The following is a 55,491-nucleotide window of genomic DNA, read 5'->3' as shown; positions in this document are numbered from 1 at the left end:
GCGAGCGCGGCATCGCCGACGAGACCCGCTTCCCCCGCGTCTTCGCCCATTACGACCGCGTGAAGGCCCGCCCGGCGGTGCAGCGCATCCTGGAGATCGAGGACGCGGGCTGAATTCGACCACGTCGTCCTGCCTCCCGCATTTTTCACCACTTCGTCATCCCGGGCCTGCCCAGGGATGACGAAGTGGAAGATGGGGTCGGAGCGGCTTTTCACCCGCCGCCCCGTTGTCCTCAGGCCCCGCCCAGCATCGCCTGCTGCCTTGCAAGCCGGCGTGCCCGCGCCTCGTCGGCGGGGCTCGCGACCTTCTTCAGCGCCGTCTGCGGGGCGGTGCGCCAGGGCGTGCCGGGGATGGTGACGACGCGGTTGCCGCGGAAGTCGGCTTCCGAGCGGATCAGCCCGCGCTCGGCCATGAAGGACAGGATGAAGCGTCCGCGCGAGGGCGAGTGGCTGCCATAGGCCTGGGCGAGCGCGGCGTCGGACGGACAGTCCGCCCCGTCGCGCGCGGCACGCAGGATCATGGCGTAGACGCCCTGCATGTCCTCGGGCAGGTCGATGCCGCGGGCGAGCGCGTTCTCCCATTCCGGATCGTCCCCGGCCGCGCCCGACAGCCCGGCCCGCGCCATGGCGAGGCGGCGGCGGAAGGCGGCCATGTCGGTCTCGACCCCGCGCAGGCGCTTCAAGCGGCAGTGGACGAGGAAGTCCTGGTAGAGCACCGGCACGGGCCGGAAGGCGGCGTCGGGGTCCGCCAGCATGTCGGCGAAGATCGCGTCGACGATGGCCGCCCGCTCCTCGGGGCCGCGCGGGTCGTCGTCGACCTCCGGCTCGGCGGTCGGCGCCGCGACGCGGGACAGGATGTCGCCCGTCGAGGCGGAGGGGCGCTCGGGCGGGCGGTAGGCGGGCTCCTCGTCGACGCCGGGCGGAGCCATGATGAGGTCGGCCATGTCCTGCGGCGCGAGTTCGGGCAAGGGCATCAGCGTCGGGCGGCCCGAGCGCCCGGCCGTCTCGACGGGGCCGATGCGGATCGGCATCGGGCGGCGCGACAAAGCGGGGCCGAGCGCCACGAATTCGCCGGTCTTGAGGTCGCGGAACTGCTCGGCGCCGCGCCGGTCGATGCCGAGGAGATCGGCGGCCCGCGCCATGTCGATGTCGAGGAAGGTGCGGCCCATCAGGAAGTTCGAGGCCTCGGCCGCGACGTTCTTGGCGAGCTTGGCGAGGCGCTGCGTGGCGATGATGCCGGCGAGCCCGCGCTTTCGGCCGCGGCACATGAGATTGCTCATCGCGCCGAGCGAGGCGCGGCGCGCCTCGTCGGAATGCTCGCCGGCCATGGCGGGGGCGAAGAGGTGCGCCTCGTCGACCGCGACGAGCATCGGGTACCAGTGCGCCCGGTCGGCGTCGAAGAGACCGTTCAGGAAGTGCGCCGCGATCATCATCTGCGCCTCGGCATCGTGGCCCTCGAGGTCGAGGACGACAGAGGCCCGGTGCTTGCGGATGCGCTGGGCGATGCGGGCGAGCTCGTTGGGCGTGCGGTTGCCGTCGACGACGACGTGGCCGTACTTGTCGGCGAGCGTCACGAAGTCGCCCTCGGGGTCGATGATCGCCTGCTGCACCTGTCCGGCGCTGCGCTCCAGGAGGCGGCGCAGGAGGTGCGACTTGCCCGAGCCCGAATTGCCCTGGACGAGAAGGCGCGTCGACAGGAGCTCTTCCAGGTCGAGATGGGCCGGCCCGCCTTTTTCCGCAAATCCGAGATCGACGGCAAAGGTCATGGGGGCTCCTCGAAGACGTGTCATGCGAATGAGGCGCGGCGGCCCGATGCCGGACCGCCGCGCGCCACGAGATTAACACGCAGGGTTACCCGGACGTTTCCACGACCGGCCCTCTATCCACAGATTCGGCGCCCGACAGGAAACGGGCCGCCGGATCGCCCCGGCGGCCCGTTCCGCTTCAGTCGAAGCCGGTCAGTCGTTGAGGTCGACGTTGCGCCGGTCGCGCACGAAGATCACGCCGATCACGACGGTGATGAGAGCGAAGACGATCGGGTACCAGAGGCCGGCATAGATGTCGCCGGTCGAGGCCACGATCGCAAAGGAGGTCGCCGGCAGAAGCCCGCCGAACCAGCCGTTGCCGATGTGGTAGGGCAAGGACATGGCGGTGTAGCGGATGCGCGTCGGGAAGAACTCGACGAGCGCCGCGGCGATCGGCCCGTAGACGATGGTGACGTAGAGCACCATCACGAAGAGGATCGCGATGGCTTTCAGCGCCTGCGCGTTGCCGAGCGCCGAGAAGAAGCCGTCGACCTTGACCCGGGCCGCGTCGTCGGCGGCCGGGTAGCCGGCGGCGACCGCCGCCGGGCCGATGCGGGTGGCGAAGGTCTCGTCCTTGCCGTCCGGACCGGTGCCGGCCGAGGTTTCGATCGGCACGGCGGTTCCGTTCACCGTGACCGTGGTCGGCGCCCCCGCCGCGGCCGGGGCGAAGGTGTAGCGTAGCGCCTGCTGCGAGAGCGTGCGGCGCACGACGTCGCAGGGCTGCGTGAAGGTGCGGATGCCGACGGGGTCGAACAGCGAGCCGCAGGTGGCCGGATCGCCCGAGACCTGGATGTCGACGGTCTCGATCGCCTGCGCATAGGTCGGGTTGGCGGTCGCCGTCAGTCCCTGGAACAGCGGGAAGTAGGTGGCCGCCGCGATCAGGCAGCCGGCGAGGATCACCGGCTTGCGGCCGATCCGATCCGACAGCGCGCCGAACACCAGGAAGAACGGCGTGCCGAGGATCAGCGCCCAGGCGATGAGGACGTTGGCGGTGAGCAGGTCGACCTTCAGGATGCTCTGGAGGAAGAACAGTGCGTAGAACTGGCCCGTGTACCAGACCACCGCCTGACCGACCACGAGGCCGAACAGGGCGATGAGGACGATGCGGGCGTTCTTCCACTGGCCGAAGGCCTCGCCGAGCGGCGCCTTCGACTGCGTGCCCTCCGCCTTCATCTTCTGGAAGGCCGGCGACTCGTTCATCTGCATGCGGATATAGATCGAGATCGCGAGAAGGATGATCGAGCCGAGGAAGGGCAGGCGCCAGCCGCCTTCGAGCCCGAAGAACAGCGGGAAGCTCGTGGTGAAGGCCTCCTCGCCCATGTTGATGCGCAGCGTCACGATGACGGCGAGCGACAGGAGAAGGCCGAGCGTCGCCGTGGTCTGGATCCAGGCGGTGTAGAAGCCGCGCCGGCCGCGGGGCGAGTGCTCGGCGACGTAGACCGCCGCGCCGCCGTATTCGCCGCCGAGCGCGAGGCCCTGCGCCATGCGCAGCACGATCAGCGCGACGGGAGCGACCCAGCCGATCTGCTCGTAGCTCGGAAGGAGGCCGACCAGGAAGGTGGAGGCGCCCATGATCACGATGGTGACGAGGAAGGTGTACTTGCGCCCGACGAGATCGCCGAGCCGGCCGAAGACCAGCGCGCCGAAGGGGCGGACCAGGAAGCCGGCCGCGAAGGCGAGCAGCGCGAAGATCGCCTGCGTCGCCGGCGGAAAGGCGGAGAAGAATTGCTTGCCGATGATGACGGCGAGCGTGCCGTACAGATAGAAGTCGTACCATTCGAAGATGGTGCCGAGCGAGGATGCGAGGATGACCTTGCGCTCCTCGCGCGTCATCGGTCGCTTCGCTTCCGGCGCGAGCGTGCCGGCGGTCTCGTAGCGTGACACTGTGGTCTGTCTCCCTCCCTGCCGTTCCCGATGCTTCGCGAACGGATGCGCCGCACCCTCCCCGGCGCGACTCAGGCAAGCTACGCAATCGTCAAGCGATCACAAACGAAAAATTAAGCCTCCCCTAGGTTATCCCGCCCCTCTTTCGGAGGAGGCGACCCGGACGCTCCCGCGGCGCGGTGGCCGATCCACCAAGTCGCACGCAACCATCCGCCGCCTGGCGCATTCTTCCAAGCAACGAGACAAGGAGAGCGAAGATGATCCGTGGGATCCTGAAGGCCGTGTTCCTGGGTTGGGTGACGAAGAAGATCGCTCAGCGCGCCGAGCGTCGTCAGCCGCAGCAGGCCGGCGCCCGTCGCTACTGACGCACAGCTCCGCAGAGCCCGCGTCGCGTATCGGGCGCTCGGGTGAAACAGGGTCGGCATCCCGCGAGGGGGCCGGCCCTTTTCGCGTTCCGGGCGCGGCGGCGAATCGCCGGCGCGACGGATTGACTTGGGTCCGCGCCCGGCGCATATGCCGCTCCATGATCGCGCGCGCCAAAACCCTCATTACCGCCTGACGTCTTCGCCCCGCTTGTCTCCCCCGGGGCGGAGCACAAGCGCGCGGCATTCGGGCCGAAGGGGAGCCGCCAAGGATCGGACTTCCCCATGGGTTACAGGATCGCCGTCGTCGGCGCGACCGGCAATGTCGGGCGCGAAATGCTCTCCATCCTCGACGAGCGCGGCTTCCCCGCCGACGAGGTCGTGGCGCTCGCCTCGCGCCGCTCGCAGGGCACCGAGGTTTCGTTCGGCGACAAGACGCTGAAGGTGAAGTCCCTCGACAGCTACGACTTTTCCGGTACCGACATCTGCCTGATGTCGGCGGGCGGCTCGATCGCCAAGGAGTGGTCGCCGCGGATCGGCGCGCAAGGCTGCGTCGTGATCGACAACTCCTCGGCCTGGCGCTACGACGCCGACGTTCCCCTGATCGTGCCGGAAGTGAACGCCGACGCGGTCGCGGGCTTCACGCGCAAGAACATCATCGCCAACCCGAACTGCTCGACGGCCCAGCTCGTCGTGGCGCTGAAGCCCCTCCACGACGCCGCCACCATCAAGCGCGTGGTCGTCTCGACCTACCAGTCGGTCTCGGGCGCCGGCAAGGAAGGCATGGACGAGCTCTTCACCCAGTCGCGCGCCGTCTTCGTCGCCGACGAGGTGGAGCGCAAGAAGTTCACCAAGCGCATCGCCTTCAACGTCATTCCCCACATCGACGTCTTCATGGAGGACGGCCAGACGAAGGAAGAGTGGAAGGTCATGGCCGAGACCAAGAAGATCCTCGACCCGAAGATCAAGGTCACCTGCACGGCCGTGCGCGTGCCCGTCTTCATCGGCCATTCGGAAGCCGTCAACATCGAGTTCGAGAAGCCGATCACGGCGGACGAGGCCCGCGCCATCCTGCGCGAGGCGCCGGGCTGCCTCGTGATCGACAAGCGCGAGGACGGCGGCTACGTCACGCCGATCGAGTCGGCCGGCGAGGACGCGACCTACATCAGCCGCATCCGCGAGGACCAGACGCTGGAGAACGGCCTCAACATCTGGGTCGTCGCCGACAACCTGCGCAAGGGCGCCGCCCTCAACGCCGTCCAGATCGCCGAACTCCTCGTCAATCGCGGCCTCCTCGCCAAGAAGCGGGCGGCCTGATCCGCCTCGCCGGGGAGGCCGGCCTCCCCGGCATGTGCCTCGCGTCGAGCGGGCCGGCGCGTCGCGCCACCCTACTCGGCCGGAAAGCGCTCGAAGGCCGGCAGTTCGCCGAAGCGGGCGAACCAGGCCGCCGCCTCGGCGGTCTGGATGCGGGCCTGCGGCGGCAGGGCGTCGGGATCGTCGAGCGTCGCGAACTGGATATCGATCTGGTCGGGGAACACCGCCTCGTTGACGAAGAACAGACCCGTCCCGCAGGTGCCGCAGAACTGCCGGAACGTGCCGGGCGAGGACTCGTAGGTGACGGGCGTCCCCTCGATCGCGACGCGCTCGCGGGGAAACAGCGCCCAGCCGACCATCGGCGCGCCGGCCGAGCGGCGACAGTCGGCGCAGTGGCAGAGCGCGCTGTGCGCCGGCTGCCCGTCCACGCGATAGCGGATCGCTCCGCAGCGGCACCCACCCGTGTGCGTCATGACCGTTCTCCTTTTGTTCGGAGATTGAGCGATTCGCTGCCTGCGCGCAAGTCTCACCGTACGCGATCGCGCCGCGGCAGCGGCAGCGGCAGCGGCAGCGGCAGCGGCAGCGGCAGCGGCTACCCGCCCTTCACGGCGCCGCGTGGTCGCGCCCGTTGAAGCCGCGAACTTTGTCGCCCACCGCCGCGTCGGCGCACCCCGTGCCGCGGCCCGCCGCTCGCGGCGGGGAAGGCTTCCTTGTCTCGGCGTCGAGGATCGTCGCGACGGACGCCGCCTGCCAACCGTCCGTTGCACCCGCGCACCATCACCGCGGCAAAAGCGCGGCGGCGCCGACCTCCGCCACGCTCGCGCCACGGATCGCCGCCCAACCCTCGCACCAGCCTCCGGTGGTTCGGTGCCGCCGGGACGTGATCACAAGCCGGGCCGGGGGAACGGCCGGGCGGGGGAACGAGCGATTCGAACCATGACCAAGACCACCACCGGCCTCATCTGCGCGGCGCTGAGCCTCGGCCTTCTCGCCGGCTGCACGACGGACCCCTATACGGGCGAAGGCCGCCTCTCGAACACGGCCGGCGGCGTCGGCATCGGCGCGGGCGTCGGGGCGCTCGGCGGCTATCTCGTCGGCCGGGCGGCCGGCGTCGACGAGGGCAACGCGGCGCTGATCGGCGCGGGCATCGGCGCGCTCGGCGGCGGCGCCATCGGCACCTACATGGACCGGCAGGAGGATGCGCTGCGTCGCACGCTGCAGGGCTCCGGCGTTTCCGTGACGCGCGTCGGCGACCGCATCATCCTCAACATGCCCTCCAACATCACCTTCCCGACCGACGGCGACCGCATCCTGCCGGGCTTCGAGCAGACGCTGCAAGCCGTGGCGCTGGTGTTCCTGGAATACCGCGACAGCATCATCAACATCGACGGCCACACCGATTCCCAAGGGTCGGACAGCTACAACCTCGCGCTCTCGCAGCGCCGGGCCGGGGCGGTGGCGCAGTACCTGGCGAGCCGCGGCATCTCGGGCTCGCGCCTCAACGACCGCGGCTTCGGCGAGAGCCGGCCGATCGCCTCCAACGCGACGGAAGCGGGGCGCGCCCAGAACCGCCGCGTCGAGATCGCCATCTCGCCGCTGCGCGGCGGCTGAGCGCCGCGCGCCCGGGCTCGAAACGAAGAACGGCCCCTTTCGGGGCCGTTCGCATATTCGGTCAATGGCGCTCGCTTCAGCGCGTGTTGCGGCCGACCACGGCGCCGGCGGTGCCGCCGACGAGGGCCCCCGCCACCGCGCCGCCCGAGCCACCGAGCGCGTCGCCCACCACCGCGCCGCCGGTGCCGCCGATCAGCGCGCCGCCCACCGTGCGCTCCGTCGTGGAGCAGCCGGCGAAGGCCATGCAGGACAGGGCGATGGCCGCCGCGGTCGTCTTCGTTCTCGACATCGATCAGTCTCCTCTCGGCCGGCCCGTCAGGGCCTGGCCTTCGTCCGCTTCATGAGCAAGGAAACTGGCGCAGCGATCGGGCGCGCCAAGCGCCCGGCGCGGTATTGATCAGTTTTGCGGAGAATCAGGGAACCTGACGCACCGCGCCCTTGGCCGCGCTCGTGGTCATGGCGGCGTAGGCGCGCAGCGCCGTCGTCACCTTGCGCTTGCGCGGGGCCGCCGGCTTCCAGTTGTCGCCGCCTTCCGTCTTCGCGGCCCGGCGCGCGGCGAGGACCGCGTCGTCGACGGCGAGGCGGATCGAGCGGTTGGGGATGTCGATCTCGATCGGATCGCCCTCTTCCGCCAGCGCGATGAGGCCGCCCTCCGCCGCTTCCGGCGAGACGTGGCCGATCGACAAGCCCGAGGAGCCGCCGGAGAAGCGCCCGTCGGTGACGAGGGCGCAGGCCTTGCCCAGGCCCTTCGACTTCAGGTAGCTCGTCGGGTAGAGCATCTCCTGCATGCCGGGACCCCCGCGCGGGCCCTCGTAGCGGATCAGGACGACGTCGCCCGGCTCGACCGTGTTGCCGAGGATGCCCTTCACCGCGTCGTCCTGGCTCTCGAAGATCCGCGCCTTGCCGTGGAAGACGAGGATCGACTCGTCGACGCCCGCCGTCTTCACGATGCAGCCGTCCTCGGCGAGGTTGCCGTAGAGGACCGCGAGGCCGCCGTCGCGCGAGTAGGCGTGCTCCAGGTCGCGGATGACGCCCGCCTCGCGGTCGAGGTCGAGGGCGTCGAAGCGGCGCTCCTGGGAAAAGGCGACCTGCGTCGGGACGCCGCCGGGAGCCGCGCGGAAGAAGTCGTGGACGCGCCGGCTCTCGGTGCGCTTGACGTCCCAGCGATCGAGCGCGCTCGCCAGCGATTCCGAATGCACCGAGCCGACGCTCGTGTCGATGAGGCCGGCGCGGTCGAGCTCGCCGAGGATTCCGAAGATGCCGCCGGCCCGATGGACGTCCTCCATGTGGACGTTGGCCACCGCCGGCGCGACCTTGCAGAGCACCGGCACGCGCCGCGACAGGCGGTCGATGTCGGCCATGGTGAAGTCGATCTCCGCCTCATGGGCGGCGGCGAGGAGATGCAGCACCGTGTTGGTCGAACCGCCCATGGCGATGTCGAGCGTCATGGCGTTCTCGAAGGCGGCGAAGCTCGCGATCGAGCGCGGCAGGACGGAATAGTCGTCCTCCTCGTAGTGGCGACGGGCGAGGTCGACCACGAGGTGGCCGGCCTCGACGAACAGGCGCTCGCGGTCGGCGTGGGTCGCGAGCGTCGAGCCGTTGCCCGGCAGCGACAGGCCGAGCGCCTCGGTCAGGCAGTTCATGGAATTCGCCGTGAACATGCCTGAGCACGAGCCGCAGGTCGGGCAGGCCGAGCGCTCGATGATCTTGACGTCCTCGTCCGAGATGCGGTCGTCGGCCGCCGCGATCATCGCGTCGACGAGGTCGAGCTTCTTTTCCGTCTGGTCCGGCCAGACCACCTTGCCGGCCTCCATCGGTCCGCCCGAGACGAACACGGCCGGGATGTTGAGGCGCATCGCCGCCATCAGCATGCCGGGGGTGATCTTGTCGCAGTTGGAGATGCAGACCATGGCGTCGGCGCAGTGCGCGTTGACCATGTATTCGACGCTGTCGGCGATCAGCTCGCGGCTCGGCAGCGAGTAGAGCATGCCGTCGTGGCCCATCGCGATGCCGTCGTCGACGGCGATCGTGTTGAACTCCTTGGCGACGCCGCCGGCCTTCTCGATCTCGCGTGCGACGAGCTGGCCGAGGTCCTTCAGGTGGACGTGGCCGGGCACGAACTGGGTAAAGGAGTTCACCACCGCGATGATCGGCTTGCCGAAATCGCTGTCCTTCATGCCCGTGGCGCGCCAAAGGCCGCGCGCGCCCGCCATGTTGCGGCCGTGGGTGGTGGTGCGCGAGCGGTAGTGCGGCATGGGAGCGATCCCGTATGAAGGATGGACGACGGAAGGTATGCGCCTGCGCATAGACCCATCCGCCCCCGAACGGAAGCCCCTGACGGGGAAGCGATTTGCCCGGCCGCCGGCGCCCGCGATTGTCAGGGTTCCGGCCGGCTGGTAGTGCCGAACGGTTTTCGGGCGCGTCCTGGCCCGCTTTCAGCCCTTGCAGGAGCCGTAAGTTTTCGATGACGATCCGCGTCCACAAGAACGACCTTCCCGACATCGCCCGCTACACCGGCCCGGTCGCCATCGACACCGAGACGCTCGGCCTCGACACGCGCCGCGACCGGCTCTGCGTCGTACAGCTCTCGCCGGGCGACGGCACGGCCGACATCGTCCAGATCTCCAAGGGGCAGCGCGAGGCGCCCAACATCGCCAAGCTGCTCAAGGACGCCTCGAAGACGAAGATCTTCCACTACGCCCGCTTCGACGTCGCCACGCTCTTCCACACCTTCGGGGTCATGACGGACGGCATCTTCTGCACCAAGATCGCCTCCCGCCTGACGCGCACCTATACGGACCGGCACGGCCTCAAGGACCTCGCCCGCGAGCTGATCGGCGTGGATCTGTCCAAGCAGCAGCAGTCCTCGGACTGGGCGGCCGAGACGCTCTCGCCGGCGCAGATCGAGTACGCGGCCTCGGACGTCCTCTACCTCCACGACATCATGGGCGTCCTCTACAAGCGGCTCGACCGCGAGGACCGGATGGACCTCGCCAAGAGCTGCTTCTCGTTCCTGCCGACGCGGGTCCGCCTCGATCTCCTCGGCTGGGAGAACGAGGACATCTTCTCGCATTCGATCTGATGCGCGGTCGCCGCGGGCGGAGCCAAACCCGCCCGCGGCGCGTTCCGGCCTCCCGATGAAGGAGGCACGATCATCATGGCCAAGACCAACAAGCTCGCCGAGTTCAGCTTCGAGCCGAGCGCGGACGCGCAGAGCGCCCAGATCCACATCAAGGACGACAAGGGCGCCACGCTGGAGCTGACGGCCACCCGCGAGCAGCTCGAGCTCCTCGCCGACAGCCTGGACGAGTTCCTCGCCGACACCGAGGACGCCGACGAGATCGAGGGCGGCGACGAAGACGAGGACGAGGCCTTCGACGAGGACGACGACGAGAGCGCCGATGCGGACGGAGCCGAAACGGGCGAGCAGCAGCGCTCGCCCAGCCGGCGCTGATGCCGACGCCCACACCCGATCGAAGCAGCCGGGACCGCGGAGCGCCGGAATGACCACACCCGAGAAGCCCATGTCCGACGTTTCGCCGGCGGACGCGCAGAACACCCATCAGGGCCGCCCGACCGGCATCGAGCGGGGCGCCCCGCCCCGTCCGAAGACGGACGAAGCCGCGGCGGACGCGGATCTCGCCGACAAGGCCAGCGTGCCGAAAGGCGGCGTCGGCTACGAGAGCTGACGCAAGGAAACCAGCGTTGTCGCGGCGGTCATCGAGCCGCTGCGGCAGCGAACCTTCCGAATGGTTAGCGCGCCGAGAACCCGCGCAAGCCGTTCTCTCGTCTTGGCTTTACACGAACGACCACGACGCCGGCCCATCTCTTACCCGCCCTGCCGCAGAGGAATGCGACGGATCGCTCGAATTGGAGCGAATCAATTGGGCGGCGATTCAACGGCCTCAGGCACAGTCCTTCCGTGGAAGCAACCACGAAGGATGGGGACAACCGATGGCCGCCGTGACCCGCAACGAGATCGCCGAGAAGAGCTTCGTCATCCGGGAGGAGCGCTCCTTCCACAGCCGGGCCCGGGCCGACCGCGACGCCGGCCTCTGGATGGCCGGCCGCATGGGCTTGGACGCGGCCGCGGCCGAGGATTTCGCCGCCGCCGCGGTCGAGGTCGGCGTGCGGGTTCCCGGCGGACGCGGCGGCTTCGACCATCTCGCGGCCTATCTCGGCCAAGCCGGCATCAACATCGAGGAGCTACGCACCCGCTACGCCCTCGTCATGGCCTCGGCCGAACTCTCCGACGCCGCCCTGGCGCACGCCGACAGCGTCGAGGCTCGGAAAAATCCTGCATGAACTCGGAACCATCGACGCCATCCGGCGTTCGGTGGCCGATTCCAGCCGCTCGGGCTTCAGCCGAGCCGGCCGGTTCTCCACGCCCCATGACGCGCAGCCTGTGACACCATGACGATCCAAGACGAACTCACCCGCCGCGACTGGGACGCGCTCAAGGACATCGGGCGCGGCCTCGTGCCCGAGGGCGCCTATGCCACCCACCTCGACCGCCTCGTCCGCCTGGAGATGGCCGCAACCAACGACGGGCGGCTTCACCTGACCGAACTCGGTCGCCGCGCCGTGGTGCGCGGCTCGCCCGCCTTGTGGTCGCTGACCGCCTGATACGCGTCGGGCGGATCCGGCCGTCACAAAGGTTTCACACGAGCTATACCAATTCTTTCAGACTCCTGGTCGAGGTTTCCGGCACCCATCGCAAGCAGCCGGGCACCCCGTGAGCACGACCGGAGACAAGCGTCGACATCTTCGCAGCACCTATTACGGCGCTGTCGGCACCCTGCTTTGCCTGATCGCGGTTTGCCTTCCGGCCGCCGCCATGGCGGGCGGGCAAGCGGCCTGGATCCTTGCGGCGGCGATTCTCGCCGGCTTGTCGCTGCTTCTTCTCGGCCGGATGCGCCGACACTTCCTCGCCTCGCTCCACGCGGAAGCCGAGCGCTCGCGCATCGCCGTGCGCGACACGCAGGCCGACGAGGTCACCGGGGCGCTGACGCGGCGGGCCTTCTTCCGGGCCGCCGAGACGGCGCTCGCGGCCCGCGGCGGGCGCGAGGGGAACGGCGCGCTGCTCCTTCTCGACATGGACCACTTCAAGCAGATCAACGACGCGCACGGCCACGACATGGGCGACGCCGCGTTGCGGCATCTGGCGGCGGCGGTGGAACAGACCGCGCCGGACGCCGTGTTCGGGCGCCTGGGCGGCGACGAGTTCGCACTTCTCGCCCGCGGCGAGGCGGCCGGCGATCCGCTGCGCCTCGCGCGCTGCCTCCTCGCCGAACTCGGACGACCGATGCAGTTCCACGGCCGCCACCTGCGCCTGTCGGCCTCGATCGGCGTCGCCGCGCTCGACGGAACGCTGGACGAGATGGTCGGCCGCGCCGATCTCGCCTTGTACGAGAGCAAGCGTGCCGGCCGCGCCCGGGCGACGCTGTTCGACGCCGAGATGCTGCGCGAGCGCCGGCAGCAGCGCTTCATCGAGCGGGACCTGCGGGCGGCGATCCTGCTCAACGAGCTGGAGCTGGCTTATCAGCCGATCGTCACCGGCGACGGGACGCTTCACGCCTGCGAGGCGCTGGTGCGCTGGCGGCACACGGCCCGCGGCCTCATCCCGCCGTCCGAATTCATCCCCGTGGCGGAGCGCTCGCTGCTCATCGACGCGCTCGGCGCCTGGGTGCTGAAGCGGGCCTGCAGCGACGCGGCGGAGGTCGCGCGCCTGCCGGTCGGCGTCAACTTCTCGGCCGCGCAGTTCCGCCGCGACGACGTCGTCGCCCTGGTGGAGCGCACCTTGCAGGAAACCGGCCTTGAGCCGCAGCGGCTCGTCATCGAGGTCACCGAAACGCTCGCCATGGACGCCCTGCCGGCGGTGCGCGCGCGGGTCGAGGCGCTGCGCGCCCGCGGCGTGCGCATCTCGCTCGACGATTTCGGGGCCGGCCACTGCGGCTTCTCGAACCTGTGCTCCTTCCCGTTCAACTCGGTGAAGATCGACCGCAGCTTCGTGTCGCGCCTCGGCTCCTCGGAAGCCGACGACGCCGTGGTGTCGGCGCTCGGGCGCATCGGCCGGGTGCTCGGCATGGCGGTGGTGGCGGAAGGCATCGAGACGCCGACGCAGCTCGCCCTGTCGCGCGCCGCCGGCTGCAACCTGTTCCAGGGCTACCACATCGCCCGGCCGCAGCCCTGGTCCGTCATCCGCCGCGACTGGATCGGCGCCGGCGCGGCGCCGATCCTCGCCGGCGCTGCCTGAGCCCCGTCAGCGCGCGGGCTCTTTCGGCGCCTCGCCGTGGCGCGGACCGGAAGTCGGCCCCGCGCTCTCGACGCGCCCCGCCGCGATGTCGCGGCGTCCTTCGTCCTGCAGATCGGCATCGCCGGTGATCTCGGCGACGAGTTCCTTCGCCGCGCCCTTCATCCTCTTGCCGAGGCCGGAAACCGGATTGCTCGTCATGTCGCTCTCCCTGTTCGGCAGGGAACGCGCGGACGGGGCTCGAAGTTCGCCCCGTCCGGTTCCGGCTCAGGACAGTTCGGCCGAGCTCGTTTCCGTCGCGCGGCAGACCGCCTGGTCGAGCTCGCGGGCACCGTAGGGCTTCGACAGGACGATCGCGCCCTCGGCGTCCGGCACGCTGGCGTCGCCGGTGGCGAAGACGACGCCGATGCCCGGCTTCACCGTCCGGGCCTTTCGGGCGAGCTGCGGCCCTGACATGCCCGGCAGGTTGACGTCGGTGACGAGCACGTCGATCGGGGCCGTTTCGAGCGCGACCAGCGCGTCCTCGGCGCTCGCCGCCTCGACGACGACGTGGCCGGCGTCCTGCAGCATGTCGGCCGAGTTGGCGCGGATCAGCTCGTCGTCCTCGACGAGAAGCACGGTGCGCGGCGTGAAGGATCGGCGCGCCGGTGCCGGGGCGTCCTCGGCCTCGTCCACCGTCGGCAGGGTCTCGTCGCTGATCGGGGGCGCGGCCGCGACGCGGCGGCGCTGCGCCTCGTTGGCGAGGACGTGACGGATCTTCCGGGCGAGAGCCTCGCGCGTATAGGGCTTCGACAGGAGGTCGACGCCCGGGTCGAGGCGCCCGCCATGGACGATCGAGTTCTCGGTGTAGCCGGAGGTGAACAGCACCGCGAGGCCGGGAATGCGCTCCTTGGCCTTGCGGGCGAGCTCCGGGCTCTTCAGCGTGCCGGGCATGACGACGTCGGTGAAGAGGAGGTCGATCGGCACACCGCTCTCGACGACGCTGAGCGCCGACTGCGCGTCGACCGCCTTGAGGACGCGGTAGCCGAGGTCGCGCAGCATCTCGACCACGGTCTCGCGCACCTCGGCGTCGTCCTCGACCACCAGAACCGTCTCGGCGCCGCCCACGACCGGCAGGTCGGCGATGCGCACCTCGACGTCCTCGGCCTCGAGGGCGCGCGGCAGGTAGAGGCGGATGGTCGTGCCGTGCCCGACCTCGGAATAGATCTTCACGTGGCCGCCCGACTGCTTCACGAAGCCGTAGACCATGGACAGGCCGAGGCCCGAGCCCTTGCCCTCGGGTTTGGTGGAGAAGAAGGGCTCGAAGACCTTCTCCATCACCGCCGGGCTCATGCCGCTGCCCGTGTCGCTGACCGCGAGCATGACGTACTGGCCGGGCGACACGTCCACGTTGGCGCGGGCATAGGCGTCGTCGAGGCTGGCATTGCCGAGCTCGATCGTCAGCTTGCCCTGCCCCTCCATCGCGTCGCGCGCGTTGATCGCGAGGTTGAGGAGCGCGTTCTCGATCTGGGTCGGATCGATGAAGGTGTTCCAGAGGCCGCCGCCGAAGATCGTCTCGATCTCGATGCCCTCGCCGAGCGCGCGGCGCAGGAGGTCGTCCATGCCGCGCACGAAGCGGGTGACGTTGACGACCTTGGGCTCGAGCGCCTGGCGCCGGCCGAAGGCGAGAAGCTGCGAGGCGAGCTTGGCGCCGCGCGACACGCCAGCGAGCGCGTTGGCGATCCGCCGCTCGGCCCGCTCCTGGCCCGCAATGTCCTTCTGGAGGAGCTGGAGATTGCCGGACACGACCTGGAGAAGATTGTTGAAGTCGTGCGCGACGCCGCCGGTCAGCTTGCCGATCGTTTCGAGCTTCTGCGACTGGGCCAGCGCCGCCTCGGCCTGGCGCCGCTCGTCGATCGCCGCGACGACGCGCGCTTCCAGCGTTTCGTTGAGGGCGCGCAGCTGGTCCTCGGCCCGCTTGCGGTGGCGCACGCTGCGCTCCAGGTCCTCGGCGTGCCGCCGCAGGGCCTCCTCGGTGCGCGTGCGCTCGTCGACGTCGAAGACGAGGACGTGGATGCCCTCGACCATGCCCGAATGCGACAAGCGGGGGATGTAGCGGATCTCGGTGGCGCGCCGCCCGCCGTCGCGATGCGGCAGCCAGCCGTCGGAGGTGACGCTCTCGCCCTTCAGGGCCCGCTCCAGGAGGGGCAGGCGATCGGCATAGGCCTCCGCGCCGAGCACGTCGCGGGCATGGCGCCCGACGATCTCGGCCGGGTCGAGGCCGAACCAGGCCTCGTAGTAGCGGTTGGCGAAGCGGTAGACGTGGCCGTGGTCCAGAAAGGCGACGAGCACGGGCATGGCGTCGGTGATGATGCGCAGCTCCGCCTCGCTGCGGGCGAGCTCCCGCTGCGCCCGCACCCGGTCGGTGTTCTCCAGCACCGTGCAGAGCACGCCGCCGACGCGCCCGTCCACTTCGTGGATGGGCGTGTAGAAGAGGTCGAACATGACCGCCTCGGGCACGCCGTTGCGCATGAGCGTCATCGGCTGGTCGCGGAACGCCTGCACCGTGCCGCGGAAGCCCTCCTCCAGGACGCGGCGGTTCCAGTCCCAGATCTCGGGCCAGATGCCGGGCACGGTGCCGCCCAGCGCGCGCGGATGGTTGCCGCCGGCGATCGCGATGTAGCCGTCGTTGTAGATCATCACGTGGTCGGGTCCCCACATCAGGACCTTCGGGATCGGGGAGTTGACCAGCGTGTTGACTTCGAAGCGCAGGTGCGGCGACCAGCTCTCGATCGGGCCGAGCGACGTCTGGCTCCAATCGAGGCGGCGCACGAGCTCGCCGGTCTCGCCTCCGCCGATGGGCCAGGCGTGCCGGGAATCGATGAAGCTGTCCATGAACGTGCGGCCCTCGTGAGATCCGTCCGGCGGGCGCACCGATCCGGCATCTTCTCGAGAAGGCGCGTCGGCCGGGCGCCGCGGGCCGAGATGTCGGCCGTCCGGCTGCCAAGCTATGGTCATGCCACTTTCCCGTGTCAACCGTTCTGGCTGACCGACAAACCGCAGGCCGGCGAAGGGCTTGCGGGCAACGAGGCGGCGCTGGAGCCGTGGCGCGCTCCGCCCGCCGCCGGCCTCAGTGCCGGGTCGGCGCGTCGATCAGTTCGATGCCGGCCTCGCGTCCCTCGGAGCGCAGCACGTCGGCGATCTCCTCGCAGGACATGGCGACGCACAGGTTCCGGGCGAGGATCCGGGTTTCCGCCGCGACGTCCAGCGGCGCGCGGCGCCGATGGGCATGGGCGATCGCGTCGGCGATGCCGACGGCGACATCCAGATGGCGTTTCATCGTTTTCGCTCCCAAGGAGCGCGCCGCTACGCAAGGACATGGGCGCCGCGCCACGTTATCTCGTGTTGGCTTCGTCTCGTCTCGTCGCCTGCCGGGCCTCCTCCGGCCCGGACGCCCGTCGTTGCGAACCGGCAGCGCCGACAGGGAACCACGCCCCGCCCTTCGCCTGCAAGATCGTGCGACGACGGCGCTAGGCGTCTTGCGCGTCGTTCGCGGGATCGGGCATGCCGCGCCGAAGCTGCTCGACGATCGCCAGGAGGCGGATGGCGTCGTAGGCCTCCTGCTTGTTCAAGCCGACGAGCGACCGGTTCCGAATGGTGACCGGCTCGTCCTTGCTCAGATCGATCACCGACCAGGACCCGTCGTCCTCGTCGCGAAGGGCATAGTAACTCTGGGGCAAACCCGTCCCCCGGCACGCGATGAGCTAGTTTTGGGGCAGCGGCGGATCGACGCAATAGCGACAACTTGCCTGCGCCCGCATTTGCTGCGCGGCGAACAACCGCCGCCGTCGGCTGAGCGGGTGGCCGGAACCGGTGCGGCGCCCTCGGTCGCCGCGCCCGATCGCCGGCCGCCCGAGGCTGGTCAGGGCGTCTCGCCCAGGGTCTCGTCGGCGCTCGCGTCAGGGTCCTCATCCGAGGGCCGGCTGTCCGGCTCCACCGAAAGTCCCGCCTCCGGTCTATCGCCGGCCGGCGCGATGTTCGGATCCGCCTCGCCCCGATTTTGGGTCGAGGGATCGACCGGCTGACGGTCGACCGTGCCGATGCCGCCGCCATGTGCCGCTTCGTCGAGATGCGGCTTCTTCGGGTCGCTCATGCCTTGATCGTCCTCGCTGCGGAACGGGCCGCGGCTCACGCCGTCTGCCCGCCCTCTTCCTCCTCGAAGGTGACGGCGACGTCGGCCTTGGCGGACAGGCGGACCTTGTCGCCCTCGACGTCGGCGACGAGGCCGACATCGATGAAGTGGTGGTGGCCCTTGTGGGCGCCCTCGCCGCTGTCCCGCTTGGTCAGCTTGATCCGGCCGCCCTCGACGCGGTCCACCGTGCCGACATGCACGCCGTCCGCACCGATGACCTCCATATGCTCCCTGATCGCGCTGGCATCCGCCATGGGGATCTCCTTCCCGTTCGTGATTTCGCCGATCGGCTCAGGCCAGCAACAAGCGAACCGCCGATTGGATGCATGGAGCGAACCGGAGGCGCGCCGGCGCGTTGAGGCGGACGACCGGAACACTGGACAAGCGGAGCGCGGACGGATGAGGCACATCGCAACGGCGCTCGTCGCGCTTCTTCTCGCAGCGGGAGCGACCACGGCCATGGCGCAGGATCTGACGGGACTGAGATGGGAGAAGCGCGTGCTCGCGCTCTTCGACGCCGAAGGGTCGGACAGGATCGAGCGTCAGGCGGCCGCCCTCTTGGCGGAGCGCGAGGCGCTCGCCGAGCGCGACATGGTGGTGTTCGCGGTGGTCGGCGAGGAGATCAGGCCGATTTACGGCACCCCGCCGGCGGACAGCGCGGCGCAGCTGCGCCAGCGCCTCGGAGCGGGATCCGACGGGTTCGAGGCCGTCCTGATCGGCAAGGACGGCGGCGTGAAGCACCGCAGCCGCTCGCCGCTCGCCCTTCAGGAGCTGGAAGCGATCGTCGACGCCATGCCGATGCGCCGGGCGGGCGGCTGAACCGCCTCGCCCGAGCGCAGTGGCGTCGTCAGGCCGAAGCGGCCTTGCGGCGCCCGCCGCCACGACGCTTGGGCTCCGGCGCCTTGCCGCTCTCCTCGGCCTCGACCGGCGTCGCCGCCTCGTTTGCGGCGTCGGCACCGCGCGCCGCCTCGACGTCGGCCTCGTTGGACGCGTCCGGGCTTCCGGCCGCCGCGTCGTCCGTGGCCGCCTCGGCGGCGCGCTTGCGCCCGAGGCCCATGGACAAGGCGAGCTGCGAGCGCGCGTCGGCATAGTTCGGCGCGACCATCGGATAGGACGCGTTGAGGTTCCAGCGCTGACGGTAGTCGTCCGGCGTCAGCTGGTGATGGGTGAGGATATGGCGCTTGAGCGACTTGAAGCTCTTTCCGCAATCCAGGCAGACGATGTGGTCGGGCGTCACCGACTTCTTGATCGAGACGGCAGGCGTCGGCGGCTCGGGTTCGGCGACCTTCTCCGGCGGCTTGCCCAGCGAGTTCAGGGCGGCACGCACCATTTCGATCAGGCCCGGCAGCTCCGCCGGGGGAATCTGATTGTTGCTGACATAGGCGGCGACGATTTCGGCTGCGTAGGTGTCGGGGTCGGGCGTCGGCCCGATCTCGCTGTTGATGGACATGAAAAGCGCTTTCGGAGTTGAAAAGGTGGTGCCGGACGCTTCGCCCGGCGCAGAAATAGCGGCTCGATGGCCAAGAATAGAGCACCCCCCGATTTCGTCACGCGATCGGCGCGAAAAGAACGAAGGATATCGGTCGCAGCGAATCGAAGAACGCAGACTTATTCTAGAGCATAGGGCACCCTTGGCGCGCAACGTTGTTTCGCCGCTCCGATACGGCAGGTCGCGCCGCCCCGACTTGTTGCAGCCAAACGACAACGCCGCGAAGGCCGGGCGGCGAGGCTGCGAAAGGCGTTGGTGCGCGGGACGCAAAGCCTGTAGAAGGAAACTCAATTTGAACGGTCACGGGGAACGCCGGTCATGATGTGGGTCCGCATGAGCTGCCTTGTGGCGCTGTCGACGGTGGCTGGATGCGAGAGCATCGCGGTCTCCCCTGCCCTGTTCGGCGGCGCGGACAGCGGCTTCGGCTACGCGCAGGCCCCGTTGATGCCGCGGGTGCCCGAGGCCGCCGGCGCCGTCGCGCCGGCCGCAGCGTCTGCGGCGCCCATCGCGCCGACCGCTCCCGGTGCCCGGGCCGTGATCCTGCCCGTCGTGCCCGATCCGGTGGAGGTCGCCAACCTTCCCGTCTACGACCATCGCAAGGATCCTTACGTCACCTCGGTCCTGATGGCGCCGGTCTCCACCTCGACCCTGAGCGAGGTCGGTGGCCCGCGCACGGAGGACGGGCGCCCGATCCTGCCGCCGTTCCGAGCCCCCAGCGTGATCGAGATCGGCTCGGTGCGCTCCGGGCTCGCGGCGAGCGCCGCGCAGGACTGAGGGGGATCCGGGTCTCCCCGGGCCGCCCGCCCGGCGTTCGGGCGCCGGTTACCTAAAATTTTCCTCGCGAGCCTCGATGCGGACGCCCTCGTTCGCATCTATCGCGGCATGAGCGCCCCCCGCCGCGTCGAACCGCGGCGCGCAAGGGTGCGCCGGTCGCGGTTCTGGCCACGGAGACGGGGATGGCGGAAACGGGTTGCAGCGGTCCTGCCGCGTCGCGCGGATCGGCCGCGTGAGCCTTCCCGTCGCCGGCGAGCGGCCGCTCGCCTCGTTGAAGCAGGTCGCGGCGGCGCGGGCCGGGGCCCCGGCCCTCCTCGGCCTCCTCGCGCTCGTGGCCGCCCTGCCCCTCGCGGCGGTCGAGATCCCGCCCTTCTTCGATTATCTCAACCACCTGTCGCGCGCCCACGTCATCGCCGAGCTCGACACCTCCCCGACCTTTCGGGACTGGTTCGAGCCGGCGACCTTCCTGATCCCGAACGTCGGCGCCGATCTCGCGCTCCTCGCGCTGCAGACGTTCACCGACACGCTGACGGCCGGGCGCCTCCTTCTTCTCGCCATCGCCTGGGGAACGCTCGGGGGCGCCGTCGCGCTCGGGCGCGCCGCTTCGGGCCGCATGTCGCCCTGGCCGGCCTTCGTCGCCCTCGTTCTCTTCAACGAGATGCTGCACTGGGGCTTTCTCAACTACGCCCTCGGCCTCGCGCTGCTTCTGTGGGGCCTCGCCGCGTGGCTCGTCCTGGCCCCGCGCTCGCGGCGGGCGCAGATCGCGGCGGGCTGCGTCTTCGCGCTCCTGATCTTCTTCTCCCATCTCGTCGCCTTCGGCCTCTTCGTCATCGCCGTCGCGGCCATCGAGCTCGAAGCCGTTCTCGCCGAGCGGCGGCGCCGCGGCGGCGCCCTCCTGCCTCTCCTTCGCGCACGGTTTTCGGCCGCCCTCATCGCCGCCGCGCCCCTCGCGCTCTTCGCGATCGGCAGTCCGTCGAACGGCCTGCCGCCGGCGCCCGCCTTCAACGTCTCGCCCTTCGAGAAGCTCGCGCCCTTCACCCGCCTCCTGTCCTCGGGCAACCCGGTCCTCGACGCCGCCGTGCTCCTCGGGACCGCCGCGTTCCTCGCGGTTCTCCTCGCATTCCGGCGCATCCGGCTCGACCGGCGGCTCGGCTTCGCGGCAACCGCGCTGTTTCTCGCCCAGATGGCGATGCCCTATTCGGCCATGCACTCCTTCTTCGTCGACAACCGCGTGGCGACGGCGACGGTGCTCGTGCTCCTGTCGGGCCTCGCGACGCGGAAGGGGGCGCCGAGCAACACCGAACGCCTCGGCTGGAGCGCGCTCGCGCTGCTTCTCGCGCTGCGCAGCGCCGCGCTCGTGCAGGGCTGGAGCGCCGCCGAGGCCGAACTTCGCGAGGCGAGAGCCGCCTTCGAAGCCCTGCCGCGCGGCAGTCTCCTGATCGGCGCGACGCCCACCCCCTTCGAATACGGCACCGGCTGGTTCGCCACGCGCAGCCGCAACCCGCCCCACGAGCACACGGCCTCTCTCGCCACGATCGAGCGCGAGGCGGTCGTTCCCGCGATCTTCGCCAAGCCGCGCCAGAACCCGCTCGTCTTCGAGCCGCCGACGGCGATGATCAAGCGCATGTCGCTCGGGCCCATCCCGCGCCTGCGCTCGGGCCGCGACTTCGCCGCGCTGTCGCAGCGCCTGCGGGCGGCGCGGGCCGAGATGGACGCCGCCGGCTACGCCGCCCAGCCGATCCTCGTCTTCGCCTCCGACCTCGCCTGCGCCGACTGGCCGCCGGGCTACGGCTTCCGGCCGCTCGCCTGCGGAAGCTTCTTCTCGATCGCCGCCTTCCGCCCGAACGGCAGCTTCGTGCCGATCCCCCGCAGCGAAGGCTAGCCCGAGCCCGCCTCGATCCGCCCTCGCCCCGTCCCAGCCCTCCAGCCGCAGGAACAGCATGGATCCCTCCCCGTCCTCTCCCGCGCCGCGTGGTCGCGCCCGCCACGGCATGGCCTGCATGGTGGGCCTCGCGCTTCTTCTCGCCGGTGCCGCGCCCGCCGCGGCCGGCCCGCCCGTCCACATCGACGGACGCTCCACCGCCAAGGTTTGCCAGGTCCTCGGCGAGTTCGACCGGCAGATCGGCGCGCCCACCGTCAACGCCACGGAAAGCCAGGCGAAGTTCTGGGGCGCCGATCTCGGCACCTCCTTCGAGCACGACGGCCGGCTCTTCGTGCTCTTCGGCGACACGCACCCGGTGCCCGGCCTCATCGAGCGCCCGCGCGACGCCGACTCCATCGCCGTCAGCGACACGCGCGATCCCGAAAGCTGCCTGCGCCTCGAGTTCCTGAAGGACCCGGACGGCGGCTTCCGGCCGGTGACGATCCCCGGCGTCTATGCCGGCGCCTTCGCGGTGCCGACCGGCGGCTTCAGCTTGAACGGCGCGATGTACGTCCTCGTTTCCAGCGACACGCCGGAGCGGGGCCCCGCCGGGCGCTCGGTGCTTGCCCGCTCCGACGATTCCGGCTGGACCTTCCGGCCGCTCTTCGACCTGTCGCGCGACAAGCTCGTCAACGTCTCGCCCGTGGTCGAGCCGGAGGGGCGCGTCGCCGGCCTGCCCGAGCACCGGGGCGCCGGCATTCTCCTTTTCGGCACCAGCGGCTATCGCCGCTCGGACCCGCACCTCGCCTTTCTGCCGGCGGACGCGGTCGAGGACCGCTCGGCGCTGCGCTTCTTCGCCGGCATGGACCGGGCCGCGAACCGGCCGCGCTGGACCGCCGAGGAGGCCGAGGCCGTGCCGCTCTTCAACCACGGCTGCGTCGGCGAGTTCTCCGCCGCCTGGAACCCCTTCCTCGACAAGTGGCTGCTGCTCTACACCTGCGGTGCGCCGCGGGCCTCGACCTTCCTGCGCACGGCCGACGATCCCTGGGGTCCCTGGTCGCCGCCCGAGGTGCTGTTCGACCCGGCGCGCGACGAGGGCCAGTGCGGCTTCCTCAACCCCGTGCCGGTCGCCGATGCCGGCCGCCGCGGCTGCCCCGTGGTGTCCGATCCGCACACGCCCTTCAATCCGGGCGAATCCTATGGCCCCTACGTGATCAACCGCTTCACGCAGGGCGAGCGGGGGCGCTGGTCGACCATCTACTACCTCATGTCGACCTGGAATCCCTATACGGTGGTCCTGATGCGCTCGACGCTCCATGTCGGCGCGGAAGGGCAGGCCGCCCTCGCCCCGCCGCCTCCGCCACCCCGACCACCCGCCCGCCCGCAGCCTTTCCAGACCGGACGTCCGTGACTTCGTGAGTTTTCCCGCTTCGCCAGTTCCTGCCGCCGGCTCGCGTTCCGCCGGCGCCTCGCTCCTGCCCTCGATCGGGGGCGGCGACACCGCCCGCCCGCTCCGCCCGCCGATGCCGGCCGAAAGCCGGCTCGACCGCCTGCTCGTGCCCGGCGCCCTCGCGCTCGCCGTTCTCGTCGCGGGCCTGCCTCTCATGCTCGTCGAGACGCCGCCCTTCTTCGACTATCCCAACCACCTCGCCAGGGTCGACGCCATCGCCCGGCTCGGCTCGGACCCGCTCCTCTCGGCGAACTTCCGGCTTTCGAGCTTTCTTCTGCCCAACGTCCTGTCGGACCTCGTCCTTCTCGCCTTCCAGGCGATCGCCGGCCCTTATGCGGCGGGGCGCATGCTGGTCTTCCTCACGATCGCGCTGACGGTCGCGGGCGTCGCGCTTCTCGGGCGCGCGGCGCAGAAGCGCTGGAGTCCCTGGGCGATCCTCGCCGCGCTCTTCGCCACCAACGAGATGGTCTTCTGGGGCTTCCTCAACTACAATCTCGGCCTCGCCCTCCTGTTCTTCGGCCTCGCCCTCTGGCTGCATCTCGCCGAGCGGCCGGCCTGGCAGCGGCTCCTCGCCGGCGTCGCCGTCGGCCTCCTGATCTTCCTCGCACACCTCGTCGCCTTCGGGCTCTATGCCGTCGGCTGCGTCATGCTGGAGCTCGGCCGGGCCTGGCACCATCGGCAGGACAGCGTCGAGAGCGTGCTGCGGCGCCTCGCCGTCGCCGTGGCGCAGATCCTGCCCATCCTCGTCCTCCACCTCGCGGCGAGTCCGGCGAGCGGCCTGCCCATGGACATCCGCTTCGACATGAGCGCGTGGGGCAAGTTCTCGCCCTTCTTCCGCGTCCTGTCCTCCGGAAACCCGGAGGCCGACCGGGCGATGTTGCTCGCGGCGCTGGGCCTCGCCGCTCTCGGCCTCGTCCTGCGCCGCGCCCGGCTCGATCTCGGCCTGACGCTCGCCGCGCTCGCCTATGCCGGCCTCGTCCTCGTCCTCCCCTACGCGGCGCTCGGCTCCTTCTTCCTGGATTCGCGCATCGCGGCCGCCGTCGCGCTCACCGCGATCGCGGCCCTCGGTCCCGGCCGCCTCGGCCGTCCCGGCACGGCGATCGTCTGCCTTGTTCTTCTCGGCCTCGTCGGCTGGCGCAGCGCGGTTCTTTCCGCCGACTGGCGCGACCAGGCCTTCGGCATCGGCGACGCGCGCGCCGCCTTCGCCGTCCTGCCGGAGGGCGCGGTGCTCGCCAGCGCCTCGGCGCGGCCCTTCGAGCTCGGCGACTGGCGCGCCACGCGCTACAACAAGCCGACGCACGAGCACACCGCCGCCTATGCCATGATCGACCGGCACGTCCTCGTGCCCAACATCTACGCCAAGGCCGGCCAGAACCCGCTGGTCTTCACCCCGACCATCCCCGAGCTCCTGCCGCTCGCCGGCAACCCGATCCCGCGCATCGTCGGGGACGACGACCTGCGCCGCTTCGTCGGCGACGTCGCGCGCGTCGCGCGGGCGGCCGGCGAGGCGCGCCCACCCTTCGCCGGCGCCTACGCCGTCGTCTGGCACAGGCCCTGCACCTCCTGGCCGGCGGACCTGCCGGTCCGCTTCACCGCCTGCGGACGCGACTTCGCCATCGTCGAGGTGCCGGCCGACGCGGTCGACGCCATCGCCCAGACCGCCCCGAACACGACCTCACGATGACGGAGCCCCGATTCCACCCGATGCCGGTCAACAGGCCCCTTCTCGCCGGCGCGGCGGCGCTGCTCCTCGCTCTGGCCGTCTGGAGCCTGTCGCGCGCCCTGCCGACGCCGGGCCTCCTCGACTTCGGCTCCTTCGTCGCGTCCGGCCGGGCCGCATCCGAGGGGCTCGACCCCTACGGCATCTATCCCCTGACCTTCCACGTCGTCCTGCCGGGCTTCGAATCCTGGAACCCGAACCTCAATCCGCCCGCCGCCCTGCCGCTCTTCCAGGCCTTCGACTGGTTCGAGCCGCACCAGGCCTTCCGCCACTGGTGGAGCCTGTCGGTCGCGGCCTACGCGCTCGGCATCGCGCTTCTCGCCCGCGCCTACCGCCCGAAGGACTGGCTCCTGCCGGTCCTTTGGGCCGTCGCGCTCGCCGGGCTCTGGGACACGCTGGTGCTCGGCCAGATCTACCTGCCGCTGGCGCTGGCGGGCTTTCTCGGCTGGCTCTGCCTCGACCGGAACCGGCCGATCCTCGCCGGCCTCGCGATCGCCCTGGTCGTTTCGATCAAGCCGAACTTTCTCGTCTGGCCGGCGCTCCTGTTTCTCGCCGGCCACTGGCGCGCGCCGGTCGCGATGGGCGTCGCGGCGCTCGGCCTCGCGCTCCTGCCGGTCCTCCTCTACGGGCCGGAGGTCTATCTTCAATGGGCGCAGCTGGTGGCGAGCGACGCCGAGCGCGCCCGCTTCCTCACCAACGCCTCGCTCGCCGGCATCCTGGAGCGCCTCGGCCTGTCGGGCATCGTTCCGATGGCGGTCAACCTCGCCATCCTCGCCGGCCTCGCGCTCTGGGCCTTTCTCAGGAAGCCGAGCGTTCTCCACGCCAGCGCCGTCGGCCTCGCCGGCTCGCTCGTCGCCTCGCCCCTGGCCTGGGTCCACTACGCGCTCCTGCTCGTGCCAGTCTTCTTCGCCGGCCCGCTCAACCCCTGGCTCCTCTTCGCCGCCCTCGCCTTCCTCGTGCCGGTCCCGGCGGTGCTCACCCTCATGAACGCCGACCCCGCCCTCCAGGCGAGCCTCGGCTCCGTCTACGGCTGGGCGGCGCTGGCCTGCCTGATCGGCACGCTCACGATGGGAGATCGTTGGAAAGGCGACGAGAAGCGAACAACCTCCCCGCGCTGAACAGGCCGGCCGATCTCCGCCGTCGGCTTCCCAATTTCGTCATCCCGGCTCAAGGGCGGGATGACGAAGCGGAAAAGGCGGAGGGGCGGGGAGGAACGAGGCGTGGCGGAATGCGACGCGCGTCCTCGCCTCAGATCAGGCTGAGGAAGGCCGCCAGCACCAGCCCGAGCGCCAGCCCGGCGGCGACCTCCTGCGGTTTGTGGCCCATGCGCTCGCGCAGGCGCGCGATCTCCGCGTCCTCGGGGTGGAGGCGCTTGAAGTGGCCGACATGGCGGCCGATGCGCTGGCGAAGGTCCATCGCGTCGATGATCACGATGACGGCGAGGGTCAGCGCCACGGAAAAGGCGGGCGTGCCGAAGCCCTCCTTCAGGCCGATCAGCCAGAAGGTCGTCGCGACGATCGTGGTGTGGGTGCTCACCGCCCCGCCGAGGCCGATCCGCCCGAAGGCGGCGGAGCGGTCGGCCACGCTGTTGATGGCGAACTTCAGGCTGCCGGCGGCGAGGTAGCCGAGGAGCGGGGCGAGCGGATAGGCGAGGTCCAAGGCGACGGGCCTCCTGATTCGTGACGGTCGAGCGAGGGGATCAGATCGACAGGCGCTTGAACAGGACTTCCGGGACCGACTTGATGATCGTCATGATCAGCCGCCAGAAGGCGGGATAATAGATCTCGTTGCGCCCCTTGTTCGCGGCCTTGAGGCAGGCCTTCGCCGCCCCTTGCGGGGACGCCACGAGAAACAGGCCGGGCTGGCCCCAGGTCATCGCCGTGTCGAGGAAGCCGGGCTTCACCGTCAGCACGCTCACCCCGTCCGGCTGAAGGCGCGAGCGCCAGCCGCCGAGAAAGGCGTGGAGCCCCGCCTTGGCCGAGCCGTAGACGAAGTTGAGCCGCCGCCCCCGATCGCCCGCGACCGAGCCGAGCACCACGACCCTTCCCCCCTTCTGGGCGCGCAAGCCCGGCTCCAGGCGCGTGGCGACCGACACGAAGGACAGGTAGTTCACCTCGACGATCTGCCGGGCGATCGAGAAGTCGGCGATCGCCTCGTCCTGGTTGCGCATGGTACCGGCGGCGAAGAAGACGTTGAGGCGCTTGCGCGCCGCGAAGCGCCAGACGTCACCCACGAAGGCGTCGTGATCGTCGAAGGCCGTGGCGTCCCAGTGCATGGCTTCAGTCCGCCGCCCGGTGTGCACGGCGATGTCGGCGGCGCTCGCCTCGATGTCCTCGAGGTCCCGCGCGGCCAGCACGATGTCGGCGCCGGCCTTGGCCGCTTCCATGGCGAAGGCGCGCCCGACCGAGGAGCTCGCGCCGATGACGACCCAGACGTCGCCCGTGTCTCCCGTCTCGCCCACGCCCGTCACGCGTCGCTCCGGATGCCGAGCCGCCGCGACAGGTCCGAGCCCAGGCGCCGGTCGGGATCGACGCGGTCGAGCACCGCCCGGAACCGGGGCAGCTCGGGATACATCATGCGGAACCCTTGCGCCGACAGGGCGGCGTCCTTGGCGAGGTAGATGCGCCCGCCGTGATCGAGAACGATGCGCTCCAGCCGCGCCATCAGGTCGAGCGTGCCGTCGCGGCGGGGAAAGTCGAGCGCCAGCGTGAAGCCCGGCCGCGGGAAGGACAGCATGCCCCGCCCCGCCTCGCCCAGCGACTTCAGCACCGCGAGGAAGGAGGCCGATCGCGCCTCGCCGATCACCTCCAGGAGCTTGCGCAGGCCCGCCTCCGCCTCCTCGTAGGGCAGGACGCACTGGAACTGGAAGAAGCCGCGCTTGCCGTACATCCGGTTCCAGTCGCCAAGCGCGTCGAGCGGGTAGAGGAAGGTCGGAAAATCGACGGTCCGCTCGCGGCCATCGGCCGGAATGCGGCGGTAGTAGAGCGCGTTGAAGAGGCCGACCGAGGCCGGGTTCAGGACCACGCCCGGCAGGTCGACGGGCAGGCGCTTCGCCCGTTTCGGCCTGCCCCGCTCGAAGCCGGACAGGGCATGGTTGGCCGCCTCGACGACGCCGCGCCCGAGGCTCGGCCCGGAGGCGAGCGCGTCGATCCAGGCGACGGAATAGGTGTCGCGCCCATGCGTCTCGACGAGCCGCTCCATCATGGCGGCAAGGTTCGGCGCGCGCGCCTCGCGCACCACGACGTTGGAGGAGGTGACCTTCGTCAGCCGCAGCGCGAGCCGCGTGACGATGCCGGTGAGGCCGAGGCCGCCGACGGTGGCGTCGAAGAGCTCGGCGTCGCTGTCCGGCGAAACGCGCCGCACCTCGCCGGAGGGCAGCGCCAGGTCGAACCATTCGACGTGGCTGCCGAAGCTGCCGGCGCTCCAATGGTTCTTGCCGTGGACGTCGTTGGCGAGCGCCCCACCCATGGTCGCGAAGGCCGTGCCGGGCGACACGGGCGCGACGAAGCCGCGGTGGAGAAAGGTCTCGGCGAGGTCCTTGAAGGTGACCCCGGGCTCGCAGACAAGGAGGCCCGTCGCCTCGTCGAAGGCGAGCATGCGGTCGAGCCGACCGGTCAGCATCGTGCGCCCGCCGTCGTTCAGGGCGACGTCGCCGTAGGAGCGGCCGGCGCCGTAGGCGATGAGGCCCTCCCCGCCCGGCTCGTTGAAGGCGGTCTCGATCTCGCCGCGACGCTCGGCGCGCGCGGCCTGGGTCCGGGCCGTCGAAGTGCGGCCCCAGCCCGTCAGGGCGACGTCCTTCCACTTCATCGGGCCGCGGCCCTCGCCTGGCGAAGCGCGGCGGGCATGACGGCGAAGCCGAGCCCGACGGCGAACCAGAGGGTCGTCACGCGGCTGACCACCGTCGCAGGGATCGCGATCGACATCGGGACCCCGGCGATGGCGAGAAGCGCCAGCATGGTGCCTTCCGTGCCGCCAAGCCCTCCGGGAACCAGCGTCAGCGCGCCGACGAGCATGCCGGCGGTAAAGACGAGGACGCAGAAGAACAGGCCGACCTCCGCGCCCAGCGCGTGGAGCGTGAGGTAGAGCGCGAAGCATTCCGCCGCCCAACCGATCACGGCGAGGACCAGCGTGGAGAGCGCGAGCTTCGGGGTGAACAGTGCCGCCGTGTCGCGCGCGGCCTTGCGGGCGCGGCCGAACAGGCGCGGCCAGCGGCCGAAGAGGCGGTAGCCGTGGTAGACGGCGCTGGCCGCCGAGCGCGGCCAGAGCGCCAGCACCACCATCACCGAGGTCGCAGCGGCCGCGACCGCCAGGAGCCAGGGCTGCGCCGTCGAGGCCGACAGGCCGACGAGGAGCAGGAGCCCGACGGCGCCCATGTCGCTGATCCGGTCGGCGACGAGGAGCGGCAGGGTGCGATCGTAGCGGTGCCCCTCGACGCGCTCCATCAGCCAGAGCCGGAAGGCCTCGCCCACGCGCCCCGGCGTCGTCGTCATGGCGAAGCCCGCGACGTAGGTCATCGCCGACTGCTTCAAGGTGGGCTCGAGCCCGAGATGGCGGGCATACAGGTGCCAGCGCAGGATGCGCAGGCCGTAGTTGAGGAGCGACAGGGCCAGGAGGCTCGCCAGGAGGCCGAGCGAGATGCGGGACAGCTGCGCCCAGATCTCCGCCCCGCCCGCCGCCACGGCGGCAACCGCCGCGAGCGCGACGAAGCCCACCACGGAGGCGATGACGGCGAATTCGGTCTGCCGGGCGCTCGGCAGTGTCAGGCTGGTCATCGACGCGGTCACATGTAGATCAGGAGCGAGAAGGCGAGCGTCCACAGCGCCATGCAGACGATCAGGAACCTGTCGGACAGAACGATCATGGTCGGCGCCCCCGAGCGCTCCTCGACGAGCGCGATCTGAAGATAGCGCAGGATGCCGGCGAGGACGAACGGAACCGTGAAGTAGAGCTGCTCGCTGTTGAGCCGGGCCGCGACCTCCGAATCCGTCGTGTACATGATGTAGGCGACGAGGAGCGCGCCGAGCACCACCGAGATCGCCGCGTCGAGGAAGGGCTTGGTGTAGCCCGCCAGCGCCTGCCGGTGCCCGGTGCCGAGCGAGCGGGCGAGATCGTCGCGGCGCTTGGCGAGCGCCAGGAACAAGGCCACGAGCCCCGTGCACATGATGATCCAGACGCTCGGCTCGACGTCGATCAGCTCCGCCCCGGCGAAGACGCGCAGGATGAAGCCGAAGGTGATCGTCAGGACGTCGACGATCGACACGTCCTTGAGGCCGCTGGAATAAGCGACGTTGACGAGGAAGTAGACGGCCGCGAGCCCGCCGAAGATCGGGTCGAGCCAGGTCGCCCAGGCGAGACCGCCGCCGAGCGTCAGGGCGAAGAGCCACAGCGCCTCGTTGGGCGAGACCGCGCCGCTGGCGATCGGGCGCGCCCGCTTCACCGGATGGCGCCGGTCGGCCTCGCGGTCCATGTAGTCGTTGAGGATGTAGACGGCGCTCGCCACGAGGCAGAAGGCCATGACGCCGGCCGCGACCCGAAGCACGTTGTCGAAGCCGAGGGCGTCGGGCGTGAAGAACAGCGGCGCCGCCACGAAGGCGTTCTTGACCCACTGGTGCGGGCGCAGCAGTCGGATCGGCGCCGGAAGGCTCTCGATCCGCCGCTTCAGGCCCAGCGAGGGAAGGCGCCGGCGTGGAAGCACGCGATCGAGATCGATGCCGGAAGTTTCAGTCATTCTGCGCGTCCGCCTGTCAAAGGATTACCCTTGCCGCCCCCGTGCGGGACGACGCTCGACTTGCCCTGCCCTATCCCTTGCCCCGGCGCGTTGTGGCAGCGTCCGAGACATCCCTTCGCGGAGCGCCGAGGGCGAGCTTGCCGCCCCCGGAATCGTTTCGTCGACCTCGACCCGTATCCGCCGCAGCGGAGGGGGGTCGGACCGGCAACCCGGCTCTCCGGCCGGCGTCAGCGCGGCCGCGGGAGCGAGGACGCCGTCAGGCTCCCCCGCATCGATCCTGCGGGAAGACCGGAACGTTCGGCGGACGGTTCGGGGACGGCATCGTCGCGGCGAGGGGACGAGGATCCCGGTTCGCACCACGCAGAACGCCCACCGGTTTCGGCCGAAAAGACAGCACAGCCAGCCTCGTCGTTCGGCAACCGGAAGGTTACCGCGATCGAAGGGTCAAATGGGTCGAAAACACCGGAGTTCCGTCACATTCGCAGAAAATCTTAATCATATTTACGTGGCCGACGCACATTGGCAGGGTGCAGCCGCCATCCTACGGGCTCCCGGGACGCGCCCGTCTCACCCCCTGCCGGCGCGGGTCTCGAGCTCCGCCTCCAGGGCGCAAAGGTCGAGCGCCAGGGCGATGCGGAAGGTGTCCGCGTCGGCTTCCGACATCTGCGCGGCGGCCGTGCGGGCGAGCCGGTCGTAGAGCACGGCGCGGGCTTCCGCATCGCTCGGCACGGGCTCCGCCCGCCGCCCGAGCGCGGCGAATGCGCGATCGAGCCGCCGGCCGAGGCGGCGCTCGATCTCGGCGCTCGAAAGCTCCGCCGGCGCGGCCCCGCCGTCCGCGTCCCCGCAGCCGCCGCCCGCGGCCGTAAAGCGCCGCAGCGCCGCCTCCATCGTCCTCAGGCCGTCCCCGTTCTCGCTCTGCGCGGCCATGTCCGGCTCCCGTTTCAGTCGGCGTAGAGGGCCGCCGCGTCGCGCTTCAGCGCGGCGCGCGAATCGTCGCGGAAGTACATCATGTGGCCGCCCTCGTAGGTCGAGAGCCGGATCGGCTCGGCGCCCGCGAGCGTCGGCAGCTGCCGCAGGAGATAGGCCGAGACGGTGTAGGGCGTGATGAGGTCGGAATAGCCGTGCGCGACGAGGACGCCCATCGCCGGGTTCAGCGCGCGTCCCGCCTGGAGGTCGTCGAGGACGCCGGCATAGCCCTGGCGGCTCGGGGAGGTCCCGTAGTCCCAGTCGCGGCCGAGCTCGCGGTTGAGGAGGCGGTAGCTGATGTCGGTGCGATAGCCCAGCTCGTTGCGCGCGTAATCCACGAAGGCGGCGGTCAGCGCCGGGACGCTCCGGTCGAGAACCGCGTCGGGACCAACGGGAAAGGCCGATTCCGGCGCGATGTCGGGACTCGCCAGCGTGCCGTCATAGGGGCTCAGCACCTCGCCTGCGCCGCGCTCGCGCTCCTTGGCGAAGACGTCCGGCGTCAGCCGGGCGAAGCGGCGCCGGACCACCTCCTCGGGCAGGCCGGTCAGCCGCGCCACCTCGCCGCTCGCGCGGTCCCTCCCGAATTCGAGCCCGCTCGCCAGCGCTTCGAGATAGGGGCCGAGCGCGTAGGCCTCGGCCTCCGCCACCCCGCGCCGCAGCGCGTCGCCGCTCACCCCCTGCCGCTCGAGGTTCGCCGCCGCGAGCGCGGGCAGCGTCAGCGCGTAGGTCAGCGGCTGGTACTCGTCGCCGTAGACGAAGGAGAATTCGAGCGCCGGCGAGATCATGACGATGCCGCTCGGGCGGATGCCGACGTCCTCCTGCAGGGTGCGGGCGAGAAGCGCGGCGCGAAAGCCGCCATAGCTCTCGCCGGCCAGGAAGACCGGCGATCCCGTGCGGTCGTGGCTCTGCAGGAACAGGCGGATGAAGGCGCCCATCGCCGCGGCGTCCTGCTCGACGCCGAGGAAGTCGCGGATGGCCTTGCCCGGCGCCTCGCGGCTGTAGCCCGTTCCCACGGGATCGACGAAGACGAGGTCGGTCATGTCGAGCCAGGTGTCGGGATTGTCGCGAAGCCGCGCCGGCGGCGGGGCGAAGCCGCCGTCGGGCTCGGTGGCGAGGATGCGGGGGCCGAGCGCCCCGATGTGGAGATAGGCCGAGGCCGCGCCCGGCCCGCCGTTGAAGACGAAGGTGATCGGACGATCGCGCGCCCCCTCGCCGGCCGGCGGGTCGCGCCAATAGGCGGTGTAGAAGATTTCCGCCGTCACCTCGCCCGCGCCGCCGAGAAGCGAGAGCGTGCCGGCCTCCGCCTCGTAGGGGATGACGGTGCCCCCGACCGTCACGGAATGGCGGCTGCGCACGGGCGCCGGCAGGAGCGACAGGATGCCGCCGTTCGGCGCGGGCCGCTCGGCGGCGGGCGCCTCGGCCTCCGGCGCGGGCGAGGGCGCGGGCTCCTGCGCGCGGCCGGCGCTTGCGCCGGCGAGCAAGGACAGAGCGAGGAGCGCAGCGGCGCCCCGGCGGAGGGAAAGGCGGCGGGTCATGAGGGCGCGAGATAGGGCGACGGCGGCGCCCGGCGCCCTTGGACGGCTCAAGATGCCGCGAGGAACGATCCGGCGCACCCGGCGATTGTCGTTTCAAACGCGGCGCCGAACGACAAGCGGCGCGCCAACCAGGCAGGACGACCATGGACCCGAGGATCGACGACGACGAGGACCGCATCCGCGCCAAGGCGCACGAGCTTTGGGAAGCCGAGGGCCGGCCGGAGGGCAAGGCCGACCGGCACTGGGAAGAAGCCAAGGAAATCGTCGCCCTTCGGGACAGCTTCGGCTCGACCCTGCGCCCGCTCGAGGAAACGGTGGACGATCCCGTCGAGCCGGCCATCGCCTTCGAGAACCAGGGCGACGTACCGGGCCTCACCGATCTCGGCGAGGGGCCGCGCGGTCCGAACTGGACCTCGACCTACGACGCCGACGGCCAGGACACGAGCAGCCAGGACGACGCCCTCGACTCCGTGGCCGTCCAGTCGGCCAAGGTGCGCCGCGGCGCGGCCTCGAACCGCTGAAAGGAGCCGACATGCCCCGCCAGTTTCCCGAGCAGAGCGACCCGACCACCGCCGACAGCGGCAACTATGCCGACGAGGGCGAGCTGAGCCCGGCCGACCGCGCGCTTCTGGAAAGCGCCACCGCCGAGCTTGCCCGCGACCCCGCCGACCGCCAGCCCGGCACGATCGACGACGACGACGATCTGCGCATCGACGTCGGCACGCAGCCGGTGAGCGACGTCGAGGGCCTTCGCGAGACCTCGGGCTACGAGGAAACCGAGGACGGCCTCGACGACATCGCCGAGACCGTGCGCCGCGAGGCCGAGGACCGCCCGACCGGCGAGCCGGACGAAGACTTCGCCGCCTGAACGAGGGCGGCCCGGCGGATCGGCGGCCGTGTCACGGCCACCGGTCCGCCCTATCTTCCGGCACGCGCGCCCCGCCTGCCTGTTCGTCCGGAGCGCCGCTCCCGCTTCCATCCTGCGAGCCGCCCGGCCGTGACCCTTCTTGCCTCGCTCTTCGCCACGGCGCTCGCGCTCGCCGCCCTCTGCCTTCTCGGCCTCGTTCTCGTCACCCTCGTCGTCGCCCTGCGCGTGAGCCGCGCCCTGCCGCCGCGCGGCGGCTTCGTCGATCTCGGCTCGACGCGCCTTCATTACGTCGAAAAGGGCGAAGGCCCGGCGATCGTGATGATCCACGGTCTCGGCGGCCAGACCGGCAATTTCGAGCACTCTCTTCTGGATCGCCTGTCCGACTCCTTCCGCGTCGTTCTCGTCGACCGGCCGGGCTCCGGCTATTCCACCCGGCGTCCCGGCGAGATGGAAAGCATGTCCGCCCAGGCCGCGGCCATCGCGGCGCTGATCGACCGTCTCGGCCTGGAGCGCCCGCTGGTGGTCGGCCATTCGCTCGGCGGCGGCGTCGCGCTGGCGCTGGCGCTCGACCATCCTCGCGCGACGAGCGGCCTCGCGCTCCTGTCGCCGCTGACCCACATGCCGGACGAGGTGCCCAAGGCCCTCGCCAAGCTGGCGCTGCGCTCCGCGCTCGCGCGCCGCCTCGTCGCCTGGACGATCGCGACGCCGCTCGGACTTCGCGGCGGACGGCGCACCCTCGACATGGTCTTCGCTCCCGACGCCCCGCCCGAGGATTTCGGCCTCAAGGCGGGCGGGCTGATGGCGTTGCGTCCCGCGAGCTTCGTCGCCGCCTCTGCCGACCTCGTCGCGCTGGAATCGGAGCTGCCGCGCCTGATGGCGCGCTATGAGGAGCTTTCGGTGCCGGTCGCGATCCTGTTCGGCCGGGGCGACACGATCCTGGACCCCGAGATTCACGGCGAGCGGATGGTCGCCGCCCATCCGGCCACGCGGCTCGACCTCGTCGAAGGGGGGCACATGCTGCTCGTCTCGCAGCCCGACCTCGTCGCCGACTGGATCCGCGACTGCGCGGCGCGCTTCGCGCGAGAGCCGGCCACAGAACGTCTGGGAATGACGACGCAACGATCCGCGGTGGCCGGGACTTTTCCCTCGGACCTCATCGAAAGGAGCGCGCCATGACGGTCCCGTTCCCCTTCCGGAACTCCTATGCGAACCTGCCCGAGCGCTTCTTCGTGTCCGTGGCCCCGCGCGAGGTGCCCGCACCCCGCATCCTCAAGCTCAACCGCCCGCTCGCCGCCGAGCTCGGCCTCGACACGCAGGCCCTCGACAGCGTGCAGGGCGCCGAGATCCTCGCCGGCATGCGCGCGCCGGAGGGCGCGGCCTCGATCGCGCTCGCCTATGCCGGCCACCAGTTCGGCCATTTCGTGCCCCAGCTCGGCGACGGGCGCGCCCTTCTCCTCGGCGAGGTGGTGGACGTCCACGGGCGCCGCCGCGACCTCCAGCTCAAGGGCTCGGGCCCGACGCCCTTCTCGCGCGGTGCCGACGGGCGCGCGGCGCTCGGGCCGGTGCTTCGCGAATACGTCGTGTCCGAAGCGATGAACGCCCTCGGCGTGCCGACGACGCGCGCCCTCGCCGCCGTTCTCACCGGCGAAACGGTGGTGCGCGAAACGCTCCTGCCCGGCGCGGTGCTCACCCGCGTCGCGGCCAGCCACATCCGCGTCGGCACCTTCCAGTTCTTCGCGGCCCGCCGCGACGAGGAGGGCGTGCGCGCCCTTGCCGACTACGCCATCGAGCGCCACTACCCCGACGCCGCGAACGCCCCGAACCCCTACCGCGCCTTCCTGGACGCGGTCGCCGCGGCCCAGGCCGACCTCGTGTCGCGCTGGCTCCTTCTCGGCTTCATCCACGGCGTGATGAACACCGACAACACCGCCATTTCCGGCGAGACCATCGACTACGGCCCCTGCGCCTTCATGGACCACTACGACCCGATGGCGGTCTTCTCCTCCATCGACCGCCAGGGCCGCTACGCCTATGCCAACCAGCCGGCGATCGTGCAGTGGAACCTCGCCCGCCTCGCCGAATGCCTGCTGCCGCTCCTCGACGACGATCAGGAGAAGGCCGTCGCCTCCGCCAACGAGGCGCTCGCGCCGGTCCTGCCGCGCATCAACGGCAACTACCGCGCCGGCCTTCGCGCCAAGCTGGGCCTTGCCACCGAGCAGGACGGCGACGGCGACCTCGCCCACGACCTCCTCGACGTCATGGCGGCGAACCGCGCCGACTTCACCCTTCTCTTCCGCGGCCTCGCCGACGCCGCCGCCGACCCGGCCGCCGACGAGGCGGTGCGCACCCTCTTCGCCGACCCCGCCGCCTTCGACGGCTGGGCCAAGCGCTGGCGCGCCCGCCTCGCGCAGGAGCCGAACGTCGCCGGCGAGGCGCGCCGGGCCGCCATGCGCCGCGTCAGCCCCGCCTTCATCCCGCGCAACCACCGGGTCGAAGCCATGATCCGCGCCGCCGTCGACCGGCAGGACTTCGCCCCCTTCGAACAGCTCCTCGCCATCCTCGCCCGCCCCTTTGACGACCAGCCCGAGCACGCCGAATTCATGGCTCCGCCCCAGGAAGAGGAGCGCGTCCTCCAGACCTTCTGCGGGACCTGAGGCGAGCGGGCCGCAGCTTGGCTCCGCCGACCCTCATCCGCCTGCCGGCACGGTCTCCCGAAGCGGGAGAAGGGGGCTGCGCCTGTCTCGGAGGGGCATGGATCGCCCCTCCGACCGCATTTGCCGCATTGCAGCGCCTCGCGGCTCCCTTACCTCCCGCCCATGCACTCCGACACCGCCCTCGCCCCGCCGCCGATCGTTCCCGCCCGCACCGCCGGCATCCTCGCCGTGTCCGGCCTCGCAAAGTCCGTGCCGGCCGGGCGGCAGCTCTTCTCCGGGCTCGATCTCGCGGTCGCGCCGGGCGAGGTCGTCGCGATCGTCGGAGAGTCCGGCGTCGGCAAGTCGACGCTCCTCAACATCCTGGCCGGCCTCGACGAGGCCGACCGCGGCGAGGTGCGCATCGAGGGCGCGGCGATCGGGCCGCTCGACGAGGCCGGCCGCACGCGCCTGCGGCGCGAGCGCATCGGCTTCGTCTTTCAGGCCTTCCACATCCTGCCCTATCTCACCCTCGCCCAGAACGTCGCCCTGCCGCTCGCCCTCGTGTCCGCCGACCAGCCCCGCATCGAGGCGCGCGCGCTGGCCATGCTGGAAGCCGTCGGCCTGGGAGACCGCGGCGCCTCCTACGCCCGCGACCTGTCGGGCGGCGAGCTGCAGCGCGTCGCCATCGCCCGCGCCCTCGTCCACGAGCCGGCGCTGATCCTCGCCGACGAGCCGACCGGCAACCTCGATCCGGAGACCGCGGGCCGCGTCCTCGACCTCTTCGCCCGCGAGGTGCGCTCCGGCGACGCCGCCGCCGTGATCGTCACCCATTCGCGCGCCACCGCCGCCATCGCCGACCGCGTCCTCGTGCTGACCGCGGGCGGCCTTCGCCCGGCCGACGCGTGAGCGCCCTCCCCGCCGTCCCTCCGCCCTCGCGGGCCGGCCTCGTCTCGGCGCGCCTCGCGTTGCGCTGGCTCATCGCCGGCGAGTGGCGCGCCCATCCCGCGCGCTTCCTCCTGACCGCGGTCGCCATCGCGGTCGGCGTCGCGCTGGGCTTCGCGGTCCACCTCGTCAACGGCTCGGCCCTCGCCTCCTTCGAAGGGGCGGTGAGGAGCGTCAACGGCGCGGCCGACCTCCAGGTGCGCGCCGCGAGCAGCCTCGGCTTCGACGAAGCGCTCTACCCGGACGTCGCCCGCGCCGCCGGCGTCTCCGACGCGAGCCCGGTGGTGGTTCTCGACGCGCGGGCGGACGGCGCCGAGTTCACGCTTCTCGGCCTCGACGTCATCCGCGCCGCCCGCGTCAGCCCGAGCCTCGTCGGGCTCAACTCCAGCGGCCCCGACCGCAGCCGCGACTCGATCTTCTCCGCCGAAACGCTGTTCCTGTCGCGCGCCGCCCTCGCCGCAACCGGCCGGGCCGTCGGCGACACGCTGGAGGTCTCGGCCAACGGCCGCACCGTTCCCTTGCGCATCGCCGGCATCCTCGACGGCGTCGGTGAGGGTCAGGCGATCGGCACCATGGATATCGCCGCCGCGCAGTGGCGCTTCGATCGGCTCGGCCGGCTCGACCGCATCGACCTCGCCCTCGCCGACCGCCGCGCGGCCGAAAACGCCCTCACCCCGCTCCTGCCGCCCGGCGCGACGCTGTCCAGCGAGGACAGCGAGGCGACGCGCGGCGCCAACCTGTCGCGCGCCTACCGCATCAACCTCACCATGCTGGCGCTCGTCGCGCTTCTCACTGGCGGCTTCCTCGTCTTCTCCGCCCAGTCGCTCTCCGTCGCGCGGCGCCTGCGCGCCTTCGCGCTGGTGCGCACCCTCGGCCTGCCGCGGCGCGGCATCGTCGCGGCGGTGGCGCTGGAAGGGCTCCTCATCGGCGTTGTCGGGGGCGTCGTCGGCCTCCTCGCCGGCTGGAGCCTCGCCACCCTCGCGCTGCGCTGGTTCGGCGGGGATCTGGGCGCCGGCTACTTCTCCGGCGCGGCGACAAAGGTCGTCGTCTCGCCGCTCGCCGCCCTCGGCTTCTTCGGCCTCGGCCTCCTCTCCGCCCTTCTCGGCAGCGTGCTGCCCGCCCGCGCCGCCTCGCGTGCCGCGCCCGCCGCGGCCCTGAAGACCAGCGGCGACATGGCCGATCCGCGCAAGCCCGTGCCGTGGAAGCCCGCCGCCGCGCTTCTCGCCCTCGGCACGCTCGCCAGCTTCCTGCCCGCCCTGAACGGCGTGCCGGTCTTCGGCTATGCCGGCATGGCGCTGCTGCTCGCCGGGGGCGTCGCAGGCGTGCCCTGGCTCGCGCGGCGCCTCCTCGGACCGTTGGCGAGCGCCCGCATCCGCCGGCCCGCCGCGCTTCTCGCCGTGCGCCACGTCCACGGCGCGCCGGGCGAGGCGGCGACGGCGCTGTGCGGCATCGTCGCGAGCACCGCGCTGATGATCGCCATGGCCACCATGGTCACGAGCTTCCGCGTCGCCGTCGACGACTGGCTCGCGCAGGTCCTCGTCGCCGACGTCTACGTCCGGGCCGAAGGCGCCGGCGGCATCGACCCGGAGGCCCAAGCCTCGCTCGCCGCGGTGCCGGGCATCGCCCGCGTCGAGTTCAGCCGCCAGCTCCCTCTCTCGCTCGCACCCGACCGCCCGCCCGTGACGCTGCTCGCCCGGCCGATCGATCCGGCCCGCGAGGGCGGCCTTCTGGTCCTCGTCGAGGGTCCGGCGGAGGTGCCGGCCGGCACGACGCCGGTCTGGATCTCCGAGCCCGCCGCGCGGCTCTACGACTGGTCGCCCGGCACGGAGATCGCGCTGCCCCTCGGCGAGAACGCCCGCTTCGCGGTCGCCGGCGTCTGGCGCGACTATGCCCGCCAGTCCGGCGCCGTCATGCTCGACGAGGCGGATTATGCCCGCATCACCGGCGACGCGACGCGCGACGAGGCGGCGGTGACGCTGGCGCCGGGCGCGGATGCGGGCGCGGTCTCCGCCGCCCTCCTCGCCGCGGCGCCGCCGGGCTCCACGGTCGCGCGGCCGGCGGAGCTGCGGGCCTTCGCGCTCGACCTCTTCGACCGCTCCTTCTCCGTCACCTACGTGCTGGAGGCCGTCGCGATCCTCGTCGGCCTTGCCGGCGTCGCCGCGACCATGTCGGCGCAGACGGTGGCGCGGGTGCGCGAGTTCGGCATGCTGCGCCATCTCGGCCTGGAAAAGCGCACCATCACCGCCATGCTCGGCCTCGAAGGCGCGATCCTCGGCGGCGTCGGCGGCGTCGCGGGCGTCGCGCTCGGGGCCGTGCTCGCCCAGGTGCTGATCCACGTCATCAACCCGCAGAGCTTCAACTGGACCATGGACACGCGCTGGCCGATCGGCACCATCCTCGCCGTCGTCGCGGCGCTGGTGATGGCGGCCGCGCTCACCGCCATGGTCGCCGCCCGCCGCGCGACCGCGCCGCAAGCCGTCGCCGCCGTGCGCGAGGACTGGTGAGGACCCCGATGCGCTTCCTGATCTCGCTTCTCCTCCTGATCGCCCTGGCTCTTCCGGCCGGCGCGCAGGAGCGGGTGGCCTACCCAGCCGTCGAGCCCGGCCGCGTCTTCGCCTTTCCGGCCGACCACGGCGCCCATTCCGACTTCCGCACCGAATGGTGGTACGTCACGGGCTGGCTGAAGGCGCCGGACGGGCGCGATCTCGGCTTCCAGGTCACCTTCTTCCGCTCGCGGCCCGAAACCGACGAGGCGAACCCCAGCCGCTTCGCCCCCGGCCAGATCCTCTTCGCCCATGCCGGCCTGTCGGACCCGGAGACGGGCCGCCTCCTCCACGGCGAGCGCGCCGCCCGCGCCGGCTTCGGCCTCGCCGAGGCCTCGACCATGGACGCCGACGTCGTCCTCCAGGACTGGACCTTCAAGCGCCGCCCGGACGGCACCTTCGAGACCCGCGTCGAAACGCCCGACTTCGCCTTCGACTTCGCCTTCGCGCCGACGCAGGGCGAGTTCCTCCAGGGCGAGAACGGCTACAGCCGGAAGGGACCCAAGCCCGAGGAGGCGAGCCACTACTACTCCCTGCCCCACCTCCAGGTCTCCGGCACGCTGACCCGCGGCGGCGAGGCGCAGCCCGTCACCGGCGAGGCCTGGCTCGACCGCGAATGGTCCTCCTCCTACCTCGCGCCCGATGCCGCCGGCTGGGACTGGACCGGCCTCAACCTCGACGACGGCGGCGCCCTCATGGCCTTCCGCATCCGGGGCAAGAACGGCGGCACGCTGTGGGCCGGCGGCTCGCTGCGCCGCCCCGACGGCGAGATCGTCCGCTTCGCGCACGAGGACGTTTCGCTCGAGCCCGTGCGCACCTGGCGCTCGCCGGACACGAACGCCGAATATCCGGTCGAGCAGCTCCTCACCGTCCGCCTGCCCGAAGGCGAGCGGCGCTTTCCGATCGTGCCCCTCTTCGACGCGCAGGAACTCGACGGCCGCTCGGGCGGCCTGCCGGTTTATTGGGAAGGGGCGGTTCGCACGGAGGGCGGACGCGGCTATCTGGAGCTGACGGGCTACGTCGACCCGCTGGAGATGTGACACCAGTTGAGCCAGGGACATGAAGCAACCGTCGCTGTCGCCGTCGCCATCGTCGGCGGCGGGCCGGCCGGCCTGATGGCGGCGGAGGTGCTGTCGGCGGCGGGCCGAACGGTCACGGTCTACGAGCGCATGCCGACGCCGGGGCGCAAGTTCCTGCTCGCCGGCAAGTCCGGCCTCAACCTCACCCATGCCGAGCCCTTTGAGCGCTTCGCCGCCCGCTTCGGCGCGGCCTCGCCCGCCTTGCGCCCGGCGCTCGACGCCTTCACGCCGGACGATCTTCGCGCCTGGGCGGCCGACCTCGGCGTCGAAACGTTCGTCGGCTCCTCCGGCCGCGTCTTCCCGCGCGAGATGAAGGCCTCGCCGCTCCTGCGCGCCTGGCGCCGGCGCCTGGAGCATCGCGGCGTGCGCCTTCTCACCCGCCACCATTGGACCGGCTTCGACGGGGCGGCGCTGCGCTTCGAGACGCTGGAGGGCGAGATCCGCGTCGAGCCCGCCGCAACCCTCCTGGCGCTGGGCGGCGCGAGCTGGCCGCGCCTCGGCTCGGACGGCGCCTGGGCGCCCGTCCTCGAAGCGGACGGCCTTCCCGTCCGTCCGCTCCGGCCGGCCAATTGCGGCTTCGACGTCGCCTGGTCGGACGTGATGCGCGAGCGCTTCGCCGGCGAGCCGGTGAAGGCCGTGACGGTCCGCCTCGGCGACGGGCCGCCCCTCCCCGGCGAGTTCGTCGTCACCCGCCACGGCGTCGAGGGGAGCCTCGTCTACGCCGTCGCCGCCGAGCTGCGCGACCGCCTGGACGCGGGAGGGGCGGCGGCGCTCATCCTCGACCTCGCCCCCGGCCGGACCGAGGCGGCGCTCGCCAAGGCCCTCGCCCGCCAACCGGCCTCCGCGAGCTTCGCCAACCGCCTGCGCAAGGGCGCCGGCCTCACCGGCGTCAAGGCCGCGCTCCTGCGCGAGCTCGCGGGAGAAGACGAGCGCCGCGATGCTGCCCGCCTCGCCGCCCGCATCAAGGCGCTGGAGCTTCCCGTTCGTCGCCCGCGCCCGATCGCCGAGGCGATCTCCACCGCCGGCGGCCTCGCCTTCGACGCGCTCGACGCGCGCTTCATGGCGATCGACCGGCCCGGCCTGTTCCTGGCCGGCGAGATGCTCGACTGGGAAGCCCCGACCGGCGGCTATCTCCTCACCGCCTGCATGGCGACGGGCCGCGCCGCCGGTTTCGGCATCGATCGATGGCTGGCGGAGCGGTAGACCCTCAGCCGCCGCCGATACCCTCCTGGACGATGCCGGTGCCCTGGCAGTTCGAACACTCCGCATCGCCCTTGCGTCCCGTGCCCGAGCAGGCCGGGCAGATGTCCTCGCCGCTGCCGGGCGTGCCGGGGGCCGCCTCGTCGCCAGGCTTCAGAGGGGCCGCGCCGGTCTCGTTCTCGCCGTCGATCATGGGTCGTCTCCTTCGCGGTTGGTGTCGCTCCAACGCCCGAGCCGCCGCTTCGGCTGCAACCCTGGTCCCCCGCATCCCGTTGACGCCTCAAGGACGACGCCAAGGGGACAAGGATGCCATGACCGACGACACCCGCAAGCAACCGGCCGCCGACGCCGACAAGCCCGGTACCGCCGCCAAATCCCCGCCAGCCGGGCCGCACGCGCGGCCGGATCTGACCGATCCCGACAAGACGCCCGGCACCGGAAGCCTGCCCGATGCCGACAAGGACGAGGCGGACGCCAGCACCGGCTAAGCATTCCTCCGATCGGATCGGGGCGCCGCGCCATTGTCTTGCTGCGAGGCGCCCCTATCCACGATCCTTCATGCAAGAGGATCCTCGATCGATGGACATGAAAGCCGCCCCGACGGGGCCCGAGGCGGGCAACACGATGCGCGCGGCCGTGGTGACGGGGGCCGGCGCGATGCGCGTCGAAAACGCGCCCCTGCCGCAGCCCGGCCCGGGCGAGGTGCGCGTGCGCATGGAAGGCTGCGGCGTCTGTGCCTCCAACCTCGCGCCCTGGTCGGGGCCGGACTGGATGCAGTTCCCGACCGAGCCCGGCGGCCTCGGTCACGAGGGCTGGGGCACGGTGGATGCGCTCGGGCAAGGCGTCGAGGGCCTGGCGGTCGGCGACCGCGTCGCCACCCTCTTCTACAAGAGCTACGCCACCCACGACGTCGGCCCCGCCACCAACGCCGTGAAGCTCCCCGACGCGCTCGCCGGCACGCCTTTTCCCGGCGAGCCGCTGGGCTGCGCGATGAACATCCTCCGCCGATCCGAGATCAAGCCCGGCGACACGGTCGCGATCATCGGCATCGGCTTCCTCGGCGCGCTGCTGACGCGCCTCGCCTCGAACGCGGGAGCCCGCGTCATCGCGATCTCGCGGCGGGCCTTCTCGCTCGACGTCGCCAAGCAGATGGGTGCGGCCGAGACGATCGCGATGGACGATCACTGGCGGATCATCGAGGAGGTCAAGCGCCTGACCGACGACGCGCTCTGCCCGGTGACGATCGAGGCGATCGGCAAGCAGTGGCCGCTGGACCTCGCCGCCGAACTCACCGCCGAGCGCGGTCGCCTCGTGATCGCGGGCTATCACCAGGACGGCCCGCGTCAGGTCAACATGCAGATGTGGAACTGGCGCGGATTCGACGTCACCGTCGCCCACGAGCGCGACCCGGCCGTCTACATCAGGGGTATCCGGGAGGCCGTGGACGCCGTGGCGGCAGGGCGCCTCGACCTTTCGCCGCTCCTCACCCACACCTATCCGCTCGAACGGCTCGGCGAGGCGCTCGACGCCACGCGCGATCGGCCGGACGGCTTCATGAAGGCTTTGGTCACCATGTGAGCGGACGGGCGCCCCGCCGGTTGCCGCACAAGCATTTCCTTGGCAACCAAGCGCGCCGGCGCCCCCTTCTCCAAGGCTTCTTTGCTCACAGGAGACCGCCCATGGCCGGCAGCACGAAGACCGACGGTGCCCACAAGACCGTAACCCCCTCGCCCGAACTCGCCGCCATCGCCGGCAAGGAGCCGCTGAAGCGCACCGAGGTCGTGTCCAAGGTCTGGGACTACATCAAGAAGCACAACCTTCAGGACCCGAAGGACAAGCGCCAGATCGTCGCCGACGAGAAGCTGGAGAAGGTCTTCGGCAAGAAGGAGGTGTCGATGTTCGAGATGAACAAGCACCTCTCGGCGCATCTGAAATAGGGCGCCGCCCGCGTGTAACGGGACAAGAACCCGAGTCGAGGCGGCAAGGCCCGCCTCGACCACGCCGCAGGGAAACCCTTTCTTCCTCACGCCACGTCGTCGGCCCGGGCTTGACCCGGGATCCATGCTCCCGCGCGCCTTATGGCAGAACCGGCCGACATCCTGCGCCCGCCCGTCGACCACCGCGGTCATGGTCAGCGATTTGGAAGGGAGCCCGGGTCAAGCCCGGGATGACGAAGCGAAGAGGAAAGCGTTCGCTGGAGGCCATCTGCCGGGGGCGATGCGCATAAGCATCGGCGGAACGGCCGCTTCAGCCCGCTTCCCCCGCGATGAACGCCTCCACCTCGCGATGCGCCGCATCGTCCGTCATCTGTTCGGGCGGGTGCTTGCAGAAGAAGGCGGACGGGGCGAGGATCGGGCCGGACAGGCCCCGGTCGCGCGCCAGGGCGGCGCAGCGGACCATGTCGATGGCGACGCCGGCGGAGTTGGGGCTGTCTTCCACCGACAGGCGCATCTCCAGGTTCATCGGCACGCCGCCGAAGAGCTGCCCCTCCATGCGGATGAAGGCGACCTTGTTGTCGTTCTGCCAGGCGACGTAGTCGCTCGGGCCGACATGGATGTTCTCGTCCTCCAGCCGCCGCTCGGCCACCGCCTGGACGGCCTCGGTCTTCGACACCTTCTTTGAGGCGAGGCGCGTCCGGTTCGACATGTTGAGGAAGTCGGTGTTGCCGCCGGTGTTGAGCTGGTAGGTGCGCTCCAGCTTCACGCCGCGCTTCTTGAAGAGGTCCGTCAGGACGCGGTGGACGATCGTCGCGCCGAGCTGCGCCTTGATGTCGTCGCCGACGATCGGCACGCCGGCGGCGCGGAAGCGCTCCGCCCAGACCGGGTCGCTGGCGATGAAGACGGGAATGTTGTTGACGAAGGCGACGCCCGCCTCCAGCGCGCATTCGGCGTAGAACTCGCTCGCCTTCTGGCTGCCGACCGGCAGGTAGTTCATCATCACGTCGACGTTCGCCGCGCGCAGCGCCTCCACGACCTCCGCCCGGCTCGGCTCGGCCTCGTCGGCGACGAGGAAGGTGCGGCTCTCGTCGGGATAGTCGCCCATGTGCTCGGCGACGCCGTCGAGGACGGGCCCCATGCGCACCGTCGCGCCCGTCGGGTCGAGGTCGGGCGCGAAGACGGCGGTGCAGTTCGGCTTGGCGAAGACGGCCTCCGCAACGTCCCGCCCGACCTTCCGCTTGTCGACGTCCCAGGCCGCCACCACCCGCACGTCCGACGGGCGGTACCCGCCGATCTCCAGGTGCATGAGGCCGGCGAGGTCGTTGGCGCCGTCGCGATAGTGCTGCAGCCCCTGGACGAAGGAGCTGGCGCAGTTGCCGACGCCGACGAGGGCGACGCGGATGCCGGGGCGGGAGAGGGCGTCCATGGGGATCAGGCCTGTTCGAGGGCGGGCGCGGCGGCGGGAGCCGCGAGGCCGCGCGCGGGTGCGTAGCGGTCGATCATCCAGGCGCAGAAGTCGGCGAACCCCTGCGGGTCGCGCGCCGGGCTGGTGTGGTGGGGGGCAACGCCCAGATGCTCGGGCGTGAAGCAGAAGGTGACGGTGACGTCGAAGTCGGCGAGCGCCTCCATCTGCCGGTCGAACCAGTCGATGGCGCCGGGGCGGAAGCTGTCGGCCCAGGACAGGCCCGTGCGCAGCCGCTTGGTGCCGAGCCGCTTCATCCAGGCGACCGCCTCGTCGAGGCGCGGATCCTCGAAGTGGAACCACTGCATCAGGCCCATCTCGTTCGCCACGCGCGCATAGCGCTCGAGCGAGGGCTTCGGCGTCCCGTCCTCGCGGATGAGGCCCATGTAGAAGTGGCGGTAGTAGCTCGACCCCTCCGCCTCGCGGTGGCGCGTCGTCGCGCCCCAGCTCATCGGCAGGTCGAAGAGCGAGTACCAGAAGACGCGCGGCACGCGCGGGAGCAACAGCTCGGCCGTCTTGTCGATGCCGAAGACCTGTACCTCCTCCGCGCCGAACGAGCCGACGCCGCATTCGGTCACCCAGACGGGCTTGTGCGTCACCGCCTCGATCTCGGCCACCTTCTGCGGCCAGTCGTGGATCGACCAGAGGTTCCAGTCGAGCGGGAAGCCGTGCACGGCGATGACGTCGACGGCGTCGAGCGCGCCGTGCTTCTCCATGCGCTGCACCCAGGCCGGGTCGATCGGCGACATGCCGCCGAGAACGCGGGTGATCGCGGGGTTCATCGCCCGGATCGATCCCGCCGCCCGGATCACCGTGTCGGCGAAGATCGCCCAGTCGGGGTCGAGCTCCGGGTCCCAATGGGACTTGTTGTTCGGCTCGTTCCAGATCATCGCGGCTTCGATCAACGCTTCAAACTCCTTGGGCCGGGTAGACGGCCGACGGCCCGTAGTCGGCATAGGGAACGGGGGCGACGCGGCAGAGATAGACCTCGTCCTCCGGATGGGCTTCGATCCGGAAGCCGCTCGCGCGCAGCATGGCTTCGGAACAGGCGCGGTTGGGCGCCCACCAATTGGTCCAGTCGCCGGCATATTCGCGCTCGATGAAGCGCATGGCGGGATAGGCCGGATCGTCGAAATAGGCGGGCGGCCGGTGCGTGCCCGGCTCGAAGAAGGGGTGATCCGCCGGCGCCTCGAAGCTCTCGTTGGAGCCGCGCTGGAGCGTCTGGAACAGCATCCTGTCGCCGGCGACGTGCTCGCGGATGAGGTCGAGCGCGAGCAGCGGGTGGCGCAGATGATAAAGGACGCCCATGAAGATCACGAGGTCGAAGCGCTCGCCGAGCGCCCCCACGTCGTAGACCGACAGGTTGCGGAACTCGACGTCGGGAAAGCCCAGGGCTTTCGCCGCGAGCCGCCCCTGCGCGAGGTAGCGCTCGTCGGAGTCGATGCCCAGCACCCGACCTGCACCGCGGCGCTTCATCTCGACCGCGTAGAAGCCGGCATTGCAGCCGATGTCGAGGACGCTCCAGCCGCTCATGTCCGCGGGCAGCGCGTCGGCGAAGCGGCGGAACTTCTGGCGGGGATAGTCGCCGAGAAAATGGTCCGGCGCCGTCTCGATCCCGTGTCCGAGATCGATGTTGTGGAACCAGGGGCTCAGGGCCTCGACTTCGGCTCGCAGGTCGCTGGGCGTCCACTCATCCATCAGGCGAGCCTTTCGTTGAGGGAGAGGAGCCGCGCGCCCCAGTCGCCGGCGACGATCCGCGTCGCGGAGGCCGGATCGACGTCGAAGGCGAGCAGCCGGTCGAGCGGCAGGCCGATGACATGGGCCACCGCCGCGCGGATCACGTCGCAGTGGCTGACCATGACGATGCGCCGCCCCTCGTTCGCCCGCGCGGTGTCGGCGAGGTGCGCCGCGACGCGGGCCTGCACCTCGGCCATGCTCTCGCCACCCGGCGCACGGGCCGAGCCGCGGCGCTCGTTCCAGATGCGCCAGTCGGGGTCGCCTGCCAGTTCGTCGAAAGTCCGGCCGGTCCAGGCGCCGAAGTCGATCTCTTCCAGCGCCGGCGCGATCTCGACCGGCAGGCCGCGTCCTGCCGCGATCGCCTCCGCGGTCTCGCGGGCGCGCTGCACGGGGCTCGACTGCACGGCATCGAAGGCGCCGTCCAGCGCGCGGGCGGCGCGGCGGGCCCGGGCCGTGCCCTCCGGGCCCAGGCCAAGGCCCGGCATCCGGCCGCTCAAACGCTGCCCGATCTGCTCGTGGGGGGCGTGGCGCACCAGGATCAGGGTCGCGGTCACGCGCCGCGCCTCCAAATCAAACCGGTCGTGGCAAACAAACGCCGCGCGTGTCCAAGACTTTTCTTTGCCGGCACCAGTTTGATTTTCCCCTTTCCTTCGCAGTGTCCGGAACCAGATAGGACGTGACCAGGAACAAGGAAGAAGAAGAGCGGCGGCCGGCGTGGAATTGTTGAACCCCGAGGATGCGGCGAAGCGCGCGCGATGCCCCACAACGAAGCGCTGAAAGCCGAAATGTCAACCTGCCGCAACCGATGGTCCCTATGAGCGAAACAGTTCTCGTCACCGGCGGCGCCGGCTTTATCGGCCGCTTCGTCGCCGACGAACTCCTGGCGCGCGGCAACCGCGTGCGCGTCCTCGACAGCTTGATCGAGCAGGTCCACGGGTCCGACCCCGCACCGCCGCTGAACCCAGAGGCCGAGCTGATCCGCGGCGACGTGCGCGACAAGGCCGCCGTCTCGCGTGCGCTGGAGGGCGTCGACAGCGTCGTCCACCTCGCGGCCGAGGTCGGCGTCGGCCAGTCCATGTACGAGGTCGAGCGCTACACCTCGACTAACGACGTCGGCACCGCCGTCCTCTTCGAGGCGCTGATCCAGCAGCCGGTGCGGCGCGTCGTCACGGCCTCCTCCATGAGCATCTACGGCGAAGGTCTCTACCGCGACGCGGAGGGCCGGCTCGTCGAGGACGCCGAGCGCAAGTCCCTGCGCGACGGTCAGGCCAACTGGGAGCCGGTGGACGCCGCCGGCCGGCCGCTCACCCCCGTGGCGACGCCGGAATGGAAGCGCCCGAACCTCGCCTCGATCTACGCGCTCAACAAATACGTCCAGGAGCGCACCACCCACATCATGGCCGCTCCCTACGGCATCGAGGGCGTGTGCCTGCGCCTCTTCAACGTCTATGGGCCCGGCCAGGCGCTCTCCAATCCCTATACCGGGGTGCTCGCGATCTTCGCCTCGCGCTTCCTCAACGGCCAGCAGCCCTTGATCTTCGAGGACGGCGAGCAGCGCCGCGACTTCGTCCACGTCTCCGACGTCGCCCGTGCCTTCGCCGACGCCCTGGTCCTGCCCCAGGCGGCCGGCGGCACCTTCAACATCGGCTCGGGCAACGATCGCTCGGTCACCGAGGTCGCCACCGAACTCGCCAGAGCCATGGGCAAGAACGACGTCGCGCCCGAGATCGTCGGCAAGGCCCGCGTCGGCGACATCCGCCACTGCTTCTGCGACACCTCGCTCGCCCGCGACCGCCTCGGCTTCGAGGCGCGGCAGGACTTCGGCGACGGCCTCGCGGTGCTTGCCGAATGGGTCGCGCGCCAGACGGCGCAGGACAAGGTGGAGCAGATGCGCGCCGAGCTCGAAGCGCGGGGTCTCGTCGCGTGAGCCTCGCTTCGCCATCGAACTCCGACGACCGGCCGGTGCTGATCACCGGCGGCGCCGGCTTCATCGGCTCCAACCTCGCCGACCGCCTCCTCTCCGAGGGCCACCGCGTGCGCGTCTACGACGCGCTCTCGCGCCCCGGCGTCGAGCGCAACCTCGCCTGGCTGACGACGCGCCACGGCGCCCGCATCGAGACGGTGCGCGCCGACATCCGCGACGAGCCGGAGCTGGCGCGCGCGGCCCGCGACGCCAAGGCCGTGTTCCACCTCGCCGCCCAGGTCGCGGTGACGACGAGCATGGTTTCCCCCCGCGAGGACTTCGAGATCAACGGCATCGGCACGCTGAACCTCCTGGAGGCCCTGCGCCGCCGGGGCGAGCCCGTGCCGCTCGTCTTCGCCTCCACCAACAAGGTCTACGGCGATCTCGCCGACATCGACTTCGTGCGCGAGGGCGAGGCCTACGTGCCGACCGACGCCGGCATGCGCGCCTACGGCGTCGGCGAGGCGCGCCCGCTCGACTTCCACACGCCCTATGGCTGCTCCAAGGGCGCGGCCGACCAGTACGTCCTCGATTACGCCCGCTCCTTCGGCCTGCCGGCGGCGGTCCTGCGCATGAGCTGCATCTACGGTCAGCGCCAGATGGGCACGGAGGACCAGGGCTGGGTCGCCCATTTCCTGATCAGCGCCCTCGAAGGCCGTCCGATCACCCTCTACGGCGACGGCCGGCAGGTGCGCGACATCCTCGACGTCTCCGACGCCGTGTCCGCCTATCTCGGCGCCTGGGCGCTCATCGGCGAGGTGAAGGGCCGCGCCTTCAACCTCGGCGGCGGGCCCCAGAACGCCGTCAGCCTTCGCCAGCTCATCGCCTATATGGGCGCCCTGCTCGGTCGTGAGGTGGAGGTCGGCTATTCCGACTGGCGGCCGGGGGACCAGCGCTACTTCGTCGCCGACACGCGCGCGGCGGAAGCCGCGTTCGGCCTCGGCCCCAAGCGGCCCTGGCGCGAGGGCGTCGCCCGCCTCGCCCGCTGGCTCGCATCCGAGCGGCGGCTGAACCTCGATCTCGACCTCGGCGCGGATCCCGAGCCCTTCCCCCGGGCCGCGGCTTCGTGACGGCGAAAAACCGCCTGCGCCTCCTGATGAGCGCCGACGCGGTCGGCGGCGTCTGGCAGTACGCGGTGGAGCTCGCCGGCGCGCTGGAGCCCCTCGGCATCGACGCGACGCTCGCGGTTCTCGGCCCGTCGCCCTCCGAGGACCTCCGCCGCTTCGCCGCGGAAACGGCGCCGCGCGCGGCGATCCTCGACACCGGCCTGCCTCTCGACTGGCTGAGCGAGAACGAGGCGCCGGTCCTCGCCGCCGCGCGTGCCCTGGCAGGCCTCGCCACCGACACCGGCGCCGACCTCGTCCAGCTCAACTCCCCCGCGCTCGCCGCGGCCGCGGCCTGTCCCGTGCCCGTCGTCGCGGTCGCCCACGGCTGCGTCGCGAGCTGGTGGGACGCCTGCGGCGACGGCCCGCTTCCGGAAAGCTTCCGCTGGCATGCCGGCCTCGTGCGCCGCGGCCTCCTCGCGGCGAACGCCGTCGTCGCGCCGAGCGCCGCCTATGCCGCCGACCTCGCCCGCGTCTACGCTCTGCCGGAGCCTCCCCGTGCCGTCCATAACGGCCGCGGCGGCGCGCCTACCCCCGCCGGCTTCGGCACGCCTGCGCCCCAAGCCTTCTCCGCCGGCCGCCTCTGGGACCGCGCCAAGGACACGGCGACGCTCGATGCGGTCGCCGCCCGCCTGTCCGCGCCGCTGCGCGCCGCCGGCCCCGTCGAGGCGCCGCACGGCGAGCGCGTCGAACCGCGGCACGTGGCGCTCCTCGGCCGGCTCGACGCGGCGGCCATGGCGCGCGCGCTGGCCGCCCGCCCCGTCTTCGTCTCCACCGCCCGCTTCGAGCCCTTCGGCCTCGCCGTCCTGGAAGCCGCGGCCCATGGCTGCCCCCTGGTTCTCGCCGACATTCCGGTCTTTCGCGAGCTGTGGGACGGCGTCGCCCGCTTCGCCCCGCCCGGCGACGCGGATGCCTTCGCCGCCGCGACGAACGCGCTCCTCGCCGACGAGGCCGCCCGCGACCGCCTCGGCCGGGAGGCCGCTGCCCGCGCCGCCCGCTACGCCCCCGCGGCAACGGCGAAGGTCATGGCCGCTCTTTACCGCGGGCTCCTGCCCGCCGCCGACACCCAGCTGAAGGTCGCCTCTTGAGGATCCGCTACTTCACCCACTCGCTCCTGTCCTGCTGGAACCACGGCAACGCCCACTTCCTGCGCGGGACCTTGCGCGAGCTGATCCGCCGCGGCCACGACGTTTCGGCCTTCGAGCCGGCCGGCAACTGGAGCCTCGCCAACCTCCTGTCGGATGCCGGCGAGGCGGGGCTCGAGCCCTTCCGCCGCGCCTATCCCGACCTCGCCGCCACGACCTACCCGCCGGACACCGACCCGGCCGAGCTCGTCGGCGAGGCCGACCTCGTGATCGTCCACGAGTGGAACGAGCCCGCCCTCGTCGCCGCCATCGGGCGCCTGCGGGCGCAGGGCGGGCGCTTCCGCCTCCTGTTCCACGACACCCACCACCGCGCCGTCAGCGACCCCGATGCCATCCGCGCCTTCGATCTGTCGGGCTATGACGGGGTGCTGGCCTTCGGCGAGACGCTGTCGGAAGTCTACCGCCGCTGGGGCTGGGGCGATCGCGTCTGGACCTGGCACGAGGCGGCCGACACGACGCACTTCCGCCCGCCGGAGCATGAGGGGACGCGCGAGGGCCTCGTCTGGATCGGCAACTGGGGCGACGGCGAACGAACGGAGGAGCTGGAGCGCTTCCTGTTCGCGCCGGCAAGCGAGGTTCGCCTGCCCCTCGACGTCTACGGCGTGCGCTATCCCGCCGAGGCCCTGGCGACGCTCGCCCGTCACGGCGTCGCCTATCACGGCTGGGCGCCCAATGCCGAGGCACCTGGCATCTTCGCGCGGCACCTCGCCACCGTCCACGTGCCCCGCCGCTACTACGCCACCATCCTGCCGGGCATCCCGACGATCCGCGTCTTCGAGGCGCTGGCCTGCGGCCTGCCGCTGGTCTCCGCGCCTTGGGAGGATTCCGAGCATCTGTTCCGCCCCGGCGAGGACTTCCTCGTCGCCCGCGACGGAGCCGAGATGACCAAGCATCTCGCGACCCTCCGCGACGACCCGGCGCTGCGCGCCGCCCTCGCCCGCTCGGGGCTGGAGACGATCCGCGCCCGCCACACCTGCGCCCACCGGGCCGACGAGCTTCTGGCCGTCGCCGCCCGCCTCGAAACCGCTTCCGAACGGATCGCGCCATGAAGATCGCCTTCTACGGCTCCAGCCTCCTGTCCTCCTACTGGAACGGCGCGGCGACCTATTATCGCGGCATCCTGCGCAATCTCGCCTCGCGCGGCTGGGACGTCACCTTCTACGAGCCCGACGCCTTCGACCGGCAGAAGCACCGCGACATCGATCCGCCGCACTGGGCCAAGGTCGTGGTCTATCCCGCGACCGTCGAGGCCATGCGCTCCGTTCTCTCCGAGGCGCGCTTCGCCGACGTCGTCGTCAAGGCGAACGGCGTCGGCGTCTTCGACAAGGAGCTGCTGGAGGGCATCGTCGAGAACTCGGCCTCGCATGCCCTGCGCATCTTCTGGGACGTCGATGCCGCGGCTACCCTCGACGAGATGCGCGCCGACCCGGCCCATCCCGTCACCGCGGCGCTGCCCGCCCTCGACATGGTCCTGACCTATGGCGGCGGCCCGCCCGTGGTGGACGCCTATCACGCCTTCGGCGCCAAGCTCTGCGTTCCCATCTACAACGCGCTGGACGCCTCGACGCACCATCCCGTGCCGCCCGACGCGCGCTTCTCGGCCGACCTCGCCTTTCTCGGCAACCGCCTGCCGGACCGGGAGGCCCGCGTCGAGGAGTTCTTCCTGAAGCCCGCCGCGCTCCTGCCCGACCGCGCCTTCCTGATCGGCGGCAACGGTTGGGAAACGAAGGCGATGCCCGGGAACGTCCGCCATCGCGGCCATGTCTACACGGCCGAGCACAACGCCTTCAACGTGACGCCGCGCGCCGTCCTCAACGTCGCGCGCGACTCCATGGCCCATGTCGGCTTCTCGCCGGCCACGCGCGTCTTCGAGGCGGCGGGAGCGAGCGCCTGCCTCATCACCGACGCCTGGGAGGGCATCGAGCAGTTCCTCAAGCCCGACGAGGAGGTGCTCGTCGCCCGCGACGGGCAGGACGTCGCCGACCACTTGGCCGAGCTCACGCCCGAGCGCGCCGAGGCGATCGGCCGCGCCGCGCTCGCCCGGGTTCTCGCGAGCCACACCTACGAGCTGCGCGGCGTCGAGGTCGATCGCCTCCTTCGCGACGCGCTCGCCCGCCGGAGGCAGGCGGCATGAAGCTCGTCGTCCTCGGCCTGTCGCTCTCCTCGGCCTGGGGCAACGGTCACGCCACGACCTATCGCGCCCTCCTCAAGGCCTTCGCCGGCCTCGGCCACGACGTCCTGTTCCTGGAGCGCGACGTGCCCTGGTACGCCGCCCACCGCGACCTTCCCGCGCCCGACTGGTGCCGGCTGGAGCTTTATGCGGACCTGACCGATCTCGGCCGCTTCGATCCCGAGATCGAGCGCGCCGACGCGGTGATCGTCGGCTCCTACGTGCCCGAGGGCGTCGCCGTCGGCGCGCACGTCCAGCGGATCGCCCGCGGCGCCACCGCCTTCTACGACATCGACACGCCGGTGACCCTCGCCAAGCTCGCGCGCGGCGACTTCGAATATCTGACGCCCGAGCTCATCGCCGGATACGACGCCTATCTGTCCTTCACCGGCGGCCCGACGCTCGACCTCCTGGAGCGTCGCTACGGCTCGCCCGCCGCGCGCGCGCTCTTCTGCTCGGCCGACCCGGAGGCCTACAGGCCGCTCGCCGTCGAGCCGCGCTGGGACCTGTCCTATCTCGGCACCTACAGCCCCGACCGACAGCCGACGCTGGAGCGCCTGCTCCTTGACGTCGCTCGGGCTTGCCCGGAGAAGCGCTTCGCCGTCGCCGGCCCGCAATACCCGGTCGGCATCAACTGGCCGGCCAATGTCGAGCGCATCGAGCATCTCGGACCCGCCGACCACGCCGCCTTCTATTCCGCCTCGCGCTTCACCCTCAACGTCACCCGCGCCGACATGATCGCCGCCGGCTGGAGCCCGTCGGTCCGCCTGTTCGAGGCCGGCGCCTGCGGCACGCCGATCATCTCCGACGTCTGGGACGGGCTCGACGAGCTGTTCGAGCCGGATCGCGAGATCGTCCTCGCGGCGACCACGGCGGACGTCGTCGCGGCACTGCCGCGCGACGGCGCGGCCATGGGCCGGGCAGCGCGCGACAAGGTGCTGGCCGCCCACACGGCTGCCCATCGCGCCGCCGAGTTGGAAGCGCACCTGATCGAGGCGTCATCCAGATCTTCGAAGATCACGTCGCGCCGCCTGGAAGTCGATCCCCTCGCCGGTTGACGATTCTTTTAGACAGGAACACTTAGTTGTTTAGATAAAAGCCGCGGCGCTCATCAGGAACACTGTCGGCGCGAGCGGGCTTCCGGCTCCGGATCTCCCCAAAAGAGGAATCGGAGCCTCAACATGAACAGACGAAATCTGATGGGCGGCCTCGCCGGACTGGCGGTGGCCGGAGCGATGCCGTTCGCCGCCGCCACGGACGCCCTCGCCGCGACGGCGACGATCGACCGCGCCAAGCTGCCGGCCCTGATGGGCGGGGACTTCGCCACCGCCACGAGCCAGCTCGCGGCGCGCCGCGCGTCGAGCCGGGCGGTGAAAGCCTTCGCCGAACTCGAGATCGCCGAACAGGCGGCCGTCGCGAAGGCCTTCGGCAGCCGGCCCGGCGCGGCGGGCGTCAGCCGCCGCCAGGCGGCGATGATCGAGGAGCTGCGCGGTCTGTCGGGCCCGGCCTTCGACGTGATGTACGTCGAGGGCCAGATCATGGGCCACAAGGAACTCCTGAAGATCCACCAGGCCTATGCCCGCACCGGGCGCGACCCGCAGGCGCGCGGCGCCTCGATCGTCGGCGTGACCGGCATCCAGTCGCACCTCTTCCTTCTCAACTCGATCCGCAGCCAGCTCGCCTGAGGGCGAGCCGGCCACGAAAGGGACTTCCATGTTCTACACCGACGGACAGCTCCAGTACCCGGTCCGCGTCGAGCGGCCGAACCCGGTCTTCGCCCGCGCCCT

At 71.2% G+C, this 55,491-nt stretch carries 57 protein-coding genes and 1 pseudogene (2 of these 58 running past the window's edge); 34 read left to right on the top strand and 24 right to left on the bottom strand.

The window, feature by feature from the left end; translation table 11 throughout:
- Window positions 1-113 carry the final stretch of a glutathione S-transferase family protein gene (locus tag FZN60_RS15490; protein WP_158874400.1) on the top strand. The gene continues 517 nt to the left of window position 1, outside the view, so the window shows 113 of its 630 coding nt (coding positions 518-630); its start codon lies beyond the left edge, outside the window; its stop codon occupies window positions 111-113.
- Window positions 114-232: 119 nt separating this feature from the next.
- Here FZN60_RS15490 and FZN60_RS15485 read toward each other — a convergent pair whose 3' ends face one another.
- Window positions 233-1,765, bottom strand: coding sequence for an ATP-binding protein (locus FZN60_RS15485; RefSeq protein ID WP_158874399.1), 1,533 nt, complete (start codon window positions 1,763-1,765; stop codon window positions 233-235).
- 192 nt (window positions 1,766-1,957) lie between these two features.
- On the bottom strand, window positions 1,958-3,637 hold the full coding sequence (locus tag FZN60_RS15480; protein ID WP_158874449.1) for an MFS transporter: 1,680 nt from the start codon (window positions 3,635-3,637) through the stop codon (window positions 1,958-1,960).
- A gap of 698 nt (window positions 3,638-4,335) precedes the next feature.
- On the opposite strand from FZN60_RS15480, the gene FZN60_RS15475 reads away from it, so the two are divergent.
- The gene (locus FZN60_RS15475) at window positions 4,336-5,367 is read left to right on the top strand and encodes an aspartate-semialdehyde dehydrogenase (protein WP_158874398.1); all 1,032 of its coding nucleotides are present in this window, start codon (window positions 4,336-4,338) and stop codon (window positions 5,365-5,367) included.
- 71 nt (window positions 5,368-5,438) lie between these two features.
- Here the strand turns inward: FZN60_RS15475 and FZN60_RS15470 are convergent, their stop codons facing one another.
- Window positions 5,439-5,837 (bottom strand): GFA family protein, encoded by a 399-nt coding sequence (locus FZN60_RS15470; RefSeq protein WP_158874397.1) that lies wholly within the window; start codon window positions 5,835-5,837, stop codon window positions 5,439-5,441.
- Between the two features lie 463 nt (window positions 5,838-6,300).
- On the opposite strand from FZN60_RS15470, the gene FZN60_RS15465 reads away from it, so the two are divergent.
- A complete protein-coding gene (locus FZN60_RS15465; RefSeq protein WP_158874396.1) occupies window positions 6,301-6,975 on the top strand; it encodes a YiaD family glycine zipper/OmpA-like lipoprotein in 675 nt (224 codons plus the stop codon).
- 76 nt (window positions 6,976-7,051) lie between these two features.
- On the opposite strand, the gene FZN60_RS15460 is transcribed toward FZN60_RS15465, so the two are convergent.
- Window positions 7,052-7,264, bottom strand: a complete 213-nt coding sequence (locus FZN60_RS15460) for a YMGG-like glycine zipper-containing protein (RefSeq protein WP_158874395.1) — start codon at window positions 7,262-7,264, stop codon at window positions 7,052-7,054.
- Between the two features lie 124 nt (window positions 7,265-7,388).
- Window positions 7,389-9,230, bottom strand: coding sequence for a dihydroxy-acid dehydratase (ilvD, locus tag FZN60_RS15455; protein ID WP_158874394.1), 1,842 nt, complete (start codon window positions 9,228-9,230; stop codon window positions 7,389-7,391).
- 209 nt (window positions 9,231-9,439) lie between these two features.
- On the opposite strand from ilvD, the gene FZN60_RS15450 reads away from it, so the two are divergent.
- The 6 genes from FZN60_RS15450 (at window position 9,440) to FZN60_RS15425 (ending at window position 13,231) form a co-directional block, all read left to right on the top strand.
- A complete protein-coding gene (locus tag FZN60_RS15450) occupies window positions 9,440-10,057 on the top strand; it encodes a ribonuclease D (RefSeq protein ID WP_158874393.1) in 618 nt (205 codons plus the stop codon).
- A 75-nt stretch (window positions 10,058-10,132) separates the two neighbouring features.
- On the top strand, window positions 10,133-10,429 hold the full coding sequence (locus FZN60_RS15445) for a hypothetical protein (RefSeq protein WP_158874392.1): 297 nt from the start codon (window positions 10,133-10,135) through the stop codon (window positions 10,427-10,429).
- Between the two features lie 49 nt (window positions 10,430-10,478).
- Window positions 10,479-10,664, top strand: a complete 186-nt coding sequence (locus FZN60_RS15440) for a hypothetical protein (RefSeq protein ID WP_158874391.1) — start codon at window positions 10,479-10,481, stop codon at window positions 10,662-10,664.
- 265 nt (window positions 10,665-10,929) lie between these two features.
- Entirely contained in the window at window positions 10,930-11,280 is a 351-nt protein-coding gene (locus FZN60_RS15435; protein ID WP_158874390.1) for an ATPase inhibitor subunit zeta, read from the top strand.
- Between the two features lie 108 nt (window positions 11,281-11,388).
- Window positions 11,389-11,601 carry a hypothetical protein gene (locus tag FZN60_RS15430; RefSeq protein WP_158874389.1) on the top strand — a complete coding sequence of 71 codons (213 nt, stop codon included), beginning with the start codon at window positions 11,389-11,391 and terminating at the stop codon, window positions 11,599-11,601.
- A gap of 109 nt (window positions 11,602-11,710) precedes the next feature.
- The gene (locus tag FZN60_RS15425) at window positions 11,711-13,231 is read left to right on the top strand and encodes a putative bifunctional diguanylate cyclase/phosphodiesterase (protein WP_158874388.1); all 1,521 of its coding nucleotides are present in this window, start codon (window positions 11,711-11,713) and stop codon (window positions 13,229-13,231) included.
- A gap of 6 nt (window positions 13,232-13,237) precedes the next feature.
- Here the strand turns inward: FZN60_RS15425 and FZN60_RS15420 are convergent, their stop codons facing one another.
- From FZN60_RS15420 to FZN60_RS15395, 6 genes are all read right to left on the bottom strand, one after another.
- Window positions 13,238-13,429, bottom strand: coding sequence for a CsbD family protein (locus FZN60_RS15420; RefSeq protein WP_158874387.1), 192 nt, complete (start codon window positions 13,427-13,429; stop codon window positions 13,238-13,240).
- 66 nt (window positions 13,430-13,495) lie between these two features.
- Window positions 13,496-16,102: a response regulator gene (locus FZN60_RS15415; RefSeq protein WP_158874386.1), complete on the bottom strand. Its 2,607-nt coding sequence runs from the start codon at window positions 16,100-16,102 to the stop codon at window positions 13,496-13,498.
- 235 nt (window positions 16,103-16,337) lie between these two features.
- The gene (locus FZN60_RS15410; protein WP_158874385.1) at window positions 16,338-16,547 is read right to left on the bottom strand and encodes a hypothetical protein; all 210 of its coding nucleotides are present in this window, start codon (window positions 16,545-16,547) and stop codon (window positions 16,338-16,340) included.
- A gap of 190 nt (window positions 16,548-16,737) precedes the next feature.
- On the bottom strand, window positions 16,738-16,947 hold the full coding sequence (locus FZN60_RS15405; protein ID WP_158874384.1) for a hypothetical protein: 210 nt from the start codon (window positions 16,945-16,947) through the stop codon (window positions 16,738-16,740).
- Between the two features lie 182 nt (window positions 16,948-17,129).
- A complete protein-coding gene (locus FZN60_RS15400; protein ID WP_158874383.1) occupies window positions 17,130-17,360 on the bottom strand; it encodes a hypothetical protein in 231 nt (76 codons plus the stop codon).
- A gap of 35 nt (window positions 17,361-17,395) precedes the next feature.
- Window positions 17,396-17,653 carry a DUF2171 domain-containing protein gene (locus tag FZN60_RS15395; protein ID WP_158874382.1) on the bottom strand — a complete coding sequence of 86 codons (258 nt, stop codon included), beginning with the start codon at window positions 17,651-17,653 and terminating at the stop codon, window positions 17,396-17,398.
- A 145-nt stretch (window positions 17,654-17,798) separates the two neighbouring features.
- Here FZN60_RS15395 and FZN60_RS15390 point away from each other — a divergent pair, with 145 nt between their 5' ends.
- Window positions 17,799-18,218, top strand: coding sequence for a DUF4174 domain-containing protein (locus FZN60_RS15390; RefSeq protein ID WP_158874381.1), 420 nt, complete (start codon window positions 17,799-17,801; stop codon window positions 18,216-18,218).
- Between the two features lie 217 nt (window positions 18,219-18,435).
- On the opposite strand, the pseudogene FZN60_RS15385 reads toward FZN60_RS15390, so the two are convergent.
- A pseudogene (locus FZN60_RS15385) lies at window positions 18,436-18,849 on the bottom strand (Ros/MucR family transcriptional regulator); the annotation flags it as partial.
- A gap of 372 nt (window positions 18,850-19,221) precedes the next feature.
- Between FZN60_RS15385 and FZN60_RS15380 the strand changes: the two are divergent.
- From FZN60_RS15380 to FZN60_RS15360, 5 genes are all read left to right on the top strand, one after another.
- On the top strand, window positions 19,222-19,662 hold the full coding sequence (locus FZN60_RS15380) for a hypothetical protein (protein ID WP_158874379.1): 441 nt from the start codon (window positions 19,222-19,224) through the stop codon (window positions 19,660-19,662).
- Window positions 19,663-19,894: 232 nt separating this feature from the next.
- Window positions 19,895-21,544, top strand: coding sequence for a hypothetical protein (locus tag FZN60_RS15375; protein WP_158874378.1), 1,650 nt, complete (start codon window positions 19,895-19,897; stop codon window positions 21,542-21,544).
- A 58-nt stretch (window positions 21,545-21,602) separates the two neighbouring features.
- Window positions 21,603-22,934, top strand: coding sequence for a DUF4185 domain-containing protein (locus FZN60_RS15370; RefSeq protein ID WP_158874377.1), 1,332 nt, complete (start codon window positions 21,603-21,605; stop codon window positions 22,932-22,934).
- A 4-nt stretch (window positions 22,935-22,938) separates the two neighbouring features.
- Window positions 22,939-24,657 carry a hypothetical protein gene (locus tag FZN60_RS15365; RefSeq protein ID WP_158874376.1) on the top strand — a complete coding sequence of 573 codons (1,719 nt, stop codon included), beginning with the start codon at window positions 22,939-22,941 and terminating at the stop codon, window positions 24,655-24,657.
- Window positions 24,654-25,811: a glycosyltransferase family 87 protein gene (locus FZN60_RS15360; protein ID WP_158874375.1), complete on the top strand. Its 1,158-nt coding sequence runs from the start codon at window positions 24,654-24,656 to the stop codon at window positions 25,809-25,811. Before FZN60_RS15365 ends, FZN60_RS15360 begins: the two co-directional genes overlap by 4 nt.
- 130 nt (window positions 25,812-25,941) lie before the next feature.
- Here FZN60_RS15360 and FZN60_RS15355 read toward each other — a convergent pair whose 3' ends face one another.
- The 7 genes from FZN60_RS15355 to FZN60_RS15325 form a co-directional block, all read right to left on the bottom strand.
- Window positions 25,942-26,352, bottom strand: a complete 411-nt coding sequence (locus FZN60_RS15355; protein ID WP_158874374.1) for a divergent PAP2 family protein — start codon at window positions 26,350-26,352, stop codon at window positions 25,942-25,944.
- A gap of 40 nt (window positions 26,353-26,392) precedes the next feature.
- Window positions 26,393-27,163, bottom strand: coding sequence for an SDR family NAD(P)-dependent oxidoreductase (locus FZN60_RS15350; RefSeq protein ID WP_158874373.1), 771 nt, complete (start codon window positions 27,161-27,163; stop codon window positions 26,393-26,395).
- The gene (locus FZN60_RS15345; RefSeq protein WP_158874372.1) at window positions 27,160-28,500 is read right to left on the bottom strand and encodes an FAD-binding oxidoreductase; all 1,341 of its coding nucleotides are present in this window, start codon (window positions 28,498-28,500) and stop codon (window positions 27,160-27,162) included. The genes FZN60_RS15350 and FZN60_RS15345 overlap by 4 nt, the downstream gene beginning before the upstream one ends.
- Window positions 28,497-29,465 (bottom strand): lysylphosphatidylglycerol synthase transmembrane domain-containing protein, encoded by a 969-nt coding sequence (locus FZN60_RS15340; RefSeq protein WP_158874371.1) that lies wholly within the window; start codon window positions 29,463-29,465, stop codon window positions 28,497-28,499. Before FZN60_RS15340 ends, FZN60_RS15345 begins: the two co-directional genes overlap by 4 nt.
- Window positions 29,466-29,473: 8 nt before the next feature.
- On the bottom strand, window positions 29,474-30,421 hold the full coding sequence (locus FZN60_RS15335; protein ID WP_158874370.1) for a decaprenyl-phosphate phosphoribosyltransferase: 948 nt from the start codon (window positions 30,419-30,421) through the stop codon (window positions 29,474-29,476).
- Window positions 30,422-30,988: 567 nt separating this feature from the next.
- A complete protein-coding gene (locus tag FZN60_RS15330; RefSeq protein WP_158874369.1) occupies window positions 30,989-31,348 on the bottom strand; it encodes a hypothetical protein in 360 nt (119 codons plus the stop codon).
- Between the two features lie 14 nt (window positions 31,349-31,362).
- On the bottom strand, window positions 31,363-32,922 hold the full coding sequence (locus tag FZN60_RS15325; protein WP_158874368.1) for a S10 family peptidase: 1,560 nt from the start codon (window positions 32,920-32,922) through the stop codon (window positions 31,363-31,365).
- 143 nt (window positions 32,923-33,065) lie between these two features.
- Here FZN60_RS15325 and FZN60_RS15320 point away from each other — a divergent pair, with 143 nt between their 5' ends.
- From FZN60_RS15320 to FZN60_RS15285, 8 genes are all read left to right on the top strand, one after another.
- Window positions 33,066-33,443, top strand: coding sequence for a DUF2934 domain-containing protein (locus FZN60_RS15320; RefSeq protein ID WP_158874367.1), 378 nt, complete (start codon window positions 33,066-33,068; stop codon window positions 33,441-33,443).
- Between the two features lie 11 nt (window positions 33,444-33,454).
- Window positions 33,455-33,790, top strand: a complete 336-nt coding sequence (locus FZN60_RS15315) for a hypothetical protein (protein ID WP_158874366.1) — start codon at window positions 33,455-33,457, stop codon at window positions 33,788-33,790.
- A 129-nt stretch (window positions 33,791-33,919) separates the two neighbouring features.
- Window positions 33,920-34,966, top strand: coding sequence for an alpha/beta fold hydrolase (locus tag FZN60_RS15310; RefSeq protein WP_158874365.1), 1,047 nt, complete (start codon window positions 33,920-33,922; stop codon window positions 34,964-34,966).
- Window positions 34,963-36,444: a protein adenylyltransferase SelO gene (locus FZN60_RS15305; RefSeq protein WP_158874364.1), complete on the top strand. Its 1,482-nt coding sequence runs from the start codon at window positions 34,963-34,965 to the stop codon at window positions 36,442-36,444. The genes FZN60_RS15310 and FZN60_RS15305 overlap by 4 nt, the downstream gene beginning before the upstream one ends.
- 162 nt (window positions 36,445-36,606) lie before the next feature.
- Window positions 36,607-37,329, top strand: coding sequence for an ABC transporter ATP-binding protein (locus FZN60_RS15300; protein WP_158874363.1), 723 nt, complete (start codon window positions 36,607-36,609; stop codon window positions 37,327-37,329).
- Window positions 37,326-39,869, top strand: a complete 2,544-nt coding sequence (locus tag FZN60_RS15295) for an FtsX-like permease family protein (RefSeq protein WP_158874362.1) — start codon at window positions 37,326-37,328, stop codon at window positions 39,867-39,869. The genes FZN60_RS15300 and FZN60_RS15295 overlap by 4 nt, the downstream gene beginning before the upstream one ends.
- Complete coding sequence (locus FZN60_RS15290) at window positions 39,866-40,948, top strand: lipocalin-like domain-containing protein (RefSeq protein WP_246726838.1); 1,083 nt, start codon at window positions 39,866-39,868, stop codon at window positions 40,946-40,948. Before FZN60_RS15295 ends, FZN60_RS15290 begins: the two co-directional genes overlap by 4 nt.
- A 6-nt stretch (window positions 40,949-40,954) precedes the next feature.
- The gene (locus tag FZN60_RS15285) at window positions 40,955-42,190 is read left to right on the top strand and encodes a TIGR03862 family flavoprotein (RefSeq protein ID WP_255475997.1); all 1,236 of its coding nucleotides are present in this window, start codon (window positions 40,955-40,957) and stop codon (window positions 42,188-42,190) included.
- Between the two features lie 4 nt (window positions 42,191-42,194).
- Here FZN60_RS15285 and FZN60_RS15280 read toward each other — a convergent pair whose 3' ends face one another.
- Entirely contained in the window at window positions 42,195-42,380 is a 186-nt protein-coding gene (locus FZN60_RS15280; RefSeq protein ID WP_158874361.1) for a hypothetical protein, read from the bottom strand.
- Between the two features lie 118 nt (window positions 42,381-42,498).
- Between FZN60_RS15280 and FZN60_RS15275 the strand changes: the two genes are divergently transcribed.
- The 3 genes from FZN60_RS15275 (at window position 42,499) to FZN60_RS15265 (ending at window position 44,124) form a co-directional block, all read left to right on the top strand.
- Window positions 42,499-42,675: a hypothetical protein gene (locus tag FZN60_RS15275; RefSeq protein ID WP_158874360.1), complete on the top strand. Its 177-nt coding sequence runs from the start codon at window positions 42,499-42,501 to the stop codon at window positions 42,673-42,675.
- Between the two features lie 91 nt (window positions 42,676-42,766).
- Entirely contained in the window at window positions 42,767-43,765 is a 999-nt protein-coding gene (locus tag FZN60_RS15270) for an MDR/zinc-dependent alcohol dehydrogenase-like family protein (RefSeq protein ID WP_158874359.1), read from the top strand.
- 101 nt (window positions 43,766-43,866) lie between these two features.
- A complete protein-coding gene (locus tag FZN60_RS15265) occupies window positions 43,867-44,124 on the top strand; it encodes an SWIB/MDM2 domain-containing protein (RefSeq protein WP_158874358.1) in 258 nt (85 codons plus the stop codon).
- Between the two features lie 310 nt (window positions 44,125-44,434).
- Here the strand turns inward: FZN60_RS15265 and FZN60_RS15260 are convergent, their stop codons facing one another.
- Genes FZN60_RS15260 through FZN60_RS15245 form a run of 4 tightly spaced genes read right to left on the bottom strand, consistent with a single transcriptional unit; the run spans window position 44,435 to window position 47,877 of the window.
- Window positions 44,435-45,550, bottom strand: a complete 1,116-nt coding sequence (locus tag FZN60_RS15260) for an inositol-3-phosphate synthase (RefSeq protein WP_158874357.1) — start codon at window positions 45,548-45,550, stop codon at window positions 44,435-44,437.
- A gap of 5 nt (window positions 45,551-45,555) precedes the next feature.
- Window positions 45,556-46,491: a glycosyl hydrolase gene (locus FZN60_RS15255; protein ID WP_158874356.1), complete on the bottom strand. Its 936-nt coding sequence runs from the start codon at window positions 46,489-46,491 to the stop codon at window positions 45,556-45,558.
- 4 nt (window positions 46,492-46,495) lie between these two features.
- Window positions 46,496-47,284, bottom strand: a complete 789-nt coding sequence (locus FZN60_RS15250) for a TIGR04290 family methyltransferase (RefSeq protein ID WP_158874355.1) — start codon at window positions 47,282-47,284, stop codon at window positions 46,496-46,498.
- The gene (locus tag FZN60_RS15245; RefSeq protein ID WP_158874354.1) at window positions 47,284-47,877 is read right to left on the bottom strand and encodes a histidine phosphatase family protein; all 594 of its coding nucleotides are present in this window, start codon (window positions 47,875-47,877) and stop codon (window positions 47,284-47,286) included. Before FZN60_RS15245 ends, FZN60_RS15250 begins: the two co-directional genes overlap by 1 nt.
- 260 nt (window positions 47,878-48,137) lie before the next feature.
- On the opposite strand from FZN60_RS15245, the gene FZN60_RS15240 reads away from it, so the two are divergent.
- From FZN60_RS15240 to FZN60_RS15205, 8 genes are all read left to right on the top strand, one after another.
- Window positions 48,138-49,250 (top strand): NAD-dependent epimerase/dehydratase family protein, encoded by a 1,113-nt coding sequence (locus tag FZN60_RS15240; protein WP_158874353.1) that lies wholly within the window; start codon window positions 48,138-48,140, stop codon window positions 49,248-49,250.
- Window positions 49,247-50,356, top strand: coding sequence for an SDR family NAD(P)-dependent oxidoreductase (locus FZN60_RS15235; protein ID WP_246726836.1), 1,110 nt, complete (start codon window positions 49,247-49,249; stop codon window positions 50,354-50,356). Before FZN60_RS15240 ends, FZN60_RS15235 begins: the two co-directional genes overlap by 4 nt.
- Window positions 50,353-51,477, top strand: coding sequence for a glycosyltransferase (locus tag FZN60_RS15230; RefSeq protein ID WP_246726834.1), 1,125 nt, complete (start codon window positions 50,353-50,355; stop codon window positions 51,475-51,477). The genes FZN60_RS15235 and FZN60_RS15230 overlap by 4 nt, the downstream gene beginning before the upstream one ends.
- Entirely contained in the window at window positions 51,474-52,583 is a 1,110-nt protein-coding gene (locus FZN60_RS15225) for a CgeB family protein (protein ID WP_158874351.1), read from the top strand. The genes FZN60_RS15230 and FZN60_RS15225 overlap by 4 nt, the downstream gene beginning before the upstream one ends.
- Window positions 52,580-53,668, top strand: coding sequence for a CgeB family protein (locus FZN60_RS15220; RefSeq protein WP_158874350.1), 1,089 nt, complete (start codon window positions 52,580-52,582; stop codon window positions 53,666-53,668). The genes FZN60_RS15225 and FZN60_RS15220 overlap by 4 nt, the downstream gene beginning before the upstream one ends.
- The gene (locus FZN60_RS15215; protein ID WP_158874349.1) at window positions 53,665-54,762 is read left to right on the top strand and encodes a CgeB family protein; all 1,098 of its coding nucleotides are present in this window, start codon (window positions 53,665-53,667) and stop codon (window positions 54,760-54,762) included. Before FZN60_RS15220 ends, FZN60_RS15215 begins: the two co-directional genes overlap by 4 nt.
- A gap of 123 nt (window positions 54,763-54,885) precedes the next feature.
- Window positions 54,886-55,389, top strand: a complete 504-nt coding sequence (locus FZN60_RS15210) for a DUF4142 domain-containing protein (protein WP_158874348.1) — start codon at window positions 54,886-54,888, stop codon at window positions 55,387-55,389.
- Between the two features lie 28 nt (window positions 55,390-55,417).
- Window positions 55,418-55,491 carry the 5' portion of a manganese catalase family protein gene (locus tag FZN60_RS15205; RefSeq protein ID WP_158874347.1) on the top strand. It continues 808 nt past the right edge of the window, so 74 of the gene's 882 nt are visible here — the first part of the coding sequence; it begins with the start codon at window positions 55,418-55,420; its stop codon lies off the right edge, out of view.

The organism is Antarcticirhabdus aurantiaca (assembly GCF_009765365.1).
Lineage (GTDB): Bacteria > Pseudomonadota > Alphaproteobacteria > Rhizobiales > Rhizobiaceae > Antarcticirhabdus > Antarcticirhabdus aurantiaca.
This window is presented reverse-complemented; position numbering and strand designations above follow the sequence as displayed.

Coding starts and splice junctions, on each gene's coding strand:
- FZN60_RS15485 (WP_158874399.1), bottom strand. CDS start 1,765: ATGACCTTTGCCGTCGATCTCGGATTTGCGGAAAAAGGCGGGCCGGCC.
- FZN60_RS15480 (WP_158874449.1), bottom strand. CDS start 3,637: ATGACGCGCGAGGAGCGCAAGGTCATCCTCGCATCCTCGCTCGGCACC.
- FZN60_RS15475 (WP_158874398.1), top strand. CDS start 4,336: ATGGGTTACAGGATCGCCGTCGTCGGCGCGACCGGCAATGTCGGGCGC.
- FZN60_RS15470 (WP_158874397.1), bottom strand. CDS start 5,837: ATGACGCACACGGGTGGGTGCCGCTGCGGAGCGATCCGCTATCGCGTG.
- FZN60_RS15465 (WP_158874396.1), top strand. CDS start 6,301: ATGACCAAGACCACCACCGGCCTCATCTGCGCGGCGCTGAGCCTCGGC.
- FZN60_RS15460 (WP_158874395.1), bottom strand. CDS start 7,264: ATGTCGAGAACGAAGACGACCGCGGCGGCCATCGCCCTGTCCTGCATG.
- ilvD (WP_158874394.1), bottom strand. CDS start 9,230: ATGCCGCACTACCGCTCGCGCACCACCACCCACGGCCGCAACATGGCG.
- FZN60_RS15450 (WP_158874393.1), top strand. CDS start 9,440: ATGACGATCCGCGTCCACAAGAACGACCTTCCCGACATCGCCCGCTAC.
- FZN60_RS15445 (WP_158874392.1), top strand. CDS start 10,133: ATGGCCAAGACCAACAAGCTCGCCGAGTTCAGCTTCGAGCCGAGCGCG.
- FZN60_RS15440 (WP_158874391.1), top strand. CDS start 10,479: ATGACCACACCCGAGAAGCCCATGTCCGACGTTTCGCCGGCGGACGCG.
- FZN60_RS15435 (WP_158874390.1), top strand. CDS start 10,930: ATGGCCGCCGTGACCCGCAACGAGATCGCCGAGAAGAGCTTCGTCATC.
- FZN60_RS15430 (WP_158874389.1), top strand. CDS start 11,389: ATGACGATCCAAGACGAACTCACCCGCCGCGACTGGGACGCGCTCAAG.
- FZN60_RS15420 (WP_158874387.1), bottom strand. CDS start 13,429: ATGACGAGCAATCCGGTTTCCGGCCTCGGCAAGAGGATGAAGGGCGCG.
- FZN60_RS15415 (WP_158874386.1), bottom strand. CDS start 16,102: ATGGACAGCTTCATCGATTCCCGGCACGCCTGGCCCATCGGCGGAGGC.
- FZN60_RS15410 (WP_158874385.1), bottom strand. CDS start 16,547: ATGAAACGCCATCTGGATGTCGCCGTCGGCATCGCCGACGCGATCGCC.
- FZN60_RS15400 (WP_158874383.1), bottom strand. CDS start 17,360: ATGAGCGACCCGAAGAAGCCGCATCTCGACGAAGCGGCACATGGCGGC.
- FZN60_RS15395 (WP_158874382.1), bottom strand. CDS start 17,653: ATGGCGGATGCCAGCGCGATCAGGGAGCATATGGAGGTCATCGGTGCG.
- FZN60_RS15390 (WP_158874381.1), top strand. CDS start 17,799: ATGAGGCACATCGCAACGGCGCTCGTCGCGCTTCTTCTCGCAGCGGGA.
- FZN60_RS15380 (WP_158874379.1), top strand. CDS start 19,222: ATGAGCTGCCTTGTGGCGCTGTCGACGGTGGCTGGATGCGAGAGCATC.
- FZN60_RS15370 (WP_158874377.1), top strand. CDS start 21,603: ATGGATCCCTCCCCGTCCTCTCCCGCGCCGCGTGGTCGCGCCCGCCAC.
- FZN60_RS15360 (WP_158874375.1), top strand. CDS start 24,654: ATGACGGAGCCCCGATTCCACCCGATGCCGGTCAACAGGCCCCTTCTC.
- FZN60_RS15345 (WP_158874372.1), bottom strand. CDS start 28,500: ATGAAGTGGAAGGACGTCGCCCTGACGGGCTGGGGCCGCACTTCGACG.
- FZN60_RS15340 (WP_158874371.1), bottom strand. CDS start 29,465: ATGACCAGCCTGACACTGCCGAGCGCCCGGCAGACCGAATTCGCCGTC.
- FZN60_RS15335 (WP_158874370.1), bottom strand. CDS start 30,421: ATGACTGAAACTTCCGGCATCGATCTCGATCGCGTGCTTCCACGCCGG.
- FZN60_RS15330 (WP_158874369.1), bottom strand. CDS start 31,348: ATGGCCGCGCAGAGCGAGAACGGGGACGGCCTGAGGACGATGGAGGCG.
- FZN60_RS15325 (WP_158874368.1), bottom strand. CDS start 32,922: ATGACCCGCCGCCTTTCCCTCCGCCGGGGCGCCGCTGCGCTCCTCGCT.
- FZN60_RS15320 (WP_158874367.1), top strand. CDS start 33,066: ATGGACCCGAGGATCGACGACGACGAGGACCGCATCCGCGCCAAGGCG.
- FZN60_RS15315 (WP_158874366.1), top strand. CDS start 33,455: ATGCCCCGCCAGTTTCCCGAGCAGAGCGACCCGACCACCGCCGACAGC.
- FZN60_RS15305 (WP_158874364.1), top strand. CDS start 34,963: ATGACGGTCCCGTTCCCCTTCCGGAACTCCTATGCGAACCTGCCCGAG.
- FZN60_RS15300 (WP_158874363.1), top strand. CDS start 36,607: ATGCACTCCGACACCGCCCTCGCCCCGCCGCCGATCGTTCCCGCCCGC.
- FZN60_RS15280 (WP_158874361.1), bottom strand. CDS start 42,380: ATGATCGACGGCGAGAACGAGACCGGCGCGGCCCCTCTGAAGCCTGGC.
- FZN60_RS15275 (WP_158874360.1), top strand. CDS start 42,499: ATGACCGACGACACCCGCAAGCAACCGGCCGCCGACGCCGACAAGCCC.
- FZN60_RS15270 (WP_158874359.1), top strand. CDS start 42,767: ATGGACATGAAAGCCGCCCCGACGGGGCCCGAGGCGGGCAACACGATG.
- FZN60_RS15265 (WP_158874358.1), top strand. CDS start 43,867: ATGGCCGGCAGCACGAAGACCGACGGTGCCCACAAGACCGTAACCCCC.
- FZN60_RS15260 (WP_158874357.1), bottom strand. CDS start 45,550: ATGGACGCCCTCTCCCGCCCCGGCATCCGCGTCGCCCTCGTCGGCGTC.
- FZN60_RS15250 (WP_158874355.1), bottom strand. CDS start 47,284: ATGGATGAGTGGACGCCCAGCGACCTGCGAGCCGAAGTCGAGGCCCTG.
- FZN60_RS15240 (WP_158874353.1), top strand. CDS start 48,138: ATGAGCGAAACAGTTCTCGTCACCGGCGGCGCCGGCTTTATCGGCCGC.
- FZN60_RS15220 (WP_158874350.1), top strand. CDS start 52,580: ATGAAGATCGCCTTCTACGGCTCCAGCCTCCTGTCCTCCTACTGGAAC.
- FZN60_RS15215 (WP_158874349.1), top strand. CDS start 53,665: ATGAAGCTCGTCGTCCTCGGCCTGTCGCTCTCCTCGGCCTGGGGCAAC.
- FZN60_RS15210 (WP_158874348.1), top strand. CDS start 54,886: ATGAACAGACGAAATCTGATGGGCGGCCTCGCCGGACTGGCGGTGGCC.